The organism is Bacillus jepli, assembly GCF_047238305.1.
GTDB lineage: Bacteria > Bacillota > Bacilli > Bacillales > Bacillaceae_L > Ferdinandcohnia.
This window is the reverse complement of record NZ_JBDFMO010000001.1, coordinates 1211102-1268772: the sequence shown is the minus strand read 5'-3', so window position 1 is coordinate 1268772 and position 57671 is coordinate 1211102. Positions and strand designations below refer to the sequence as shown.

Below are 57671 nucleotides of genomic sequence, written 5' to 3'. Positions count from 1 at the left end.
GTGCCCGGCTCAAAGGAAAAGGATGGAGACAAAGCAAAGTTAGATATCTTCAGCTGGTGGACGGGTGCTGGTGAGGAGGACGGATTAAAGGCTTTAATCGCATTGTTTGAAGAAGAATATCCAGATGTGCCGATTGAAAATGCCGCTGTTGCAGGTGGGGCTGGAACAAACGCAAAGGCTGTTCTTGCTAGCCGGATGCAAGGGGATGATCCACCGGCTACATTCCAGGTTCATGGTGGTGCTGAGCTTAACGAAGGTTGGGTTGCCGCTGGAAAAATGGAACCATTAAACGACTTGTATGAAGCTGAAGGATGGAATGACAAATTCCCACAAGACTTAATCGATATGGTCAGTAAAGACGGCAATATCTATTCAGTCCCAGTGAATATTCATCGTGGAAACGTACTCTGGTACAACAAGCAGGTGTTTGAAGAAAATGGTCTTGAGGCACCAACTTCTTTTGACGAATTCTTCGAGGTTGCAGATGCGTTAAAAGCAAAAGGCATTACACCACTAGCATTAGGCGATAAGGAGCCTTGGACGGCTACCCACCTCTATGAAACAGTTCTGTTAGGGGTTCTTGGTACAGAAGGTTATGGGGAGCTCTGGACAGGGGAAATAGCATTCGATGATGCAAAGGTTGTTGAGGCTACCGAAATTTTCAAGAAGATCCTTGGATACATTAATGAGGACCATGCCTCTCGTAACTGGCAGGATGCTTCTCAGTTAGTAGCTAATGGTGAAGCTGCTATGAACGTCATGGGTGACTGGGCGAAGGGTTATTTCGTTAACGACCTAAAGCTAGTAGTTAATGAGGACTTTGGCTATATCCCAACTCCAGAAACGGAAGGTATGTTCATGGTTATTACAGATACATTTGGATTACCAAAGGGACTTTCAAATGCTGAAGACGTGAAGAAATTCTTATCTGTATTAGGTTCAACAGAAGGTCAGGATGCATTTAACCCGCTAAAAGGGTCGATCCCTGCACGTGTAGATGCTGACGTTTCTAAATACGACCAATACGGAAAAGATACAATGGAAGACTTCAAATCTGCGAAGTTAGCACCAAGCCTAGCACACGGCTCTGCTGCTGCAGAAGGTTTCCTAACAAAGGTAAACCAAGCCATTAATATCTTCGTTACACAGCATGATGTCAATCAATTTACGGATTCACTTACTTCAGCAGCTGCTGAACTGAAATAATTCTATGAAGGGGATGAGAACTCTCTCACCCCCTTCTTTTAGAGGAAGTTCAAAAAGTCGCCAAATGATAAGCTTCGAATCTCTGCGTCACTCGGTCTCTCCGGTCCTCTCGTATTAAAAACATACGCTCCGGTCCTCGAGTCGCGAGTTCCTTGATCTTCTTGCTTCTGATTCGTCAACTTTTTGAACAATTATCTTACTAAACAAGAGGAGGATTATCTATGGAACTAGCAAAACCGTCAAAGAAACCTGCTCAAAAACAAGCAGAAATCCTTCCAAAAAAGAAACGTGTATTCAATACAGATCAATTACTGGCGATTGCCTTCCTTTTGCCCTCTATTCTGTTAATTACCATTTTTGTGTACGGGTTTATCGGATGGACGGGATACGTTTCTCTTAGTAATTGGAATTCACTTGTTCCTGATATGTCGTTTGCCGGCCTGAAAAACTATCTTTATCTATTCGGCGACTTCCGTTTCCAAGCCGATTTACGAAACACACTGGTCTTCACTGTTTTATTTATCGGGGTCGTGATCGTAATCGGTCAGCTTCTAGCCATATTATTAGACCAAAGTCTTTTAAAAGGGGAGTCCATTTTCCGAAATATTTTCTTTTTCCCAATGGCCTTATCTTTTGTTGTGACAGGGGTCGTATGGCAATGGCTGTTAAATCCCTCCACTGGGGTTAACCTATTTTTAGAAAAAATCGGGCTTGATTCAAAATGGTACACCAATACCGAAATCTTATTTGGGTTTCATTGGGGAAAAATTGAGTTTGGAATTCCATTTGCTATCATCGCTGTCATCATTGCCGCGGTCTGGCAAATGACGGGATTTTCGCTTGCGATGTATCTTGCAGGGCTTCGCGGAATACCTGAAGAAATAAGAGAAGCTGCACGCATGGACGGGGCAAAGGAATCTCAAATTTACACAAAAATCATTCTACCCATCCTGCGTCCCATTACGGTGAGTGTCGTCATTATCATGGCACATATCTCTCTTAAAATATTTGATTTAATTTATGCGATGACTGGTCCAGGGGCAAACTTTGTAACTGACGTTCCAGGAGTATACATGTTTGAAACAACATTCCGCGGTAATTATTATGCAAACGGGGCCGCTATTGCAATCATCATGCTCATCTCTGTTGCTATTTTTATTGTTCCTTATTTGATTTCAAGTAGAAAGGGTGAAGCATCATGACCATTAAAACAATCACTCGGCCATTGCTTTACCTAGTGCTAATTGGCCTCAGCCTTTTTTATTTAATGCCCATTTACGTGATAATCGTGACGAGCCTTAAGCCACTTGATCAAATTTCATTAAGCGAAATGTGGAAATTACCTGCCACACTTGATTTTAGCAGCTATCAGCTCGCATTTGAAAAGCTTGTCCCAAATTTTCTTAATTCCATTTATTTAGTAATACCTGCAACTTTGCTTTCTGCCTTATTAGGCGCATTGAATGGTTATGTCTTATCGAAATGGCGTTTTAAAGGAGCTAATACGTTATTTACATTGATTTTATTCGGGATGTTTATCCCGTATCAAAGCATTTTAATTCCAATGATTCAATTTTTACGAGAAGTTGGCCTATATAACTCGATTACCGGACTTATTTTTGTCCATGTGGTGTATGGAATTCCGATTACGACACTCATGTTTAGGAACTTTTACGCCAATATTCCTGATGAAATGATTGAATCAGCAAAAATAGATGGAGCCGGCTTCCTGCGAATTTTTAGATATATTATGGTACCTCTTTCTATTTCTGGCTTTGTTGTTGTTGTCATCTGGCAATTTACAAATATTTGGAATGAGTTCTTATTTGCGGTTACGATTACAACATCAGACCAACAACCTATCATGGTCGCCTTACAAAATTTATCAGGCAGTCAGATTGTCCAATGGAACGTGCAAATGGCAGGGGCTCTACTTGCAGCTCTTCCAACGTTACTCGTCTACATCTTCCTCGGCAAATACTTTGTCCGTGGCCTTCTTGCGGGTTCTGTGAAGGGGTAGGTTAGCCTATAACATAACCCCTATGTCACTTCAAACATAGGGGTCCTAAAATTACGCCAATCGATACACTCGTGCCTCATACGGTCTTAATTCAACCAGATCAGTTTCCTCATGCGCCTCAACCGGATAATTAGCTATCATCAGCCCATCGTACGTAAACTCGCCCTCAGGCACACGACAAACCGCTCTTTCAGAAGATAAATTCGTTACCACAATCACTTTCTCGTCATCAAGTGTTCGTGTGTACACATACAGTTGTGGATCTTCCTCTAACAACAAATCATATACACCATAAGTGAAAACCTTGTTACTCTTTTTGAGTGCAATCATTTTTTTATAAAAATGCAATACTGAATCGTTATCAGCCAACTGCTTTTCAACATTGATTTCTGTAAAATTTGGGTTTACACCCATCCATGGCTTACCTTCAGTAAAACCAGCATTTACATCACTCGACCACTGCATTGGCGTACGTGAGTTATCACGACTTGTCGCCCAAATTCCCTTCATAATTTCTTCGTGTGAAACGCCTTCACTGCGCTTTTCCCGATACAGGTTTTTTGTTGCGACATCGTTATACTCGTCAATTGTCTGGAATTCCACATTTGTCATCCCAATTTCTTGACCTTGATAGATGAACGGAGTTCCTTGCATAAAGAAGTACATTGCACCAAGAGCTGTTGCGCTTTGCTTCCAAAATTCCTGGTCATTTCCCCATGTTGAAACGACACGTGGTTGGTCGTGGTTCTCGATAAACAATGCATTCCAGCCTTTGTTTTCAAGTCCTTTTTGCCATCTTGTAAGAACCTTTTTTAGACTAACGACATCCAGCTCCCTTTTTTCTACATCCCAAAGACCTAGGTGCTCAAACTGGAAGACCATATTGAATTTTCCTTGCTTCTCATCGACCCATTCGTCTGCGTTATCTGCACTAACACCATTTGCTTCCCCAACGGTCATAATGTCATATTTCGCAAACGTTTCTTCTTTTAATTCCTGTAAAAATTCTTGGATTCCCGGGCGATTCATATGACCATCATAGGACGGAACATATTTTAAACCGTTTGGATTTGGCATATCCGGGAAACCTGGAACCTTTTTAATATGGCTGATGGCATCTACTCGGAAGCCGTCAATCCCTTTATCGAGCCACCAGTTGATCATGCTGTATAACTCATGACGAACCTTTTTATTTTCCCAGTTTAAATCAGGTTGCTTTGTTGAGAAAATATGCATGTAATATTGACCCGTTTCCTCATCAAATTCCCAAGCTGGACCACTAAAAATACTTTCCCAGTTATTTGGTTCCTTCCCGTCTTTACCGTCACTCCAAATATACCAATCACGCTTTGGATTATCCTTTGAAGAACGAGATTCAATAAACCAAGGATGCTCATCACTTGTATGGTTGATCACCAAGTCAATAATCAACTTCATCCCACGTTTGTGCGTCTTCTCGAGAAGTTCATCAAAATCGGCCATCTTTCCAAAGTCAGCCATTATGTCCTGATAGTCACTAATATCATATCCATTATCGTCATTTGGCGATTTATAGACAGGACAAATCCAAATAACATCAATGCCAAGGTCTTTTACATAATCTAGTTTTGAAATAATCCCTTGTAAGTCACCGATTCCATCACCATTCGAATCCATAAAGCTTCTTGGATAGATCTGATAAGCGACAGCTTCCTTCCACCATACCTGCTTCATTTTTTATCCCTCTTCTTTTTGCATTTCTACTCAGATCGTTAACCGATAGACTCTTGCCTCATAAGGCTTTAATTCTATTTTTTCAATTGATTCATTTCGGTCTACTTCATAATTGCTAATCAATAATTCTTGTGTTTTGTATCTACAATCTTCTGGCAGCTCAAATAATGATGTCTCTTTTGAAAAATTCGATACTACAAGTAATTTTTCATTGTTTAGTATTCTAGTATACGCATATATCGTTGGATGCTCCGGTAACAGCAAATCATAGGTGCCATACACAATAATCTCATGCTGTTTTCGTAGCTTAATTAATTTTTGATAATAGGTAAAAATAGAATGCGGATCGTAAACTTGTTTTGCTGCATTAATTTCACGATAATTTGGATTTACAGATAGCCATGGTGTTCCGGTTGTAAACCCAGCATTTTCACTTTCATCCCACTGCATCGGTGTACGCGCATTGTCTCTTCCCTTTGCGTAGATTGACTGCATAATCTGTTCCGGTTCTACACCAGCCTCTACTTTTTCCTTATACATATTAAGGGTTTCGATATCCTTGTAATCGTCAATCGAATCAAACTGAACATTGGTCATCCCAATTTCTTCACCTTGATATATATATGGGGTTCCTTGCAACATATGCAAAAACGTTCCGAGCATTTTCGCGGACTCAAGCCAATATTCACCATCATCTGCGAACCTGGACACCATTCTTGGCTGATCATGGTTATTTAAATACAAGCTGTTCCAGCCAGAGCCTTCAAGCCCCTTTTGCCATTTCGTAATATTTTGCTTTAAATCTAGTAAATTAAATGGACGCAAATCCCATTTTCCAGTCGGACCTGAGTCTAAATCCATATGCTCGAATTGGAAGACCATGTTGAGTTCATTTCGCTCTGCACCCGTATACGCTTTCGCCTCATCGACCGTCACCCCAGGCATTTCACCAACAGTCATAATGTCATACTTCGATAAAACCTGTTGATTCATTTCTTGTAAAAATTCATGAATGCGTGGTCCGTTCATATAATACGGTGCACCAGACGCATATTTTTTTCCTTCCTGAAGCTCACCATCTGGCAATCCAGGTACCTTTGAAATAAAATTGATCACGTCCATCCGGAAGCCGTCAATTCCTTTTTCAAGCCAGAACGTCATCAGGTCATAGACTTCCTGACGAATCTGTGGATTCTCCCAATTCAAATCAGGCTGTTTTTGACTAAATAGATGTAAAAAGTATTCGTCGGTTTGCTCATCATATTTCCATGCTGAACCACTAAAGACAGACTCCCAATTATTCGGTTCCTTTCCGTCTTTACCAGGACGCCAAATATAGTAATCACGGTACGGATTATCCTTGGACTTTCGTGACTGCTTGAACCATTCATGCTCATCGGAGGAATGATTGACCACTAAGTCCATCATCAGCTTCATCCCGCGATCATGCATTTTGGAAAGCAACTCATCCCAATCTGCCATCGTACCAAATTCTTTCATGATTTCACGATAGTTACTGATGTCATACCCGTTGTCATCATTTGGAGATTCGTAGACAGGGGAGAGCCAAATAACATCAACGCCGAGATCCTTTAAGTAATCAAGCTTTTCGGTTATTCCCTTTAAATCCCCAATTCCGTCACCATTTGTATCGTTAAAGCTTCTTGGGTAGATCTGATAAACAACGCTTTCTTTCCAACACGTTCTATTTTCCATTTCCCATTCCCTACTTTCTACTTAATCCGTGCACACGACTTTCGTTCAATTAACTTCGCCGGTATTGTAATCCGTTTCGGTAGGACATTCGGATTTTTTATTTTTTCAAGTAAGCAGCTCGCGCCTTCCATTCCAAGCTGAAAAATATCAATATCTACTGAAGTGAGGGGAGGCTTTGAATATTGTGCAAGTAACACATTGTTGAAGCTTGCGATTGAAACATCCTCTGGCACTCGAATATTCATTTCCTCAAAATGACTCATCAACTCGATCGCGATAAAATCATCTGTGCAAACTAGTGCAGTAGGGGACTCAACAGACTTTAAAAAGGACTTAATTGCCTCTTTCCCTTTGCTTAGTGTACTTTTATGAACGATATAGTCCTCATTAAACGGAATCCCAGATTCACTTAGAGCTTGTTTATACCCCTCAAGGCGGTCTAGCATAAACACGAAGTCACCATCAAATCCAATAAACGCAATTTTCGTATGGCCCAATCCAATCAGATATTCCGTTACGACTTTTGTGATATAAATATTGTCATTGTCTACATGGATAATGCGTTCTGCACCAAGCACTGGACGACCAATGACTGTAAAAGGAAAGTCAATTTCCTGTAGATATTTAATAACGCGGTCATCCGTCCGAGAATAAAGGAGAATCAAACCATCCACACGGCGACCTTGAACCATTCCCACGACTTCCTCAAAGATCTCTTCTTCAGTTCCAGCTGTTGAAAGATACATTCCGTACTTATGCTCACGGGCTTGAACACTGATTCCTCTAATGACTTCCGGGAAAAAGGGGTCTTGGAGCACATGGGATGCCGAGAATGGCATCACAACCCCAATTGTTGCCGTACTTTTCACCGCTAAGCTACGCGCTGTAAAATTAGGGTGATACCCGAGCTTTTCCATCGCTTCTCGTACCCGTATTTTCGTTTCTTCACTTATTCGAGGGTTATCCGCAATAACCCTTGAAACCGTGGAAGGCGATACATTTGCCTCTTTTGCGACATCTTTAATCGTAATAGCCATACATACCCTCCATTTATATAAAAAAAGGGGGAGTCCCCTTGATTATCCAATTTTATTTTACAGAGCCTTCTGCAATTCCCTTGATAATGTGTTTTTGCATGAAGAAGTACACAAGAATCACCGGAATAATCGCTATTGTTAAACCTGCAAGGGCTAAATGCCATTGTTTCGTATATTGACCAAAGAAGAAGAACATCTTCAACGGAATGGTATGCATTCCTTCTTGGTTAATCACAAGGGATGGTAATAGATAGTCATTCCAAATCCAAATGATATTTAAAATGGCTACCGTTACTGAAATTGGCTTTAACATTGGGAAAATGATGTGCCAGAAAATTTGCCATCTGTTTGCGCCGTCAATCGTAGCGGCTTCATCCAAAGATTTTGAAATTCCCTGAAGGGAACCATGATATAAGAAAATGGATAAACTACTACCAAAGCCAAGATACATAAAAATAATGCCAAATCGATTTAATAAATCAAATTTACCAAACAGTGATACTAATGGAATCATGACTGATTGGAATGGAATTAGCATGGCCGCGATGAAGAGGAAGAAAATCAGACCGCTAATTTTTCCTTTCCGACGGTTTAACGCATATGCTGCCATTGATGAAAAAAGAACAATCACCGCAACACCTAAGACCGTAATCAGCACGGAGTTAAAGAAGGTGCGGATAAAATCAAGCTCTTCAAATGCTTGAACATAGTTATCAAATGTAAAAACATCTGGTAGTTTTAATGTATCTGTGAAAATTTCACGTTTTGTTTTAAATGAGTTTACAATCATTAAATAGAAAGGGGAGAGCCAAATGAGGCCAAGAACAATGCCTACTATTTCAAGTAAGTATAAATTTCTTTTTTTACTTTTCATTACATTTCGACCTCCCGTTTCTTATTAATGTAAACCTGTGTTAATGAAATAGCTGCTACGATTAGGAAGAAAATAATCGCTTTTGCCTGTCCGTATGCATATTGGTTGACTGAGAACGCTGTTTTAAAAATATCCATTGCCACCATTTGCGTTGAGTTATATGGACCACCGCCTGTTAAACTTAGGTTTTGGTCATAAAGCTTAAACGTATTTGATAACGTTAAGAACAAACTAACTGTAAACGCTGGTGCCACAAGAGGGAACGTGATATTTCTAAAACGTTGGAAGCTGCTTGCTCCATCAATTTCTGCTGCTTCTAGTAATTCCTGTGGAACGCTTTCTAGGTACGAAATATAGATGATCATGATATAACCTGACATTTGCCAACTCATGAGAATAACCAATGCCCAAAAACCAGTTGTATCAGTAGATAACCACCCTTTGAACGCTGCAATACCCGTTAAATCTCCAATACTCGTAAATACCTTCATGAAAATAAACTGCCAAATAAATCCGAGGATGAGTCCACCAATTAAGTTCGGCATGAAAAAGATCGTACGTAAAATATTATTGGTTTTAAGCTTTTGTGTAACAAGTAAGGCTAATGATAGACCGAAAAAGTTAATCAGGAAAATGGACACGACTGAAAATTTCACGGTAAACCATAGGGAATCCAAAAATTCTTTATCTTGTATGAGCTTTTGATAGTGTTCAAGTCCGACAAACTCGGTAATCTTGATTCCATTCCAGTTTGTAAAAGAGTAATAAGTTCCAAAAATTAATGGTACGATTACAACAACCGCAAGCGCCAATAAGGTTGGTGCTAAAAATAACCAATACCATAGATTTCGGTTTCGCATAGTATAATTCCTCCATTTGCTCGAAATCCCGAAACATTTAGTGTGTCAACGTTTTGTTAAAAAGAAAACAAAGCAACGTTGTGCTGCCTTGTTTTCGATTGTAAAGTCTTATTTTCTTGAGTCTTCCCAAGCTTTTTGAGATTCCTTCACAAGGTCATCCCAACTCATTTCACCACTGATGTATTTTTGAATATTTACACCAAGCTGTTGCTCTCCCCAACCAGTTGGGTAGCCCATGAATACCCAAGGAATTGTTTTTCCTTCTGTTGAATACTCATATACCGCTTTTCCTAGTGGATCAGAAACTTTTGAAGCGTCAAATCCTTCATATGCAGGGATGAATTTAAAGTCTTCTAATACAGCTGTTTTTCCTTCTTCAGACGTGTACAACCAATCTAAGAAATCTTTTGCTGCCTTCACTTCTGCATCATCTTTGTTGCTGTTTACAGCCCAGTACATTGGGATACCAACTGGGATTGAATCTTCTTTGTAGCCTTCAACTGGAATCGGTAAAATACTTACGCCATTGTTAGCAAGCTCTTCATCAATACCAGCAATTGAACCATATACCCAGTTACCTTGTTGAATCATTGCTACACGACCAGTAGAGAATAGCTCTTCTACTTGCATTGCATAGTCTAAGCTTACTGTTGGTTGAACAGAATACTCATTTTGTAAATCTAACACTTTCTTAAATGCATCACCGTATTTAAACTCTACAGATTTAGCATCGAAAGTTCCTAATACATTTCCTTCAAATTCAGGAGATAAGAATGCGTTTGATAAATGTAAACCTGTTACCCATTTTTCTTTACCTGGTAGAGCAAACACTGCATCTAAACCTAATTCATCTTTCTTGCTATCTAATGTTTTAACTGCTTCTTCTAAAGCAGCGAATGTTGTAATCTCATCTGGATTGATTCCCGCTTTTTCGAAAACTGCAGTATTGTAAATCAATCCATATCCTTCTTGGTTAAATGGAAGTCCTAAGACTTTACCGTCTTGAGAAACACCTTCAAGAGTTCCTTCTAATGCAGCGTCAGCAGCTGCTGTGTCAGAAAGGTCTGCTAGGCTATCCGCCCAGTCTGCAACGTCTTGAGGTCCACCAATATTATAGATCGTTGGCTCTTCTCCTGAAGCAAATTTTGAACGAAGTGCTGCACCGTAATCTTCTCCACCACCGACAGTTGTAATGTTGATTTTAACTCCATCATGTAATTCCTCGTATTGCTTTGCAACAGCTTCAAATTGATCTTTAAATTCTACTTTAAATTGGAAGATATCAACCTTAGTTGTTGAACCGCTTTCACTTTTATTTGAGTCTTCTTCATTTGAAGAACATCCTACAAGTGCAACACTTATTACGATTAATAGTGCCATTAATGTAGGGATAAATTTCTTTGCCTTCATGGTAAAACCCCCATATGTTCATTTTTGAAAGGAAGGAACCGTTGCACAAATTTAGGAAATCGTTTGCATTAATTTTGATGTTTTGTCGAATTTTCAAATCATTCACAAAATGACAAAACCATACCTCATACTGATAAAACCTTGATATTAATAGATTTGCTATGTTATATCACATTTGCGCAACTTTGCGCAAACGGTTGCATTCCCTTTACAAGATTTATATTATCACGTGAAAAATAGAAATTCAACCAAAAAGTTTAAACGTTTTCATCTATTCTATTAAAATTATTATTAACGTTAGCAATGAATGGATATTTGCAATGCTGTTTTTGATGTGATATATTGTTCGTTGTGAATCAAATGACCAAATTTCTCATTTGGTCAAACTACTAAAAATGGGGTGGTCGAAGGTGGCAATTGATAGAAGACAACTCATCATAGAGGCTGCTACAAAGTCATTCTCTTTATTCGGATACAAAGCGACAACAATGGACCAAGTTGCCAAGCTTGCCAACGTAGGAAAAGGTACCATTTATACTTTTTTTAAAAACAAAGAAGAATTATTCGATGAGATCATCAGTACTCTAATACGAGACATGAAGGTTGTAGCCGAAGAAGCGATGGACAAAAATAGTACCTTTTATGAAAATGCACACCGTGTGCTCTTTCGATTGCTAGAATTTCGTAAGTCTCACCAGTTAACAATTAAGCTGTTTCAGGAAGAAAGAGATATCGGGACGCAAGCAGTTGTTGAAGTCGTACAACGCGTCGAGCAGGCCATCATCAACTATGTGAAAGGCATCATTCAAGAGGCAATTGACCGTGATGAGATTAAGCCTTGCAACCCTGAAATCACCGCTTTCGTCATGTTAAAGCTGTATGTTTCGTTAATTTTTGATTGGGAACGAAATCACAAGCCACTTGAAAATGAAGAAATCTCACATTTATTTAAACTGTATTTCTTCAATGGATTAGAAAAATAGCCATATAAAGGGTCCTCAAATTGAGTACCCATCTTATTTGGTTTAAAATGACTATTTGAACAAAACAGTCACTTATTTATTTAGGAGGGATTTTATATGAAGGGATCATCCTTTTTTGCTGAATTTAAAGGCATTCTTTCCAATCGAAAAGTCTTTATTCCTATTTTAGCAGTCGCTTTTGTACCGGTCCTATATGCCGGAATGTTCCTTTGGGCATTTTGGGATCCATATGACCATATGGAGGATTTACCGGTCGCGATTGTAAATGAGGATGCCGGAGCTAATTTCGAAGGTAACGAATTACAGCTTGGAAAAGAGCTGACCGATAAACTTTCGGATAACAACAACTTTAATTTTCATATGGTGTCAAAGGAAGATGGCTATAAAGGACTTGAAAACAGGGACTATTACTTACTAGTTGAGATTCCTGAAGATTTTTCATCGAATGCAACTACATTGTTAGATAGCCATCCACAAAAATTAGAGCTAAAATATGTGCCAAATGAAAGCACAAACTTTTTATCTTCACAGATTGGGGAAACAGCGATCGAAAAAATAAAGGCTGAAATCTCAAAGAACGTAACAGCCACTTACGCTGAAACGATGTTTGATAAGATTCAAGACTTAGCAGACGGATTAACTCAAGCAAGTGACGGATCTGAACAACTTGCTGAAGGTATTGCGAAGGTTAATGACGGTTCAAAAACACTAGAAGAAAACTTATCCGTATTAGCCTCAAAATCAATTGAATTCACAGATGGGGTCAAAAAAGCTTCATCAGGTACAAGCGATCTTGCAGCAGGAACTAACCAAGTAAAAGCTGGTCTTGGCGAAGTGAATGAAAAACTTCCTTCTTTAGTTGAGGGAACAAACCAAGTCCAAGATGGGGTTGCGCTTATGAAGGAAGAACTTCCAAAGCAAATGGCTGAAGGCATAACCGCTCAACTTAACGAAAGTTTGGATCAAGTAGATGCTGGTCTTGATGAGTTAGAAACTAAGCTTAGCACTAGCCTATCCACACAGCTTACAAATGGGATTGCCACTAATCTATCTGAAAAATTAGCTGATCAAATGATAGCATCTCAAACGCAACAAATAGGGCAACTAAAAGCTGCACTAATCGAAAATCAAATTATGGATGAGGCACATGCATCTGCTTTTATCGCCCAAATGGCACAAGGACAGCCTACAAAAGAACAGTTGCAACAACAACTTGAACAACAATTAACTCAACAGCTGGAACCTAGCATAACAGTAGGAGTGGCTAATGGACTTAATCAGGGCTTCACACAATTTAAAACTGGTTTACACCAACAATTCGGCGCAGCAACTGCAGGCTTAGAAAACCAATTAGCCTCTCAAACTGGCCCTTCCTTTAACCGATTACTAGCAGGGCTACAACAGGTTAATGAAGGTCAAGTCAGCTTACAACAAGGAATTGACAAATTATATAACGGCTCGGTCGCACTTCAAAATGGTGCACAAGATTTAACAGCTGGGATGGGTCAATTAACAAACGGTGCTGGCCAATTACAAAGTGGTGCCGGCCAGCTTGCGGAAGGATCGAAGGAATTAGAAGAAGGTACCGTTCAACTAGCAGACGGTTCAACTAAGCTTGCAGGTAAACTAGCAGAAGGTGCTGAACAAGCAAATTCTGTTGAAGCAAATGACGAAACCTATGACATGATGGGTGAACCTGTTACTGTCAAAAAACAAGAAATTAACACAGTGCCTAACTATGGAACCGGCTTTGCACCATATTTTATCTCACTCGGTTTATTTGTTGGCGCATTGCTCATGTCCATTGTGTTTAAACTTAAAGAGCCTGTTATTCAACCGAAAAATGCATTCCGTTGGTTCTTTAGCAAATTTGGAGTGTTGGCAATTGTCGGCGTCATCCAGGCAATTCTAGTCGATGTCATTTTACTAGAAGGATTAAAAACTGAGGTCGCTAGCATTCCATTATTCTTTATTACATCATTGATTACAAGCTTCGTCTTTTTAACGTTAATTCAAATGCTTGTAACGATGCTGGGTGACCCTGGTCGCTTTATTGCGATTGTAATCTTAATTTTACAATTAACCACAAGTGCTGGTACATTCCCACTTGAATTAATTCCAAATGCACTACAACCAATTAACGCATTGTTACCAATGACTTATTCGGTACAGTCGTTTAAGGCTGTAATATCAAGTGGTGACTTCGCCTACATGTGGCATAATAACTTGTTTCTCTTAACCTATATGGTTGCCTTCATGGCAATTACAATTGGATATTTTGCTATTAAGATGAAGAAGAAAAACGTACAGGTTGAAATGAATTAAGATGCGTGAAGAAAGCTAGAGATGCTCGATCCCTAGCTTTTTTATTACGTATAAAAATTGCTATTCTTCAGTTTTTAATTTCTTCACCTTTTCAGGTGTCACGTCATTTCCAAGTGGATCAAGCACCTTTAATGATGAGAATGTATGAGTTACTTGACCGCGAATTTCACTCAGGTAATCTTCACGTAAAACTTGTTGTTCCACTTTTTCCGCTGGTGTTAGTCCTTCTTCACGCGCTTTTTTCGCTAACTCATTGATCCTTTTTAAACTCTCAATCATAGTATCGCTCCCTCTGTTGTGCTTGAAAATTAGTTTCACCTTATTTTTACATAACATCCATGATTGGACTAGCACTTTGCGTAATCAGTCTTGTTGATTCCTCTAGTTATAAAAATTGTCCCGTATCTACCCTTGTGTTATTTTTCCCCTTAACCAGTTTTAACGTCGCTACGATTAGAAAACTAACAATCACTAATAAAAGCCATGAACTTACCTTTCCGAGATGAACGAGACTCCATGCCTCAGTTTGGTTCGGATACTGCCACGCTCCAAAATATGTTGCGATATTTTCAGCGACCCATATAAAAAATCCGATGAGTACAAAAGAAAACGAAAGTGGCATACGATAGCGAGTTCCACCAACCTCGTATGTAACCCAAGATTTCCAAAAAACAATAATCACAAGAGCCGATAACCACCAACGGATGTCTATCCAAAAGTGATGGGTGAAAAAGTTTAAATAGATCGCTGCTGCGAGAGGTACCACTATCAAAAACGGTGGCCACTTAACCAGCTCCACCTTAAGCCTCCTCCATGCCTGGCAAAGATAGCTTGCTACACTTGCGTACATGAATCCGCTATACAAAGGCACTCCAAAAAATTTGAAAAACCCGACCTCAGGATATGACCAGGACCCCATATGTGTCTTGAAGACTTCAAGCGCTAACCCAATAAGATGGAACAGTGTAATAACCTTTAGCTCATCACGTGTTTCAAGCCCGGAGCGCACCATTACCCATTGCATTAGAAGACAGATGATGAGCAGCCAGTCATACCTTGGGAGAAATGGTAGTGGAATCACTTGAGTAATCGCCAATGAAGTAAAAATAACAACAGGAAACAAACAGGATAGGGCTTGCTCCCATCCAAAACGTACAAGCTGTCTTAAAGCACTCATCAATTGTGCCTCCTTTTTAAAGGTGGGACAGAGGGACAGGTACATTGTCCCAACAGGATGCCTCACCACTTTGTTACATATTGATTCTAATATAAAATTTATTGTTTTTCAATAAAATATTATTGAAATTTGTAAATTGAGCATTCCTCGTGCAAAGGAATGCTTTTAAACTTTGAACTATTTTCATGTATTATCGCTTTATGTAAATACTAAGCTTTGTAAGTCAAAATTAGGAGGATTCGAATGCCACAAAAACAACCAAAAAATAATAATATGAAGACAGATGTTGCCGGAACCAATCCACAGAAAGTAAAACAAGAAATCCAAAAGGATGTCAGTCAAGGACAAGGTGACATAACTTCCCGTGAAGCCGGGGCAATGCGTGATTAACACCATCTTCTACCATTGACAAAGCCTGTATCAGATTACTTAGTAATCAATAATACAGGCTAAAAGTCTTTGTTTAACCGACGTACCGCTAGTACTATCAGATGAAAAGCAATTTCGATATTTTCAATGCAGTCTTCGGGTAAAATAAAATTGTATTCTTATTTAAGAAAGAGAAAATGATGGAGGGATTCGTATTAAACATTTTACAGAAGAAGAAAAGATAAAGATTTTATCTGACATCATAGCGATCAAATCCATTAATGAAAACGAAATCGAAGTGGCAAATTACTTGAAAGATTTATTTGCAGAATACGGCATTGAATCTAAAATTGTTCCAGTTACAGACACTCGTGTTAACCTAGTAGCTGAAGTTGGAAACGGGAGTCCAGTCATCGGTGTTTCTGGTCATATGGATGTCGTTTCTCCTGGTGATGAAAGCGAGTGGACTTCAGATCCGTTCACATTGACAGAAAGAGACGGAAAATTATACGGACGAGGAACAAATGACATGAAAGCAGGTTTAATAAACCTTGCTTTAGTGATGATTGAACTCAAAGAGAGTAATGAACTAAAAAATGGTACTGTCCGTTTTATGGCAACCACTGGTGAAGAAGTCGGTGGCGCAGGTTCAAAAAAATTATATGACGAAGGCTATATGGATGATGTAGATTATCTATGGGTTGCTGAACCTTCTCATGACACGATTATTTACTCCCACAAAGGATCACTTAACTTGCGTGTAACGTCTATTGGTGAAGCGGCACACAGTTCTATGCCTAACCAAGGGTATAACGCAATTAATCCATTAATGGAATATCTTTTAGAAGTAGACCAAAAATTGAATGGCGATGATCGGAAAAATGAAGTTCTAGATAAGCTGGTTATGAGTACAACTATTTTTAATGCAGGGAACCAAGTAAATTCAGTTCCAGAAAAAGCAGTAGCTGAAATAAACGTACGGACTATTCCAGAATTTGATAACGATGAAGTGATTGACATCTTCAACACAACAGCTGAAAAATACAATAAAAAGGGCTCTAATATTGGTGTAGAAGTAACAATGTCATTACCAAGCGTCTTCACTTCAGGACACTCTGAAATGGTTGATCTTGCGAAAGAACTCGGTAAAAAACATTTAGGTTTAGAAATTTCTGTTAAAGGTTCGCCTGGGGTGACAGATGCATCAAACTTATTACGAGATAAAGATGAAAACTTCCCTTTCATGATGTTTGGTCCAGGCGAAACAAAAATGGCACACAAAACAGACGAATATGTCTATAAAGATTACTACTTTGCATTCTTCGAAATCTATAAAGAGTTAATTTTAGGATTATCGAATGAAAAATAATATTTTTAACAATTTAGAGGTAACTACCATTTTAGGTGATTATCTCTTTTGGCGTTGGTTATATTTAGATTTATCCTACGTATTCTTGTATTTTTTGAATCACTTCTTTATAAAAAGAAACTTGATGTGGAACGAATCTATCCCTATTTACTTTTTCATTAATTTTTTTCTTTTTTCCATCATCCATTATTTCAAATCCACTGATTTCGATTTCATCTTTTACACCAAGCCAAAGTTGGGAAAAATCAATAAATTTCGCTTTCACTATTCCAGAAACCTCTTCCACTTGAAGGGTGAAGTCATCAAGGGTATTTTTGCTCTTATATAAAAATACGTTCGCCAATTCTTTATCAATAAAATCTTCTCGAACAACAGAATAATCAAGTACACCTAACTTTATTAACTCCTCAAAAGCAACATCTATCCCGAGTTCTTCGTTAATTTCTCTTACTCCATCCTCTACTGTTTCATCTGCTAACAAATGTCCAGCAGCAGTAATATCTAATAGATAAGGATAATCCTTTTTATTTTTACTACGAAGCTGTAAATAGATATAATCAATTCCCTCTTCATTATGAATAAACCAACAGTGAAACACTTCATGCCAGTATCCAATCCTATGAACATCGCTCCGAGAAGCTACACCGATTAGGTTCTTTTGATCATCAAAAATCTTTATTCTTTCTTGCTCTCCCATAAATTTCTCCCTTATCACTTATCCGTATTGTCAAAGCTTCTTTTCCGGCATGAACAATGACGGACTCAGTTCTTCACTTTCAATGACAATTGCGGTTAATCCAATATCTGTTTTCGTTTCGTGCCATTCATCCTTTTCCCAAAATACGGCATCACCTGGAAAAACTTTCACGTACTCATCTTTTTCATTTCGAACATATCCTTCACCGTTGACCACTAAAAATAGTTGCGGTACTGTAGCTTGGTGGTACCCGACAATCCCATTTTCCCCAAGATGCATACAACTAATGTGGGCAGGTTTACTGGTTTGAATAATACGAGACATAATGAAATTAGAATCAAACTGTGATATTTGTTTACCACTACCTATATCGAATTTATAAAATTCCATGATATGACCTCCTCTACCCGTAATTATTCAGTACAACAGGCTGAATCCCCTTCTTTTCCCATCAAAAAAGGAGTATGAATTTCTCCATACTCCTCATTTATTCATCCTGCGTTTTTTACGAACTTCATACTTAATTGATCGAGCATATCTTTTGTCATTGTTTCAAGATTGTACGTAGCCTTAAAGCCCCATTCTTCTTTTGCCGCTGTAGCATCGATTGAATTTGGCCAGCTTTCTGCGATGGATTGGCGGACTGGGTCTACCTCAAAATTCATTGCGAAATTTGGAATATGCTTTTTAATTTCTGCTGCAATTTCCTCTGGCGCAAAGCTCATTGCCGTTACATTAAAGGCATTTCGATGTTTTAGCTTGCACTCTTCCGCTTCCATCAAATCAATAATAGCTTGAAGCGCATCTGGCATATACATCATATCCATATATGTTCCTTCTGCAATATATGAGGTATAGCTTTTATTTTTTAGAGCTTCATAATAAATTTCTACTGCATAGTCGGTTGTACCGCCACCTGGTGGGGTCACATACGAAATGAGTCCTGGAAAACGCAAACCTCTCGTATCTACACCAAATTTATGATTGTAATAATCACAAAGCAATTCACCTGAAACCTTGTTTACACCGTACATGGTCGTCGGACGCTGGATGGTGTCCTGCGGAGTTCCGTCCTTTGGTGTAGTTGGACCAAAAGCTCCAATTGAACTCGGTGTGAAGAACTGGCAGCGCAACTCACGAGCAACCTCCAATGCATTAACAAGTCCACCCATGTTTAAATTCCAAGCTAACAGAGGCTTTGCTTCTGCTGTTGCAGACAGCAATGCAGCTAAGTGAATTAATGTATCAGCATCGTATTTTCTCGTAATGTCATACATGGCCTTTCCATCGGTTACATCTAAAAGCTCAAACGGACCCGATTGGACAACCTCACAATCCGTTTTTCGAATATCTGTCGCAACAACATTATCAGCACCATAAACCTTGCGAAGCTTTGTGACAAGCTCTGACCCAATTTGGCCAAGGGCTCCGGTTACAATAATTTTCTCCATTATTCATTCCCCCAAGTTGGTAAACTTAGATAATGTTCATTTCCTTGCCTACTTTTTCGTAGATTGCTACTGCCTGGTCGAGCATTTCTTTTGTATGTGCAGCAGTCGGCATATTACGCACCCTTCCTGTTCCTTGTGGGACAGTTGGGAACACGATTGATTTTGCATAGACGCCTTCTTCAATTAATCTCTTACTGAATTCCTGTGTTTTCACTTCTTCACCAACAATTACTGGTGTAATTGGGGTTTCACTGTGGCCAATATCAAAGCCGCGTTCCTTTAACTCCTGCTTGAAGTAGTTGGCATTATCCCATAGCTTGTCGTGGAGTTCTGTACTGCTCATTAAAATTTCAATCGCTTTTGTTGCAGCAGTAACATCAGCAGGTGTCACAGCAGTAGAAAATAGGAATGGTCTGCTTCGAACCTTTAACCAGTCAATTAGTTCCTTTTTACCCGCTACATACCCACCAACAACACCAATGGCTTTTGAGAGAGTTCCAATTTGGAAATCGACTTTGTCGGAAAGACCAAAATGCTTAACCGTACCCGCACCTTTTCCTAATACGCCTGAACCGTGGGCATCGTCTACATATGTAATAAGGTCAAATTCCTCAGCGATTTGTACGATTTCAGGTAGTTTTGCAATATCACCATCCATGGAGAAAACACCATCCGTGATGACCATAACTTTGTTATATAAACCAGATTCAGTTGCCTCTTTTGCCTTTTTACGCAAATCATCCATATCAGAGTGGTTAACACGGATGATTTTTGCTTTTGATAGACGGCATCCATCGATGATTGACGCATGATTGAGTTCATCAGAAAGGATCGCATCATTTTTATCCATAACAGCAGAAATGGCTGCCATATTGCAATTAAATCCAGATTGATAGGAAATAGCTGCTTCCGTGTGCTTAAACTCCGCAAGCTTTTCTTCTAGTTTTAGATGAAGGTCAAGTGTTCCGTTAATGGTCCGAACCGCACCTGCACCAACCCCATACGTATCAATTGCTTTCTTCGCTACCTCTTTTAAGCGCTCATCTGTAGCTAAGCCTAAGTAGTTGTTAGAGGATAGGTTAATCAGTTCCTTCCCATTAATTTTAATAATAGGTCCGTTTGCACCTTGAAGAGGGTCAATCACATTATAGAGACCTTTCTTCTTTAAATCCTCCAGATTTTCATGCAAAAATGAGTCCAACACCTTCGACATGGAATATCCTCCTTTTGTATGTTTGTAAAACACAAGTGTATTTTCTAGAAACACATTATTGTTTTTACAAACCCTTTTATATCAACATTTATACTTTATACTTTACCACATTATTCATCAAATGTTTATACCCAGCGGACACTTTTTCTAATTATTATTATATTATTTGTCAGTTTTAAAATTGTGATACAAAAGGTCAGTTTTTGTGGTTCAGAGTCGGGTTTTATATGAGTATGCTTTTGGATAATTTAGGGAAAGACTGAGGAATATAAGCATGATATGGACGGGGTTTTGGATATTTAAGGAAAAAGTGATGACATAAAAGTGTGATATATTATGACATTTGGATATTTATGGAATTACCCGTGATAAAAAGGTCTGTTATGTATAGACTTTTGGGGATTTTAGGAAAAACCCTTCAAATAAAGGTATGATTTGTTATAGGTTTTGGAATAAAAAGTAAAAACCTATAACATAAAGCATATTGGAGTGCCATTAATTGGATTTTTCTAGGAGACTAAGTACTCTCCAAGCCCGTTCGAGTGCCATCAATTGGCTATTTCTAGGAGACCGGCTACCCTCCAAGGCCGCTGGAGTGACACCAAATTCCTTATTCTGGGAGATTGAGTACTCTCCAAGTAACCTGGAGTACCACCGTTTTCCTTTTTCTAGGAGACCAGTGACATCCCAAGCCCATTCGAGTGCCTCTAATTTCATAATTCTAGGAGATCCGCGCCCCTCCCCCAACACTATCAACCAACAAAAAAAGACCATCTCTGGTCTCGTGTAAACTAAAAATACGATCGAATAGTATTATGCAATCTTGGTCTAAGACGTAGGATATGCGGGTGTCTCCCGAAATGAACGCGGTTTGTTAATAGAATGACATTAAGGTTTACTTCTGGATCGAACCAAATACTTGTCCCTGTGAATCCTGTATGTCCATATGCCTCCGTTGAAAACAAATCACCACATGATGACAGAACTGGGCTTTTTAAAATCCAGCCTAACCCTCTGTACTCTTGGTCAAAAGAGGTAAAGTTCGTTCTCGACAAATGTAGGACAGATTCTGAGAGGATTTGTTTCCCTTTATATACCCCATTATTCTCAATCATCTCTGCGTATTTTTGAAGATCCTTAATGGTTGAAAACAATCCAGCATGACCGCTAATTCCACCCATTGATTCTGTATTATCATCGTGGACGATTCCATATTTATAGTCTTTTAGTTTCTCGCTATACTCTGTCGCTGCATATCTTTCTTTTTCGAAAGTTGGGTTAAAGCCTGTTTCAACCATTTCAAGAGGGGCAAAGACCTCTTTTTCAACAAACCTTTCAAATGGTTGCTCTGTGACTAACTCGATAATTTTGTAAAGTGTAATTAATCCCAAATCACTATAAATCACCTTACTTCCGGAAGGAACTTCAAGTGACTCTGCATAAATCCGCTCCATGATTTGTTCTGTTGATAAATTCTTAATATAAAATTGCTTATGGGCTGGCAACCCCGATGTATGCGTTAGCAAATGTCTCAAGGTAATACGTTCCTTACCGTTTTGTGCAAATTCAGGCAGGAAAAAGGCAACTGTATCATCTAGCCGTATTTCCCCATCATCGATTAGTTTTAAAATAACTGGTAAGGTTGCAACTACCTTTGTTAAAGAAGCAAGGTCAAATACGGTATTTGGTTTCATTGGCAATTCTTTCGGATACACCGCACGATTACCAATCGCTTCCTCCAAAAGGACTTTTCCATTATGAGAAACACTTATAACGGCACCCGGCATATGTTGCATATCAATTTCCTTCCGAAGAAACGCCAGAACCTTATCTTTCATCACAATCTCCCCCTTTATATCTTTTTAAAATAAGAATCATAGCTTTTACAAACTTCAAAACCAAGTTTGTTATAAAACGTTACTAATCCTGTCCAATCGATTAGCATAGAGCGAATATGGCGCTTATGTAAATACGAGACGGCAGCTTCAACAATAAATAGTCCATATCCATGTTTTCGTTCATTCGAATCGATACCTAAGGGACCTATACCTCCTAGTTCCTGTTGATATAATGGTGACCAATAGACATTTTGAGCAATCACAGGTGATTTCGAATCATTTATTCGGCAAAAACCAATGATCTGACCATTCTTTTTAAGGACGACAAACTCTCTTCCTTGGCCCCCTTTTTGAAAATATTGAATCGCTTCATACTCCCATCTTCCAGGAAAACAACGGTGCATAAAGGATAAAAAATCATCCTTTTCCTCCACTTTAAGAAGGGTATGTTCAACACCATCTAATGTAGGAATCTCTTTTTCTTGCTCTTCAAAATGACAATCTAAATCATATTCCTTTGTACCTTTTTCATAGCCTCGTTTTTCGAACCAGTTTGCGACATCCTCATATTGAAACGGAATCCCCGGAAAATAGTGCCACGTATCCTTTCCAAGCCAAATATGATTGACACCGCCTTCTTTTAATTTACTCTCTGCATGCTGAAGTAGATTTTTACCAATCCCTTGATTGCGGTAATGTCGATCCACTAGCAACACTTGGATCCATCCCGTTTCTTTACTTATTCCAACATCTATTTCATCCTGCCATCTTTTTGCTACAACAAATCCAACTACTTGATTTTCTTGATTAATCGCAATAAGAGAACCCTCTATAAACACGTTACAATCGTCAAAGCTATTTTGTTTGAATAACTCAGCACTCATCGGAAAATCATGACCTATCTCCCGATTCCAAAGACCTACCAACTCTTCTAACCTATCAATATTCCAACCCCTGTATTCCATACATTCATCTCCTTATTATAGGCTTTCAAATGGCTACCACTGACATTCATCAAAATTAGTTTCTATTGCTCATGTATAATATTTTCACCCCATGACATAAGAATTTCTGGAAAACTAGAAGACTAGAAAACTTTTTATATTCCTCTCCCAATAAACTGTTTAATAAACCCCTCATCCACCTCAATATTTTCCTCAAGCAGCCCCGCAATGACCGCCCCACCAACAGGCTCAATCCCGGGTCTAATTAGCTTAGCTTTGATTGAATACTTTTCAAAAATCTCTTCCATTGGTCCCTTAAATAAATCGAGCCGATTAAAAAGACCTCCTGCAAGTACAACCGGTATTTCATTCGCTCTTTCTTTTTCGCTAAATTGCTTGTTTATTAAACAGCTTACTGCTTCTCCAATATGATTGGCATTTTTTTGAATGATTGCTTGAGCAACTTTGTCGCCATGATCTGCTGCTGTAAAGACATGTCTACTTAAAGATGCAATCAGCTTTTTTGGATTTACCGCATTATAAATGGTATGAATGATATCTGGAAGGTTTTGCACTTCAAAATGGTCACATAGTAATATAGTTAATTCTGTCCTATCTCCCAACCCGTCATGAGCCCGAAAAGCTTCTTGTAATCCTTCACTACCAACAGCAAAACCACTTCCGCCCTCACCAAGTAAATAGCCCCAGCCACCAACTCGGTCAAGGAGCCCTTCACCGTTTAGACCAAAGGTAATCGAACCAGTACCTGCAATTTGAACAACTCCCGGTTTTCCTAAAGTACCTGAATACAGAGCTGTGATTGCATCATTATTTACGGTCACTGGAATGGTTTGAGGTAATAAAGATTCTAGCAGCTCTTTCATCTCTTTACGTGCTGACGGATGATCGACACCAGACATCCCTGCATATACTCTTTTCACCTCTTTAAAGGCATCCTTGCTCTCGGTCTTCAACATATCTATTAACTTATCAAGCTCTCTTTTCAAATCTTCCTTTTTTACATTATTAGGGTTCGATGCACCTACTGTTGCTTGGGCTATAATAGTTCCTGCTTCTGTGGCAATAACCCCTTTAGTTTTCGTTCCACCGCCATCAATGCCTATAATATACATGAAAGGATTCCCCCGTTATTTGTGATAAAAAAGACTAACCCCTTTTCGAGTTAGCCCTTGATTTTAGTTTTTCTACTTATTCTTACCCATTAGAAACTCTACGGCTTCACGAGTGGCATTTAAATGCATCAACGTATCATCGTATTGTAATGAGGCTACACACATGAAAAGAATGTCAATAACTTGCAGTTGCGCAATCCGAGAGGAAGTAGCACCACTCCTAAACGTCGTTTCCTTTGTTACAGAGGTGTACAATTTGATATCCGCGGCATCGGTAACAATTGAACTCCCGTATTTTGTTAAACTAATCGTCGTAGCCATCTTCTCTTTTGCTAACTGTAAAACCTTAGCAACCTCTTTTGTTTCTCCTGAAAAAGAAATTCCTACAACCACGTCACCTGCTTCTGCATTTGCGACCTGTGTAGCTGCCATATGCATATCTGCAAATGCATAGGCTGTTTTATTGATTCGAAGAAATTTTTGCTGCGCATCCTGAGCGATAATACTTGAGGCTCCTACACCAATAAAATGGATTCTCCTTGCATTTCTGACTACCTCAATCACTTTTTCCAGTTCATCAACACTTAATAATTCTGCCGTTTCGCGAATCGTTTGAATACTATTATTGGTCATTTTCTCAATAACTGACACAATCGATTCATTCGGCTCGATATCACTAAATCCTAAATCATTTGTTTTCTGAAGGTCTCCTGCTATACGAAGCTTTAAATCCTGAAAGCCTTTTAGATTTAGAGATTTACAAAGCCTGATGACGGCCGCCCCACTCGTTGAGCTTCTTTTTCCTAATTCATTCGCAGTTAATGAAATAGACTCCTGTGGATTTTCAATAATATAAGAAGCAATTTTCTTCTCAGAGGGTGGTAAGCTTGGTAGCATCTCGGTAAGAATGACAAGTCCTCCATTTGTAGACATACATGTATCAGCTCATTTCTTTTTATCTAAATACGATTGTTAACGGGATTTCAAAGAAATGAATCCCACATAACAATAGACTATTTTAATCTTTAATTTCAACTGATAGAGGATAAATTCCTCCTAAAAAATTATAAATCCTTCTTCATCACATGGAAGGTACGAGTGATTGTGAATCCTGTTTTCTTATAAAGGTACCCCGCTGAAGTCTTTTCACCTGTCCAAAGGAACCAAGCTCCATGTAAGCTTTCTGCTTTCATGTTTTGTAGACATAAATGTAATAAGATTTTGCCCAGCCCTTTTCCTTGTTGCTCTGGGTCAACCCCAAATGGACCGAACCGATCCGGAACCTGCTCATAGCCTCCATAAATACAGAATCCTACAACTTTATCCCCATGTCTAGCAACAAGAATTCGCTCCATTGGCAATCCCTGTAGAACACCTTCACGGATGGCTCTTCCCCAATCTGGGTTAAACTTCAAATTCGCAAATTGGATAACCTCGTAAAGGTCTTTATCCTCTGCTTTCGTAAAGGTATAGCCCTCTTCTTCTCTTTGTTTCACAAGCTCTTTTATCTCAGCGGAAAGCTCAAAGTCAACTAAATTACGATCCATCGCAATTGGAGAATATAGCTTAGTAAAACCTTGTGCCTGTAAAAACTGGTATGCTTCAGGATAAGCATCCTCATCAATCCCTGGCATAATATAATTTGGGGCATAAGAAGAGAAAAAAACATGCTTTCGATTATTCTCTCTTAAAAAATCAACAGCCTCTTTCATTAATTGTGCTCCAACACCTTTACGCTGGTGATCCTTATCAACGAAAAAGAAAGGTATCCATCCATTGTCTGGTTCTAAAGCTGTTCCAAACATCGGCAAAAGTCTTCTTACAGCATACACACAGCCTATTAATTTATGATTCTCAAACGCAAGCCTCATTCCCGCTGGATCAAAGTTCGCATCTAATAAAACTAGATTCCGAAACCGCTTCGAAGTGATCGGATCCTTCCATAAGGTTTGATTCCAAAGTTCTACAATTTGTTTTTCATCACCTGATTGATAATGTCTATATTCCACCATATTAATTCACACCCTTAATAGCCAAATCGATTGCCTTTCGCACAAATCCATTAGCTGAATGAATGTACTTTTTTGCGTCTTCAAAGGAAACGCCTGCTTTTATTATGACAATTGCTGGCTTAACCTCGTAGTTTGTTTTCTCCAGTATTTCTGTTGCCTTTTCATAAGAAACATTTGTAATTGTGGAGACAATATTTTTTGCACGTTCCTGAAGTTTAATATTGCTTACTTTTAAATCGACCATTAAATTTTCATATACTTTTCCAACCTTAATCATCGTTGCGGTTGTGATCATATTTAAAATTAATTTATGGGCAGTCGCAGCCTTCATCCGGGTTGAACCGGTCACTACTTCAGGTCCAGTTTCAACTTCGATAGCAATGTCCGCATGCTGGCTAATCTTTGAGTTTTTATTACTAGATAGGCTAACTGTCTTCGCACCAATTTGCTGAGCATATTGAAGCGCTCCAATCACATATGGTGTTCTTCCGCTTGCAGCAATTCCGATAACAACATCAATTTCTGTGAGACTTCTTTCCTCCAAGTCCCTAGCACCTAAATGGATATTGTCTTCCGCCCCCTCCACTGCTTGAATAAAAGCATTACTTCCACCAGCAATAATCGCTTGCACAAGATCAGGAGGAGTACTATATGTTGGTGGGCATTCAACTGCATCTAATATCCCAATTCTCCCACTCGTACCTGCGCCAATATAAAACAATCTGCCACCTTGGCTTAAAGATTGATAGACGATTTCTACAGTCTCTTCTATCTCGGGCAGAACATCTTCTACACGGTAAGCAACCGTTTTATCCTCATTATTAATCGTCTTTAAAATTTCCACAGTGGACATGTTATCAATATTTGCAGAACTTTTATTTCGCAGTTCGGTTGTTAAAGCTGATATGTTTGTCATATGTTTACCATCCTATTTATACAAAAGATATGGTTCTCTTTGTTTTTTGAAAGAAGCCACTTGCTCTTCACAAGCCTCCAAGAAATCTACTGAAGTTCCATGTAAAATGTAGTCCCTTAATTTTTTCGTTCCTGCTAATAAATCAAAAAAGTATTTTCCATTATTATTACTGATGAAGCTAAAATCATGTGGATACATGTCAGCTATCGTCTCTATAAGTAAAATTCCCGTTTCCAAAGAATTTAATTTTCGTCTATCAACTACATGTAGTTGTATTCCTCGACATATTTCGTCTTTATGTTTTTGATAAGTAGGAATAAACGATGTAGGGCGTGCTAACACGCCTGAAATCTTTTTTTGGTTAAATGTCTTTGCTAACCTTTGCCCATCTATAAATGGAGCACCAATGTATTCGAAGGGTCTTGTCGTTCCTCTTCCTTCTGATAAATTTGTTCCTTCCACAAGACATGTACCTGGATATAAGATGTTCATATCAATGTTTGTTGTATTCGGAGAAGGCGGCACCCAAAAAAGACCTGTTTCATCATAATACATATCTCTTTTCCATCCTTGCATTGGAACAATTGTCAACTCGCAATCATATCCAAATTCATGCTTAAATAATAAAGCTAGTTCCCCGACAGTCATACCATGTCTGTTCGGAATTGGTAATAAACCTACAAATGACCTAACATCCTTTTCAACTAAGTTCCCTTCTAGTTTTTCTCCTGAAACAGGATTAGGTCGATCCAAAACAACGAATTCTTTTCCGTATTCCGCGCAAGCTTCCATCACATAGGCCATCGTGTAAATGAATGTATAATATCTTGAGCCAATATCCTGAAGATCAAAAACTACCACATCAACAGGCTCTAACATTTCCTTAGAAGGTTTTCGGCTCTCGCCATATAAACTAAAAACAGGTAACCCCGTATCTGGATCTACTGTCGTTTCAACCTTTTCCCCTTCTTTCGCATCTCCACGAATGCCATGCTCAGGTGCGTATAATGCAGTTATTAGAATGTCTGGGTGTTCATAGAATAAATCGATGGTAGGAATGAGTTGATGATTGACGCCTGTCATATTTGTAACAAGTCCAATCCGTTTTCCCTTAAACTCTTGTACTCTAGTTTCTAAAAAAACATCAAGCCCTATCTTCATTTTATCCATTCACATCCTTTATTGGAGCAGAAATAACTGTACTTTCTGTCTTTCGATTTACCAACTGAATATTGGCCGCAGCATTCAGAGTAAAGATAGCCATGATACCGACATATAACAAAAGAAAGCCAATGATAGTAAGTGATAATAAAATAGTAATTGAAGCAATTTGAATAAATAATCCAAATGAATAAACCGGCTTTGCCATAAATATTCGGATGGACTTATTCATTGCAGCAAACACCTTACTATCTTCGTTAACAAGAAGGGGAATAGCATATACTTGAGAGACTAAGAACATAAAACAAAAATAGGTTTGGAAGATACTAAAAATAAATAACCCATACCCACCATTTATTTCAAAGTAGTACCACCATGTAGATACTGGGATTAAAATTGATACTAAATAGAAGGATCCAATACTTAGAGATCTTTTATAGTAGCGGCCGAAAGAAGAAAAAAATCCAGGTATTACTCTTATTCTTTTCTTCTCTAAAACTTGCTTCATAACTACAAGTACTGCGATTGTTGCCGGAAATAATGTTAAAAATAGATAAACTATCGCACTTGGAAGCGGTAATATAAAGATAGCTGGAACTAATAGTAGTGACCATAGAACACTAACACCTAAAACTGTTATGATGTTCGTAAAAATCTGATTACCCGTTTTGATTAATAGTTTACTTATACTTAACATTTTATTACTCCCTTTTTTAGACGATTCTTAATTGTGTTACTGGGTCAAACAAGCTCATTTTTTCCAGATTGAAATACAATTCTTTCTTCTGCAGTGATTCAACTTTATATTCAGATGGTACCTTCGCTGTAATCGTTTCTTCACCGATTGAGAAATAAAGTAATAACTCCGAACCTAAATGTTCAACTGCTTTAATAATTGGTGTGATAATATTTTTTTCAGGCTTTGTATGCATTGTAACTGTATTAATAATATCCTCAGGTCTAATTCCGAATACAACCTCTTTACCTTGGTATGCATCATATTTTTTAACGACTGACTCTGGGATAGTGAATGAATAATCAGCTGTAATAATTTGATTTCCTGACAGTCTTGCCTTTGCGAAATTCATTGGAGGTGATCCAATAAATCCAGCCACAAACATATTCTTTGGATTATTATAAAGTTCCTCTGGCGAAGAAATTTGTTGAATTTCGCCTTGGTTCATTACAACAATTCTCTCTCCTAAAGTCATAGCCTCAACTTGGTCATGTGTGACATAGACGATTGTTGCTTCTAGTCTCTTATGAAGCTCAGCTAATTCAATTCGCATTTGTACACGTAACTTCGCATCCAAATTACTTAGTGGTTCATCAAATAAGAAAACACTTGGATTTCGAACAATCGCACGACCTACTGCAACACGTTGTCTTTGACCACCACTCAGTTCCCTTGGCTTTCTGTCTAATAAAGATTCAATGTTTAATATTTCTGATGCTTTCTTGATTTTATTTTCAATCTCTTGTTTTGGAACCTTTAAATTTTTCAACCCAAACGATAAATTTTCTTTAATTGTCATATGAGGATATAAAGCATAATCCTGGAACACCATGGCAATATCTCTTTCTTTTGGGTGTACTTTGTTTACTAAGCGATCACCTATATAAATATCCCCTGATGATTGTCTTTCCAGTCCTGCAATCATACGTAATGATGTGGTTTTACCGCAACCAGACGGACCAACAAACACAAGAAACTCTTTATCTTTTACTGTAAACGTTGAATTATTTACGGCCTTTACTTTCCCTCTATTTTCATCTTCAAATTCCTTCACTACATCGACAAACCTAACTTCTGCCATAACTTAACCCCCTATCCTTTCACTGCACCAATTGTGATTCCACGTAAGAAGTATTTTTGCAATGCCAAAAATATAATAAACATTGGTAGTGCAGTTAAAACAGCACCTGCCATCATTGCTCCATAATCGGCTGTATACTGATATCTGAAGCTTGTTAAACCAACTTGTAACGTTCTCATCGAATTAGAGTTCGTTACTAGGAATGGCCAGAAGAAGCTATTCCAGTTCGCAACAAATGTGAAAATCCCAAGAACCGCTAGCCCTGGTTTGGCCATTGGTAGCATGACCTTCCAGAAAATCATTGGTTCAGAACAAGCATCGATTCGTGCAGCGTCAATTAATGTTGACGGTAAAGATTGCATAAACTGTCTAGCGAGAAACACATTTGCTGTTGTTACTAAGGTTGGAACAATTAATGCTGTATACGTATCAGCAATTTGGAATGTGTTAACAACTAGAATATATAACGGAATTAACGTTACTTGGCTCGGTATCATCATAGATGCGAGCAAAATCCAAAATATCGTATTTCTCCCTGGAAAACGCAGCTTGGCAAATGCATAACCAGCAAGGGAGGCAAAAAAAACATTTGATAATGTAAGAATTGTAGAAACTACAACACTATTAAAAAACCATCTACCAAATCCACCAACCTCAAATACTCGCTTATACGCATCCAGAGTCGGTTCTGTTGGGATAAGTTGTGGTGGTACTTGTGTAATGGCACTTGTATCCTTAAATGAAGATGTGATCATCCATAAAAGTGGGATAAATGTTAAGATTGCCCAAATGGTTAGGACAATATAGATTAATACTTTACCGATTTGCTTGACGGTCCTTCTATTTCTATCTTTTCTCTCATCCTCTAATAATTGTTTTTCAAAATTAGTGACGGGGTTTGTATTCATATCTATCAATTCCTCCTAGTATTCCACATCACTAGACATGAATTTAAATTGTAATATAGAAATGACAATAATAATAAAACCTAAAACAAAAGATTCTGCAGCTGCCAAACCAAAGTCAAATGCTTGGAATGCATGATCGAATATTAAATATGCTATCGTTGTAGTTGCAAAGTTTGGTCCACCTTGTGTCATAACATATGCCTGTTCAAACACTTGGAACGACCCAATGATACCCATTACTAACATGTATAATGTTGTAGGCTTTAATAATGGCCATGTAATATTTTTTAATTTTGACCACCAGCTAGCAGAGTCAATATCTGCAGCTTCATATAATGATTTTGGAATACCGCCCATCGCTGCCAAATATAACAATACTCCTGTTCCATGACCACCAATATATGTCATAAGAATGAGAGAGAACAATGCAGTTTCTGGGTTTGCCAACCACATTTGTGCGTCAAATCCAAAAACACCTAATAACGCATTAAATAATCCCGCACCTGTTGGATCAAAAATCCACAACCAAATTAATGACATTGTGATTCCAGATGTAACCCCTGGTAAGTAAAAAGAGGCTTTAAAGAACGTTTGCGATTTACTATTTAGTGGGAAAATTAACATTGCTAAAAATAATGTAATCGCGATATTAACCGGTACAGTACCAATTGTGTAAATAACTGTATTCTTCATGGCTTTCCAAAAAATATCGTTATTTAATAATGTTTTATAGTTATCTAACCCAATCCACTCAGATCCCATAACACCATACTTTTGGAAGCTGTATATAAAGGACATGAAGATTGGATAGACTGTGAAAAATATAAATAATAGTAGCGGAACTGCAATAAAGGCATAACACCAACCATAGTCTTTGATAAACTGAATAAAGTTTGACCATGAGTAATTTTTTGCCTTTCCATTCCCGAGATTTCCTGATGTTTCCACTGTTTCATCTCCTTTACATTTCTGAGCTTCCGCCAATACCGATGGAAGCTCAGAAACATTACCTACTTAAGACCAATTGATTCTGCACCTTTTTTCCAAGCTTCGATCGTTTCTTCAGCTGTGGCATCACCGATAATGAATGATTGGAAATTAGGAGTAACAACTTCTGTTTTCAATTTCCAGGCTTTATCTGGAAGATCACCAGTTAATTTTGCTGGAGGTGTTAGGCTACCAAGGTATCTTTGGATAAATTTACCGTTTGGTGTATCTAACTGTAGCATATCAGAGTATTTCTGTTGTCCTGATTTTAATGCAGGAGGTAAGAACATTGTTGCTGCAGTAATACCTGAATCAGTACCAGTTAAATGCTTTAATACTTTAGCTGCATTTGCAGTGTGCTCATCACCTTGGTAATTCTTTTGTTTGAATAGGATTAAACCACCTGCTCCACCGAATGCAGATTCTTTTTCGCCTTCTTTATGTGGCATTGGTAATAATACAAAGTCAATTTTTTCACCTTTTACTTTACCAGCATCAATATCTGCATTTCTTTGATTAGTTTCATTGATTTTGTATGGACCTGTACGGCCATAAATGGCTGCTTGAAGATTGTTGAACATTTCATCAGCTTTTGCTGCATCAATACCGCCAGTTTCTTTTGGCATGATACCTTCATCCCTTAGTTTGGCCAAGAATTTTAATGATTCTAGTGCCTTTTCTCCACCAAGATTAAATGTACCATCTTCTTCTACATGGTTACGAACACCATCATTCATTAGTAGATGTGTAAATGTTTCTTCGTTTTGTCCCTGGGTTACGAAACCATACGTATCCCCTTTAGTTGCGTTCTTAGCGATTTCATAGAACTCGTCCCAAGTCCAGCCTTCGTTTTGAATCTTTTCAATGTCTGCTCCAGCAGCCTCTAGCAATGCACGGTTTCCGCCCCAAGTGTGGACAGATAGGTAATGTGGGATTCCCCATAGTTTACCTTCATATGTGTAAACTTCTTTACCGTATGGTTCCATATCGGCTAATTCATCATCACTCATATATTCATCCATTGGAACCTCTAATCCTGTTTGAATATATTTTGCGTTAAGTAATGAGAACATTACATCTGGTGGATTACCAGCATTTAATGCAGTTGTGAATTTCTTTTCACCTTCAGCCCATGATAAAATTTCGTATTTAACTTTAATGTCTGGATTTTCTTTTTCGAAATCCTCGATTAAAGCCTGTAAGTCTTGTTCATAGCTATTTGCCCCTGTTTCTTCATTTCCTTGGTAGTGAGGGTATGTCCAAACTGTTACTACGTCCTGACCCTTTTTCCCATCTTTTTTCTCACCATCGCCAGCGCTTTCTTTTGACGAGCAACCAGCTGCTACTAGCATAAGTAGTGAGATACATAGAATTAATAACTTCTTCATACCTGTTTCCCCCTGTTTTTTGTTAGATTTATGTTTACTTTGACTTTTTTAATAAGGCCAAAGGTAAAACCTTTTTTAAGGCTTATTCAATTAAATTTCGTGCCCCGGTATAAACCCTCTTCTTACGTTTCCGCCAGTTGGGAACTTCAAAGTTTGTGCATATTTTGCTCGACTCACACACCCTCTTATTGTTCCAAGTGCTTTGTAATAATCATAGTAACGGAATGATGTTGAATTCATGATGAACCAATAATGTGACAACGCTTCCAAGTATGTGTCAAATTCTTCAGATACATCTACGAAAATATCAGGAACATAACCCTCCATGTCCTCCCAGTTTTCACTGTGATAGAATGGGTAGAAATGTGGAGGTAAACCTTCTAGATCGAATCCTGGAAGTCCTGCCTTTAATTGAGCCGCCTCTACAATTCTTGGGCAAAGTGCATGATCAGGATGCATACTGTTCACCCAGTGAGTAATTACAACAGTTGGGCGAAGCTTGCGCATTAATGTAGCGACACGGGTAACGATCTCATCATTAAATTCTAATTCAGCATCCTTATAATCTAGTGTTATACTTTTTCCACCTAAGATTTCGGCCACTTTTTCCGCTTCTTTGATCTTCTGCTGACGGTATTCCTCTACTGAAACATGTGGCGGGTTTCCTTTTTCACCAGCTGTTAAATGAACAAAAGTTACATCCCATCCTGCTTTTGCATATTTGTGAGCAATTGCTCCACCTTGAATTTCGACGTCCCCACAGTGTGCTCCTACTAGGACTAAATGCTTCTTTTTTTCCGTCATATTTACACATCTCCTATTTTTTGTTAATATGTAATTCTTCATAAAGAATATCCTTGTTTCTAGCCAAAAGGCCATTGTGAGTATTTACCATCAATTTAAAGATAACGCTTTCAACACTGATAAAAAAATATAGAATTCTTTTTCTACTAAACTTTTGAACTGCTATTAGTATATCACGGAATATAAAAAAATGAAATGTAATTTTAGTATAAAATATATTATTTTGTTTTTATATTTCAAAATTGTGTCTAACTAGGCTGACTCGGCATGAGTCAGCCTTTGTTAACTTTGCTATTCGAGTATATTTCTGCGTGTTGCTAATTCGATTGCATTTCGAACAAACCCATTTGCCATTTCAATACAACTTTTTGCTACTTCCAAATTAACGCCTGCCTTAATCATCACAATCGCTGGCTTCACTTCATAATTTGTCACTTCTAGTATTTCTTCCACCTTGGTATAAGCCTCATTCGTTATAGTAGAAACAATGTTCTTTGCACGTTCCTTTAATTTCACATTACTAGCATTTACGTCCACCATTAAATTTTCATAGACCTTACCTAGTTTTATCATGGATGAGGTAGTGATCATGTTCAATATAAGTTTGTGGGCGGTTGCTGCTTTCATGCGAGTTGAACCCGTAATGACTTCTGGCCCCGTCATTACTTCAATGGATATATCAGAGTATCTACTAATGATTGAATCTTGATTACTAGATAAACTTATCGTTTTCGCCCCAATCTGTCTTGCATACTGAAGCGCACCTACTACATAAGGTGTTCTTCCGCTTGCCGCAATTCCTACTACAACATCATTTTCGGTAAGATTCTTTGCACTTAAATCCTTTGCCCCTAATTGAGGGTCATCTTCCGCACCTTCAACTGCTTCCACTAAAGCACGATTTCCACCAGCCATGATTCCCTGAACCAATTCATGCGGGGTACTATAAGTTGGCGGACATTCCACAGCATCAAGGATTCCAAGTCTCCCACTAGTACCCGCTCCTACATAAAATAACCTTCCACCTTTTAGAAGAGATTCATAGACGATATCGACAGTTGCTGCAATTTCAGGTAATACTGCTTCTACACTATATGCAACCGTCTTATCCTCATCGTTAATTGTCTTTAAAATCTCTCGTGTAGCCATTTGATCGATATCAACACTATTTTCATTTCTCATTTCTGTCGTTAAAGCTTCAATTTTTATCATGTATCATCCATCCCTTTTTGAGGATTATTTACCTCCCACTACTCTCTTTATAACAGTTACCGGTAGGCTCCCTTTTACCTCTTCTTTACCGAAAATTGCACCAGCAGCCACCTTCAAAGCTGGGTAGGTAAACTCATAGGTATTTATATAAGCTGGAACATCTGGCAAATATCCATAATCATATGGACTTCTCATCGCAATCACAATGACAGAGTCCTTTTCCTTTATTAGCTTTTCAACTAAAGTAATTTGATTACTACTTGGTGTAATTGTGAGTGTACCTACAATTACCGTGTCATACCCGCTTGCCTTTTCAACAATACCTGCAATCTCTTGTTCATCTAGCGCACTTGAAAACTGATAGATATCCGCATACTGCTGATATTCTTTGATCGCCTCACCTAACGAGAGGTTCGCATACCGCTTATCCTCCACCTGCATTGTGGTGCCATTGTCAGGATGCACCACAAGAATTCGTGAACCATTATTAGTAGTGAGTGGAAAAGTCCCTTCATTCCTCACAATCGTCACACTATCTTTATAGGCTTCACAAGCAATCTTCTCATGTTGTTTACTCCCAACAGTTTCAGGTACTTCCGGTTCATCCTCTAAGGAAATATCTTCCCAACTCAAGTATTTTTCTTTAAGTGAATTGATTCTTTGAAGTGCTTGGTCAATTTCTTCTTCGGTTAACTCGCCATTTTCAACTGCTTTCAAAATTTCTTGAATTGCCCCTATCTGTCTTTCAAGGGTATGGGAGATCATCACATAATCTACCCCTGCTTTGAGAGCAGCAACAGCTCCTTTTTCCGTTCCAACGCCATGTAAAATGGCGTTCATTTCCATACAATCTGTTGTGACCACACCATTAAATTTTAGTTTTTCACGCAATAAGCCCGTGATGACCTTTCTGGAAATCGTTGCTGGTACACCTGGCTCTGTCTCAATCGATGGAAAGTAAACATGTGCAGTCATGATCGTATCTGCACCCTCTGCAATACATTCCCTAAATGGTTTTAATTCAATTTCTTCAAGGCGAGCCAACCCATGTGGAATAGTTGGTAAGTCCAAATGTGAATCAACACTGGTGTCCCCATGGCCTGGAAAGTGCTTTAAGGTTGTAGCAATTCCAGCTTCCTGCATCCCTTGCATGGAAGCCCTGCCAAATTTTGAAACACTTTCGGCGGATTCTCCAAATGAACGAACTCCGATCACAGGATTATCCGGATTATTATTTACATCGAGGACTGGAGCAAGGTTCCAGTTAATCCCTAACGCCTTTAATTCATTCCCCGTAGCAACCCCCACATTGTAGGCATGATTTGGATTACCTGTAGCTCCAAGTGTCATAGCACCTGGAAAGATAGTAGCTCCTTCACCTAAACGACGAACCACTCCATTTTCCTGGTCTACACATATCAAAAGTGGGTGTGTATACCCTGCCTTTTTTGCCTCTCGCTGGAGATCTGTAGTCAGTGCCAGTACTTCCTTAGGTGTACCTATGTTTCTACCAAATAAAATAATCGCTCCTATATGATAGGTATGAATTAAATCGCGTATTTCCTGTGGGACCTTGATTCCATTAAATCCAATAACCAGTAATTGTCCGGCCTTTTTTGCCATTTTTTCACGATCCATGCTTACACCTTCCTCTTTTTTTATTAGGTTAGATTACCTGCTGTCACAATCCTGCGGTAAATATTCCGACCAATCGCGCCTTCTGGCATTTTATATGGTCCTTCAAAATAAAGACGTTCTTCCTCCAGTTCTTCAATTCGGCTGATGTTACCCTTCAGCCATTCATCGATTCTGAACTTTGCTGTTTCTAGACGGGCAAGCAATCCACCATATCGAATTTCAATGACTTCCCACCCAAACGGTTTATTCATCGAAAACCAGAGATTTCTGTGTTTCAGGCGTAGCTCTTGTGTGCTTTCTATTAATCTACCTAATTGAGTTTTGATCGATTCTATATTCTTTTTATCCACCGCATCATATGCTTCTTTAAGGTGGATTCCAATCTCTGCCTTCACACTTAGGACTCGTGCCAGTTGCTCATAAAATCCAAACATATCTTTCCATTCAGGATTATTTTGACTTGCCTCTTCTAATCTTGGAATCAGCCGTTCGTAATGCTGATTCATTGGTAGGCCTTGAATATTCTGATCATATAGACCAATTAACACATCCTGCCAAAGTAAAAACTTTGATGGGTTTGATTCATGTAGATTGTTCTCCGACACACCAGGTGTTTCATCAAGGAGATTTAAAACCATAAAATCGCTGTAAGTTCCACCTGTGCAAAAGTGAAATCGTTCCGCAACTTCTTGTTCCGTTACGGTTTTATGATAGGAATGCTCTGCAAAAAGCTGCAGGATTGGTAAGGAAGTTGCTAGTGGAGTTTCAGCACCATTGTCTCCCCACATCGTTGCAAATACTTCTCTTACTCCTTCTTTTTTACATGCATTTAAAGCAGCTTCTGTTGTAGCAATCGCCTTTCCATAATTGGGCGATATCCCATTCCACGTCCAAACACCACCTGCAAAAATGGGATCAGAGCCAAGTTCCTTATGCTTTTGAATAAAGGTCCGATAAAATTCCTCGTCTGAATGATAGTAATCCCAATATACAAGCTGAGTATTTGGAATAGATGCAATGACATCCTGAGGGATTTTCGCATCTAAATCATAATAACCACCATATTTTGAACCTAATCGGAAGTACATATCACTCCAAATCATTGACTGTAATCCGAGCCCCTCAGTGATTTTCACTACCTTTTCAAGATGTTTGTTCATAATCGCAAAGCGTTCTTCATACCCATTTTTATCTAAATATCGGCCTAGTCCTAACTGATGTGCTTCATCCATTCCGATATGGATTCTTTTTGATTTAAACGGCTTTGTGGCAGCAGTAATGATATTTTCCAAGAATTGATAGGTTTCAGGTTCGCCTACTAATAAAATGTCTGCTGTATCTCTTATATTTGATGCGTAATTCCATTTAAGGGCTTCCGTTAAATGTGCAAGTGTTTGGATACACGGGATCATTTCAATACCTAGAGCTTGAGCATACTCATCACATGTTCTAAGCTCTTCTTCCGTATAACGCCCCCTCATGTAGCCGAAATACGGTAATTCCTTCACTTCATATGTATCTTCTGTATAGACCATTAGAGCATTCAATCCCATTACTGCCATTTTCCGCAACAGACTCTTTATCTCACTAACTGTCAAAACACCATTTCTAGAAGCGTCTAACATCGCCCCTGTCATTTCAAACTGTGGTTCTTCTGTTATTTCAAATTCTCCGCCTTTTTTGAAATGTTCAAGCCAAATCCCTAATCCTCTATAGAAATGAATCTTTTCCTCAAAATGAATTTCTGCTCTTTTGGATTCATTTTTAACAAAGATTGGTCCTTTTCTCTGAACGACGTGAACTTGGTAGCCTTCATTCCCCTCATGAAATGATAATTCAGGGGTAAGGATATGTATGCCGTCTTTGATATTTTCGATTTCACCCGTTAATCTAATTTTCATTTTGAAAATATCCTCCTTGTTCAGTTGTTGGTAACGTTTACAAACTAAGGTTTCCCAACCAACTGTTACTACTAATAAAGATATCATAAATGAAATTGTTTTGAAATATAATTTTATTTATTTTGATAAATCTTTGTATATATATTTCAAAAATAATAAAAATGCCCCAGTTCTTAAAGAGAATAGGGGCTTCGTTATTTTTTCTTTTTATTCCTTCACTCCACCGAGTGTTAATCCCTTTACAAAATGACGTTGGAACAACATAAATACAATAATCATTGGGACGGATGCGATTGCTGCTCCACTCATCAGAAGCTTGAAGCTTGCTAAGTTTGCGTCCTGTAATGTCTTTAATCCGACTGGCAATGTATATAAATTTGCATCATTTAATACGATAATCGGCCACAAGAAGGAGTTCCAGACATTCATAAACGTAAAGATCCCTAGAGCTGCAAGACCTGGTTTCGCAAGTGGAAGAATGATTTTCCAATACGTCTTCCATTCGCTTGCACCGTCAATTTTTGCCGCATCAATGAGCTCATCCGGAATTGAGTGCATAAATTGTCTCATTAAAAATACCCCGAAAACCATAGCAAGGTCTGGGAATATAAGCGCCCAATGTGTATCCATCATCCCAAAATTACGAACCATGATGAACAACGGTACTAAGGTAACCTGTCCTGGTATCATCATTGTCGCAATAATTGACCAGAAGATGAGATTCCGACCCGGGAACCGTTTTTTGGCGAGTACATACCCCGCCATCGAGTCAAAGAGGAGTATTCCAATCGTCACGACGACTGCAATATAAAAACTATTAAAAAACCAGATGCCTACATTATTTTTATTAAACAATGTCGTAAATCCTGAAAATGTATCTTCAATGATGTTATCCATAACTTCACGGTGATAGGTTGCTGTTTCAGAGTCACCTGCTTTTTCTGCATCTCTGGCTTTTCCCCAATGCTCCAAGTACTCTGTGATCCCCATCGGGTACATTTTCGGTGGGTTTGAGTCAACATAGGAAACTTGACGCCCAAGCTCTTCGTCCTGGTAGCTGCTTAGCTGCAGGGATGTACTGAAAACCCAATACAATGGTAAAAGGGAAACAATCGCGAAAATGGACAAGAGCACATAAATGATAAGCTTGTTTACTTTTTGAATACCTGTTGTCATAGTTTTCCCTCCTAGTCATCGTACCGAAGTAAACGGAATTGAATCACAGAAAATAGTAGAATGATAAAGAATAAAATAACAGATTGTGCGGCTGCAAAACCAAATTCAAAGTCTCTAAAACCAGTTTTATAGATTAAGTGAACAAGGGTTTCTGTAGCTGTTCCTGGTCCTCCACCCGTCATCATAATGATTTGTGTAAACACCTGAAACGAGCCTATGGTACTTAGTAAAGCCAAATATAGTGTAGAAGGTTTTAATAATGGCAATGTAATGTGAATCCATTTTTGAAAGCTATTTGCCCCATCTATGGTAGCAGCCTCATATAATGTATTTGAAATGGAACCCATTGAAGCAAGGTAAAGAATAATCCCGACTCCGAATGGAATTAAACATTGCATGATGATTAGAGCCCAAAGTGCGGATGAGGATTGACCCAACCAGTTAAGTGGCTCCATGCCAAACCACCCTAACACATAGTTGAATAATCCAAAATCATAGTTATACATCCAGCGCCAAACCATCGCTACAATAACCATCGATGTAACGGTTGGTAAATAAAAGGCTCCCCGGAAGAAGCTTTGAGATAATTTTCCAAGAGGATGGATGAGAGAAGCAATGATAAGTGCACTTATTACGTTAAAAGGTACCGTTACAACTGTAAAAAGGAATGTATTACCTAGCGCGTCGTAAAAGGCTTCACTTTTAAACACCTTAATATAGTTGTCGAGACCTGCCCATTCACTCCCAAAAATTTTGTATTCCTGGAAGGAGATGATAAACGCCCACACCACCGGGATCGCAATAAATGCAATAAACAGGATAAGTTTTGGAAGTAAAAATAAATATGCGGAATAGTTCTTTTTCATTTCTTTCCATATCTTCGACTTTTTTGTCAGTACTACCGCATTGGCAGTTTGATGAACGGGTTTCACCGCGATTCCCCCAATCTTTCATTTGGCAGTAGGCAGCCCAACATGGACTGCCCACCTTGCCAATTACTACTCACCTAATAATTCATTGACTTTCTTCTCAGCCGCTTTCATCGCTTCTTCAGCTGTCTTTTCACCATTGAATACTAACTGAAGCTCTGTTTGAATCGCTTCGTCAATTTTCTTCCACTCAGGATGACGTGGTAGCATCACGACTTGTGAAGACATTTCTTGTGCGCGCTTCATTTCTGGATTGTCCTTATATGGATCCATATCTGCAGCACTCTTACGTGCAGGGAAAATTCCATACTCAGTTGCCATTGTAAATTGCTCATCTGTTGTTGAGATGAACTTAATAAATTCGCCAACCATTTCCTTCTTGCCTGCATCCTCTTGGTGGAACATTGTCCAACCTCCTACACCACCGATTGTTACAGGCTCACCTGATTTACCTGTTGGGTAGTTTGCAACCGCAAAGTTTGTTGGATATTTTGTTTGTGCTGAGCTGATTGCCCATGTAGCCCATGGTTGCATCGCAACAGTACGCTGCTCTTCATTTGCCCACGCTTGGAACGTACCACCAACATCTTGACCACCTAATGTTTCAGGAGCTACATTATACTTTAATTTTAAATCGGCAAGCTGCTGAATCGCTTCTACTGCTTCCGGCTCTGTAAAAGTGAATTTTGTCATATCTTCATTCAACGGGCTTCCACCATTGATATAGAAGAATGGCCAAGCCTCATAATATCCAGGAAGAATATAAGTAGAGAATCCGTATACATCTGTTTTACCATCGTTATCTCGGTCAAATGTTAACTTCTCTGCTGCTGCAAAGAATTCATCGCATGTCCACTCACCGTTTGCAGGAGGTTCAACTCCACGCTCTTCAAATAAATCTAAGTTCAAAAGCATTGCATGTACGGTTAAAGAGTTAGGAACACCATATAATTTTCCGTCAAATGTATAAGCATCAAGTGCATTCTCATAGAAATCCTTTAGCTCATCTTCTGTAAATAGATCATCAACCGACTCAATTACACCTTGTTCAATATGATCAATACTTACCGCACTTCCGCTAATATCAACTGGTGCAACATCTGGCCAAGATTGCCCTGCAATCGAAACACCTAATTTATCAGGAAGTTCTGCCCATGGAACCTGAACTAAATCAACCTTTACACCCTCATGAGCTGCTTCGAATTCTTTAATTTTGCTTTCCATCCAGTGGAATTTATTATCTTTGTCATCTGGCCAACGCGGTCCATCCCATACTGTGATCGTTCCTGTCCAAGCCTTCTCACTGTCTCCGTCGTCGCCTTTTGTTGTGTTCTCTTTCTTGCTACATGCCGCTAACAATCCAATTACTAAAATACTTATAAGAAAAAGACTAAGCCATTTTTTCATTTTATTTTTCCCCCTTACGTATCTTTCTTCATTGTTTTCAATGCAGTGCCAACACAAACTTTATTTAATAGCTCTTGCCCTCGCCTCCCTTCAATATTTTGTTTTTATGCTAGAGCAATTTTCCCCATGATTACGGAAGTGCTTGCTCCTGTTGCCGATGGTAGATTATTCGGTCGTTTGTTGATGCTTTGGTAGCCCAGTAATGCAAATACAATGGCTTCCTTTGCATCAGCTGGTAGCCCCAATTCATCTGTACTACCTATTCTGATTGATGAAGGCAGATGTTCTTGCAATCTTCTTCGTAGTGTTTGATTGTACCAGCCACCACCGCTTATAAAAATCTCACGAATATTATAGGAATCTACATATCTCTTACACTCATCTGCGATTGTACGAGCCGTTAACTCCGTTATGGTCGCAATCTTATCCTTTGGTGCCAGGTCGGCTTTTGTATTCCAAAGTTCCTTAGCATATTGAAGTCCGAACAGTTCACGACCCGTACTTTTGGGTGCTGGCAAATTGTAATAATCATGAGCTAAAAGTTCTTCAAGCCACTGCTCATCCACTTTTCCCTTTGCTGCCAGCTCCCCATTTTTATCATAAGTTTGCTTACCATCCGTCGCCCAAGTCGTAAATGCATCAATGAGCATATTCCCTGGACCTGTGTCAAACGCGAGTACTTGTTCATCACTGTCTGAAGGTGGTAAAACGGTTATGTTGGCAATTCCACCAATATTGGCTAGGATTCTACCATTTGATTTTGTCCTAAAAAGAAGATTATCGGCATATGGAACTAATGGTGCGCCTTGACCACCAACTGCCATATCACGCGTGCGGAAGTCTCCTACCGTCATGACACCAGTACGCTCTGCAATTACTGCGATATCTCCAATTTGTAAGGTTGATGTAAGATTATAGCCTTCTACGGATTTACCTTCAGGCTGGTGAAAAATTGTCTGGCCGTGTGAGCTAATTAAATCCACGTCCTTCAACTCGAGACCCGCTTCAGTAACAACTTTTTTCGTTGCTTTTGCAAACAGTTCACCCAGGAGCATATTGGATAACGAAATATCCTCGAGCCTGGCTCTATTTGGGTTACACAGCTCTAATATTCGCTCTCTCATTGATTCCGAATAGGGTAGTGTTGAAAAATGAATGAGTTTTATTTGGATTTTTTGATTGTCACTTTCGGAAATGCTGACTAAAGCTGCATCTATGCCATCAAGTGATGTTCCTGACATTAATCCCACAACTATCTTTTGATTCACTTCAACCTCTCCCTTGTCTTCCTGCACAAATTTTTATAGAAAAACCTATATCTCAAAATCTATTTATCATTTAAAAAGCCTAACTATCTGCAAAGCGCTTTCAATAATGTGTTTCTTTTTTACTTTTTAGGGATAAAATGTAAATTTATTATAACGAATATTTCTTGGTGTTAAAATTAATATTCAAATCTACACCTAATTATTTGTATTAATATTTCATATAATCCATACTTACTAAAGCTACAGCTACAGCACCGTATCACTATATTATTATGTATGAGTAGGAGAAATATCATTTTAAATACTTCATACGGTTTATAAATTAGTATTTTATATATTCTTGTAGCACAAAAACCGCTGCCCTTTTTTCGAACAGCAGTTTTTCATGCCATCTTCTTATTTTCCTTCAGTACTCAAAACAGATATACTCTCTAACGTCATGTTCGGATAATAGGAAGTTAATATTCTATTAAACTCATAGCCTAATGTTGTCCCAAGATAATAGGCACCGTATTGACTCATACCGACACCATGACCATTTCCGCCTCCGTAGAACGTGACGCCATTCTCTTCATCAAGTTCAAAGCCGAAGAAGGCTGATGGGAGGATCGTATAGTTATTTAGTGTGCCTGTGTAGTCTGAACTTCCAGCAGTTGCACGATGCAGGACAACGTTTTCTCCTTTTGTAAATGCATTTGATGGTCTAATCGTGAAACGAATATTGTATTCTTTTATGATTTTGTACGTCCCTGTTGTACCTTCGATGACAAGCTCCATGATGTTTCCGCCGTCACCTCGTTTTGCTACGTACATATCAACGAACTCCCCAATTCCTTCTGCCGGGATTGGCTGACTGACAAATTCTCCTGCTTCATTTTGCGTTAAAACAAACTTAGGATCAGCTGCTTGTCTACTTGCTAGATTTGCATTGATTGTATTCTCTAGTTCTTCTTTAGAAAGGCTTACCTTCCATCTAAACCATGGAGAATTTCCGTCGTAACCTGTATAAGATAAGGTTTTATAGAATTCGAGAATTTCCGCCTCGTTTTGTGTGTCAATTTCTAGCATTTTACTAGGATCATTGGGATCAAATGTATGGCTTTGTGCAATTAAGTATGGTAATACCTTGCTTGGGAATGTCCCGTCAGCTTCAGCCCATACCTGATGTTTCGATGCACCATAGCCACCTGACGTGGAATAATATCGTGCATCTACTAAACTACCATCTTCACCTAACATAATAACTCCCGCTGTTTCATTCACAGCTTGGGTTGTAGCAGTGTTTTCAGGTGTATTGTTATAAACCTGACTCATCACACTATCTAAAACAAAGAATCCATCTTTCGCAAAACGATCACTTATATAATCACCTAACGCATAGGTTCTAGCCGCTACAGCCTGGGCTTTAAGTGCATTTAAACCAAAGTATGCAGGCATTTCACTCGGAACCACTTGATATAGATACTGCTCAAAGTCAACTTCATTGATTAGGTTTAGTTTGTCTCCTGTTTCTGATGTCGTAATTTCAAAGAACCCACGATAAGACGGGTCTCCACTTGCTCGTGTAATATTTTCAACCTTAATTTTGCTTCCCTCTTCGGTAAAAGCATAAAGTCTGTTTGTTGTAGAATATAAAACCTCGCCTGTAGCACTTGTTACAGTGAGATCATTTTCAGAAGGTGTGAACGTTATTTTCTCGTTTGCTGGGACTACGAATGTTTCTTCTGCAACTTTATCAACGATTTCGAGCCCTGCTTGCGAGCTTAATACAATCGTATCGTGGTCAACCGATGCAAAGCCTGTTGTCATTATCCCGACACGCATCGTCTCAATCGGAGTAGGTCCATCAATAAAAATTTTTGTAATTTGATCTTTATGATTCACTCGAACCGTTACATTTTCCGCACCAACTCTTACATCAGAAAGCGATTTTTGGTACACTCGATTTTTCCCTCTTAAAGTTACATCATAGTTCTTTGCTAGCTTTTTAGTACCTTGAAGTTCAAGTTCTAACGTTCCATTGTCTTGGTCCTTTGCCATCACTTTTTCTGTGTATTCTTTCCACGACCTGTTGTCCTCAGCAGCTGAAACTTGTCCAACTTGAGAAAAAAGACCCGTAATTAGAACAATCATTACCAAAGCGCTTACAAAACTACGTCCCCATCTCTTAAGCAAAATAAATTCCCCCACTTCCTCAGCATTTTTAAAACTAGCAAGTTTTTCCTTTAGCGTAATTCTACAAAAACCTACTAGTTTTACTTACATACTCATTTCTTTAAATATTTAAAATTCACCTTCATACTTTATTACCATTTTTCGAAATTAAATTTTAGTCCTTTTGTTTTACTTTCAAAGTCTAGAAACTTTCCATTGCCTTTTTAATTGATGTAAAATAATGACATAGAGCTGATTTATGAAAAGGAGGAAACAGCTTTGAACGAAACGATCAAAACCTACCTAAAAGAAAACCGAGACTTACATTTAGAGGAGCTTTTTGAGCTACTTTCAATCCCTAGCATTAGTGCTTTGCCTGACCACAAGGAGGACGTAAACCGAACTGCGGAGTGGGTTGCAGCAGCACTTCGTAAAATTGGGATGGAGAATATCAGCATTCATCCAACGAAAGGACATCCCGTTATTTATGGGGACTGGCTACATGCTGAAGGCAAACCAACTGTATTAATTTATGGGCATTATGATGTTCAGCCGGTTGACCCCCTTCATTTATGGGACAGCCCTCCATTCGATCCGGAAATTCGCGATGATAAAATTTTTGCACGTGGAGCAAGTGATGATAAGGGACAAACCTTCATGCATTTGAAGGCGTTAGAGACCATTTTTAAGACGGAAGGGACCTTGCCGCTTAACTTCAAATTCTGTATTGAAGGTGAAGAAGAAATCGGAAGCCCGAACCTCCCTGCTTTTGTTGAGGAGAATAAAGAGTTGCTCGCTGCAGATGTCATTGTGATTTCTGACACAAGCATGAACGAACGTGGAAAACCAACGATTTGCTACGGTGTACGGGGACTGGCAGGTCTTCAAATTGATGTAAAAGGTTCTAACAGCGACTTACACTCCGGTCTATACGGTGGTGGTGTACATAACCCAATTAATGCGCTTGTTCAATTATTGGACACCTTCCATAATGAGGACGGAAAAGTGACTCTTGAAGGGTTCTATGAGGATGTGCTTCCATTAACAGATGAAGAAAAGCAAGCATATGAAGCGTTAAACTTTGATGAGGAAAAACAACGTCAAGAACTTGGTGTTCCTGCTCTTTATGGTGAAAAGGGCTATAGCTATCTTGAACGAACATGGGTCCGTCCAACCCTTGATATTAATGGGATTTACGGTGGATTCCAAGGTGATGGTATTAAAACTGTTATTCCATCTGAAGCTCATGCAAAAATCACATGCCGTCTTGTTCCAAATCAGGATCCTGATGTTATCGTTGAGCAGCTAAAGCAACATATTGAGAAAAACAAACCAGTTGGTGTTGAAGTTAGCCTTCAGCTTTTTGATAAGGGTGCACCATATGTGACACCATTCGACCATCCAGCGATTCAAGCAGCAAGCCGTGCTTACGAAGAAGTTTACAAGGTACCAACTTCATTTACTCGCGGTGGTGGATCATTGCCAATTATCGCGACCTTGGATGAAGTTCTACATGCTCCAATTGTATTGATGGGCTTTGGACTTCCAACTGAAAACTTCCATGCACCAAACGAACACTTCCATCTTGAGAATTTTGACAAGGGATTGGAAACTTTGTGCACATACTGGTTCGAGTTAGAGAAGTCATTGTAAGAGAAAAGGTGGATTCCCGTGTTGGGGGTCCACCTTTTTAGTTGAAGCATGCTAAAGCGCAATTATCAAAATTAACGCGCATATACCTGGGATTATAGCGCAATTCGGATGAAATAATGCGCAATTCCAAAAAATAAAGCGCAATTATCGGTCATTAAAACGCAATCCACCAACAGTATCCCTTTTACTACACCTTACTTTCCTTCCAAAAACGCTTGAACCTGGTCAATCGTTGGCAATGCGCTCATCGCTCCTTTTTGTGAGACAGCAAGCGCACCAGATACACTAGCAAAAGTAGTGATTTCTTTAATTTCGTCTAAGGTATAATCTGTTACCTTTTTATCTCTTTCGCTGAATTGGTATAACAATCCAGACACAAATGCATCTCCCGCACCTGTCGTGTCAACGCTTTCCACTTTCTGAGCTTTCACGAAAATAGACTCACCCTTATAAAAAGCATGAACACCATCCTTGCCGAGTGTGATGAATAAAAGCGGAATATTGTACTCAGCTAGTTTTTCAACGCCGCGTTCAATATCCGTTTCACCCGTAATGAACTCTAACTCCACCTCTGATAATTTAACGACGTCCGCCTCACTTAACATCGAAACTATTTTCTGTTTGGCTATGTCTAGACTCTTCCAAAGCATTGGTTGTAAATTCGGATCATAGGAAACGACGAGCCCATTTTCCTTGGCCAGTTGGAGTGCTTTTTTCGTCGACGATTCTGCCGGGTCATCTATTAATGAAATTGAACCGAAGTGAAACACATTATGCTCTTCGAAAAGAGATGTGGGAATCTCATCCGGTGTTAAAAAGCGATCCGCGCTCTTTTCAATATAAAACGAAAACTCTCGCTCACCGTCTTCAGCAAGTGTTACAAACGTTAGAGCTGTGCGAGCTTCCTTTGAAAGATACATAGTCCCCGTTTGGACATTGTAATTTTCCAAGGTCTGTTTTAAAAAATTCCCAAGAACATCGTCCCCTACTTTACCAATGAAAGAGGACTTCGCACCAAGCCTCGCTGCTCCAACCGCTACATTTGCCGGTGCTCCTCCTGGGCTTTTTAAAAATTGTATATTGTCTTGGTCAAGTGGAATGAAATCAATTAAAGCTTCACCTAAACAAATGACTCCCTGTTTCATCGCTTCACTTCCTTTCGTTATTATAAGACTGCTTAAACCTTGATACATCCCTGAACACTTTTCACTTGAGCATGTACCTCGAAACCTCTCTTACGGTACCAGGCTTGTTTCTTTATTATTCGAAGATATACCTCAAGCCAAATCCCATTTCTTTATATTAAATTGAAGATTCCCTTCCGCTTTAAAAGAAATGGACTCATTTTTCGTACTTGGGTAAAATCGTGCTGTAAAAACTTCCTCTCCATCATTCACAAAAATCTCAATTGAGGAATTATCCAAAAACACGTGTAGCTTTTTAATCCCATAAATCTGACAATGCCGTGATTCCACACGCCCATCTTTAAAGTTCTTTCGATGAAGACTCATTTTATTTTCTTTTGCGGAATAAAAAAAGCTCGTAGCCCCTCTGAATGTGATTTCAAATGAATCTGAATGGTACGAAATTCCGTCAATGAGCAGTTCCATCGATGTGCCTTGTATGTTATCGAGTGATACAATCTCTTTATGGACTTGAACATTTTGATACGATACTTCGTTTTTTCGTAACTGCTTTAGTTCTTCTACAGGTTGTTGGATAACTTTTTCACCTTTAAGTGAAAGAACACGTGGCACTGTCATCGCATGAATCCAGCCGTTTTCAATCGTCGGCTGATATTTTTCAAAATCATCGGTCATTCCCATCCATGCAAAAAGAAGTCTTCGTCCTTTTTCATCAATGGTGGTTTGGGGAGCATAGAAGTCAAAACCACGATCTAATTCAGTAAAAGCACCATGCTGATAAGATGGCTTTTCATAATCCAACTCTCCCACAAAATAGCCCGCTTGGAATAAATTATGATACAAATCACCTTCTGGCTCAATCCCTTGTGGAGAAACAAGGAGAACATCTTTACCATCCAATTCAAAAAGATCAGGACATTCCCACATATATCCAAACGGTCCTAATCCGTTGATTTCCGAACCTGTAATGGCTCCGTGAAATTCCCAATCTTTTAAGTTCTGTGAGGAATAAAGAACGACCTTCCCTTGTTCGTCAATATCTTGTGCACCCAGCACCATGTACCACGTATCTTCTCTTTTCCAAACCTTTGGGTCACGAAAATGGGCTGTATAGCCTTCAGGAAGATGGATGACTGGTCCCATTTTCTCGAAAGTGTAGCCATCACTTGAGACCGCCATACATTGATAAGTCTCACGTTCGCTCTCTTCGTTTTTCACATTCCCTGTATAAAATAACACCATTTTTCCGTCATGCTCAATTGCACTTCCCGAATAACAGCCATTTTTCTCAAACCACTCACTTGGGGCAAGTGCAATCGGCTCGTGTTCCCAATTCACAAGGTCTTTTGAGGTGTAATGTCCCCAAAACTTCGAACCGTGTGCCGTTTCAAAGGGATTCCATTGGTAAAACAAATGGTATACACCTTTATACTGAATAAACCCGTTCGGATCATTTAACAAACCAACAGGTGGCATTAAATGAAATTTCATACGATATGGGTCACTTTCGACTTTCTCCCTATTTCGCTCAACTTCCTGATTTGCTTTTTCGATTAATTCGTGCTGATTCATGATGAACTCCTTACGTAAAGAAGGCAAGTGATTACTTGCCTTCTGTTTTTTCTTGCATTTTATCTGAGTACCCGAACATCCAAGTAAGAACGAAGGCAACAGCAATGGCTACTACGTTCACTAGGATATAAAGTAATATTTGTCCGTTTAAATATAGCAATGTACCCGGGATTACCGTGATTGCCATTCCGGTCGCCTTAAGACCAAGGATTGAAGCTAAGAAGCCTCCAACACCACCGCCGATGAGTCCCATGATAAATGGTTTCACATAACGAAGGTTAACCCCGAAAATCGCAGGCTCTGTTATTCCTAAGAATGCAGATAAGGTAGATGGTAAGGCTAAAGCTTTTAATTTTACTGATTTTGTTTTTAATCCTACGGCTAAAGCCGCTCCACCTTGAGCTGCCGTTGCACACGTGACAATGGCGTTATATGGGTTGAATCCGAATTTTTCAAGTAATTGAATTTCTAATAGGTTAAAGACGTGGTGGACACCTGTAACAACAATAATCTGATTAAGGAATCCAATGATTAATCCTGCTAAACCAAATGGCCATTCAAGTACAGCCACTGTTGCATCTAATATGACATTTTCAACTGTATGGAACACTGGTCCGATTGCAAATAGAGCTAATGCAATCATGATGAGTAATGTTAAAAATGGAGTCACAATTAAATCTAGTGCTTCTGGAACACGTTTACGGATCCATTTTTCAAGCTTTGCCCCAACAATACCAGTGATAAAAGCCGGAATAACGGAACCCTGGTAACCAACTACTGGTATGAATCCAAAGAATTTGATAGGTTCAACGTCACCGCCTGCAACTCCCCATGCATTTGGCAAGGAAGGGCTAACAAGCATTAAACCAAGTATAAGTCCGATCGTTGGATTACCCCCAAACACACGGAATGTGGACCATGCGACCAGAGCAGGTAAGAAAATAAAGGCTGTATCTGTTAAGATTTGTGTAAATAAAATAAAGTTTTGAGGGATATCCGCGGGTGTTAAACCAAACCATGCTAGAATTTGCTCTTGCATCACTAATCCACGAACACCCATGAACAGACCTGTTGCAACTAGTGCAGGTATGATTGGGACAAACACGTCACCGAATGAGCGAACTGCACGTTGAAAAGCATTTCCGCTTTTCGCCGCCTCTTTTGATTGATCTGATTTTGTAGTTGTTTCAATTCCAATCTTTTCAACCTCTTCATAAATCCGATTTACTGTTCCCGTACCAAGGATGACTTGGAACTGACCAGAGTTAAAGAATGCACCTTTAACCTTATCTACATTTTCAACCTTTTCCTGGTTGATTTTTTCTTTGTCTTGAACCATAATTCGTAATCTTGTTGCACAGTGTGCAGCAGAAAGAATGTTTTCTTTCCCCCCAACTGCTTCGATAATTTCTTCTGCAATTCGACGATTTTCTGACATTTAGAATCACCCCTAAAAAATATTGTCTGTATGGAATCGATTACATATGCATCTAAAGAATAGGTAATCGATTACACATTCCGTTAAAAAAATTTAAAGGTTCTTTTGTGTAATCGATTACACATTCGTTACGAGATTGATTATATACTATCTCGAATTATTAGTCTATAGTCGATTTGTTTTTTTTCTATGGAAGTCCCTTCCTGTAAAATTTCTAACAATGTCTTAGCTGCCTCAGCGCCTGTATACTCACTAAGAAAATCAACGGTCGTTAATTTTGGAGAAACATACCTTGATAAATCAGATGCACCCATACCGGTTAAGGCTACATCATTCGGAACCTCCAAGCCCTGTTCTTTTAAATATTCCATTGCTCCAATCGCCAAACGGTCAGTTACAGCCACAATGGCAGTTGGTTTTTCGGTAGAAGCTTCAAAAATTTTCTTAGCTGTCGAATATCCTGACTCGATTGTAAATTCTGCTTTTCCGAGCCATTTGTTGACGACAGGTAGCTGATTTTCTTCCAATGCTGCTAAGTATCCGGCTTTCCGCTTGTATCCAACCTCATAATCCGTCTCATCTACACCAATAAATGCAATACTCCGATGACCTTTTTCTATTAACAGATTCGTGATTTCCTTTGCTGCTTGAAAGTTATTATTAATGACAGAAGGTATCCCCTCCATCTCCTGACCAGTCGCAACAAATGGAATGCGTAGTTTTTGGATCTCCTCTAACAGTTCCTCGCCTCGATTAGTTGCAAGCAAAATAATCCCATCAACCTGTTTGCTTTTTAAAAGTTTCACATATTCGATTTCTTTTCTCGGATCCAAATTTGTATTTGTAAGTAAGATTTGATAGCCGTGTTTTGCAAGTTCTTCACTGATTCCATTAACGATCCTACTTGCTGTTTCTGTGCTCAGCTTTGGTAAAATGACACCAATGACATTGGATTGCTTGGTCCGCAATGCTTTTGCGTGCTCACTTGGTATATAGCCTGTTTCCTCTATAATTTTTAAAATACGCTTGCGAACATCATCACTTACATACCCTGAATTGTTCAGCACGCGCGAAACAGTCGCACTCGACACATTCGCCAGTCTCGCAATTTCCTTCATCGTCACCATGACATTTCCTCCAGTACAGTTCATTCCTCTTTATTTTACACAATTCTTTCAAGTACAAAAGGAATTTTAGTAACTTCGAAAAATATTTATTCTTTAGGATGTTGGAATCCATTATAATAAAATGAATATACAAGGGTATTTGAATTGGAAAAGGTCGTGGGGTAAATGATTGTTAAGCTAAAAAAAGTGAATTTCAAACTAGTAAAACCACTTCTTCCGGGCTTAGCGAACCATCCAGTTATTAATGGTGTTATTGATGGGAACAATCCAGGAGAGATTTTTGTAGACAATCAGAATCACCCCGAAACAGTCTTTATTTGGGCGAAAAATGAGATGTTCTATCTTTGTGGAAAAGTTGATAATCAGGAGTTTAATTCTGAACTTGAGGAATATATTGCATCCGTGATCAGGGTCGAGGCACTCCCTGAGGAAGATACATTAAATCTCGAAATCTATCCAAATCATCAATGGAATGGATCTATTGAATCCATTTTCACACGAGTTCCTCTACTGAAAGGTGAACGTGTTCCTTTTGTTTTTCATAAAGAATGGTTTACCCCAAACGATACGAGGGTAATTCCTGAGGGCTATGAGTTAAAAGTAATTAATAAGGACCTTATTGATTGGGATGAAAGCAACATCGTTAAAAATGAAATCACGAAGTTTTGGGGAGAATCCTTGGATACATTCTTTCAAAAAGGCTTGGGATGTGCCGTCGTCCATGGGTCAACTATTATCGGAACGTGTTTGTCTGTTTTTGTGTCGAAAAATGAATACGAGATTGGAATTAACACATATGACCCAAGTCATCGCAGAAAAGGACTTGCTACAGTAATGGCAAGAGCCTTTATTAAGGAATGTCTGAGTCGAGGCGGAAACCCGCACTGGACAACAGAGTCATTTCGCAAGGACTCCATTGCGATTGCAAAGAAGGTTGGCTTTGAACAGCTAGATCATTACCCCGTTTATTACTTGCCGTTTGATCATTTTGTCATTAAATAAGGAGTTCTCCTCGCGGTAAACTCCTTTTTTATCTAGACAACTTATATGGTAAACTCCTGAATCGAACAGTTTCTTTCATCAAATCGTTCCGTAAAGTTACCCTTTGTACTTTTTGAAATAATATTTCTCCAAAACGCCCGGGCTCGCTCATTCTTCTCTGACTGTCTCACATGCCACCTTCCAGGAAACATAGCAAAGATTTGCTCGGCAACATTTGACCCAATTCCTTTTCCCTCATAACCTCTCATAATAAAAAATTCTTCTATCGAATTAGGTTCCTCTTCTGTTTCGCTTTGCATTAATACAAAGCCTGCAAGCAAACCATCCACTCTTACAAAATAAGCGTGATGGTTTCGACCCGTCCAATAATCATCAAGATTAAACCTGTCAAAACAACCATCATCTTTTATCCTTATCGTACTCATATACTTTGTAAATTCGTATATATAAAATTGCATGAGGTTATGCATGACCTCTTCTTCCTCTTTTGAAACCTCTCGAATTTGAATGTCCATTTTTGAGTTATACTCCTCTATAGTCTCGTCCGTATATTCCACAATTCCGGGAAAAACCGATGGTTCATGACCTGCTTCAAATACTCGACACCTGCTGAGCCACCTGTCCCCCTCTTGTACCCGATAATTCGTTCGACGGTAATCATATGGTTGTAGCACCATTTCTGTTGATGGGATTCAATATCCACTAGCTTCTCCGCAAGCTCGTAGAAATCCCAATATTTATCCACATTTTGATAGACTTCAAGCCAAGCATGTTCGATGCTTTCGCTTGCCTTATAATCCTCCGTCCAATCCCTTTCAAGGCAGGTTTTGTCAATCGTAAAGCCTCTCTTTGAAAGGGCAAGAATTGCCGCATCATAAATACTCTTTTCTCTGAGCGCAGCCTCAACCTGCTTGTAAACTTCAGGTTGATGCTTATATACACCGAGTACATTTGGCTTTTTATGTCCTAACGCAAATTCAATTAGCCGATTTTGATAGGACTGGAAGCCTGAGGATTTTCCGAGTTCACCTCTAAATTCCATATACTCTGATGGAGTTAATGTTGATAGAACATCCCATGATTGAATCAATTGCTGCTGAATGCGTGAGACCCTTGATAACATTTTAAACGCAGGCTCAAGGTCATTTTTTAAAATAGACGCTTTTGCCGCATTGACCTCATGTAAAATAAGCTTCATCCACAGCTCACTTGTTTGGTGAATGATGATAAACAGCATCTCATCATGATGTTCAGACAGTCGATGCTGGCTTGAAAGTAAAGAATCTAACTGAAGATAATCTCCATACGTCATGTCCTTTGATAAATCATCGTAAATACCATCGTTTTTGCTCATACACATCTCCTTTCCATTTGAATCCTACTCATTACTTTCTATGAGTATGCCAAAAATCCTACATATTTGCGGAAATTCTTTGGCGAATCATGGCTCTATCGATTTTATTTCAGTTCTATCGACTTTATTCTAGTTCTATCGATTTTAATCCAGTTCTATCGACTTTAGCCAACAAGGATCCTCACGCCCCAAAAAAAGCCACCTGGAAATCGATTTCCTAGTGGCTTCAAACTACACTTTTTTTCTTCTTCTAATAATCAACTGATTCAATACCTCTGATATGACGAGCCCGAATGCAATGGCACCTGAAATCATAAAAGCTCTTGCCGCTAGTGGCAAAGCTGTAGAATAGTCATTTTCAACAAAGTTCCTCATCGCGTCATATGCAATTCCGCCTGGCACCAACGGGATAATTCCGACGATGCTGTAGATGATAACTGGATTTTTATATACTTTCGCAAAAATATGGCTGATGATTGCAACCAAAACGGAGGCAGCAAGCGAGGCATAAACCGCATCAACGCCCCTCAAAAATAAAGAGATATACAACATCCAACCAATCATCCCAACTAGTCCACATTTTAAAAGGGACTTTTTTGGAACATTGAAGATGATCCCGAATGTACTAGAAGCAATTAAGCTTGTAAACAAATGAGCAAGCATTGTAAACTCCTTTCATCTTAGAAAACTGCAAGGACCACAGCTACTCCCGTTCCAATTGCAAAGGCAGTTAAAAACGCTTCTGCCCCCTTTGAAATTCCAGAAACGAGGTGTCCTGCAATCAAGTCACGAACTGCATTTGTAATCAGTAAACCAGGAACAAGTGGCATCACAGATCCGATAATAATTTTATCAAGCTCTGCTCCTATCCCTGTCCTGATAAATAGATAGGCAACCATCCCTATTAAAAACGAAGCCAAAAATTCCGCAAAGAATTTGATTCGAATCAACCGGTGAAGATAGATAAAAAAGGCAAATCCTACTCCTCCCGCAACACATGCTGGTAAAAAGTCCGTCCAGGTTCCAAGAAACATGATTGTAAAACAGCCACTAGCAAGAGTTGCTGCAAGAATCTGAATCCAAACGGGATAAGAAAGATCCTTTTTTGAAAGGTCGTCTAGCTCACGCTTTGCCTCCTGAAGGGTTAAATCCCCGCTGCTGATTTTGCGTGAAATGCTATTCACTAGGGTTACCTTTTCTAAATCGGTTGAACGCTCATTAATGCGTATTAAGTTAGTAGGTTCTGTATCACTCGTCGAAAACATAATGGCAGTTGGTGTCACATAACTGTGGGATGATAAAATCCCAAATGCTGCGGCCATTCGGTTCATCGTATCCTCTACTCGATACGTCTCGGCTCCACTTTCAAGCATTATTTTTCCTGCTAACAAGCAGATTTCCACGACTTCACTCTTTTTTTCCATAAAACACCGCTCCATGATTAAAAAATAACATATTGTAAAGCTTATATGAAAGACAGCCTCATAATCAACTTAAAGTTTGGTAAACATGAGAATAATGGTAATTCTTCTGGATTTATGATATATTCATCCATTATAGAGGATGTTCAAAAAGAAACGAACCGATTGTGATTTTTGAACGTTTAGTACAGGATAACGAAAGAGGTTATAAGCGTGGACAATAATAACGTTTCAAACTTTATTAGAAATATTATAATCGATGATTTAGAAACAGGAAAACGCGATCATGTCGTTACCCGTTTTCCTCCAGAACCAAATGGGTACTTACATATCGGACATGCCAAATCAATCATTCTAAATTTTGACCTTGCGGATGAATTTAAGGGAAGAACAAACCTGAGATTTGATGACACAAACCCCTTGAAAGAGGATATTGAGTTTGTAAACTCAATCAAAGAGGATGTAAAATGGCTTGGATATGATTGGGACGGTCTCTTTTTTGCTTCGGATTACTTTGAAGAAATGTATAACCGGGCTGTTTTACTCATTAAAAAAGGCCTTGCCTATGTGGATGATTTAAGCGCAGATGAAATCCGTGAATACCGCGGAACTCTAACAGAGCCTGGAAAGGAAAGTCCATACCGTGACCGCACGATTGAGGAAAACCTTGAGTTATTTGAAAACATGCGTGCAGGCAAGTACGGAAATGGTGAAAAAGTATTACGTGCAAAAATTGACATGAAGTCTCCGAACATTAATTTACGCGACCCTGTTATTTACCGAATTTCACATACAACTCATCATAATACAGGTGATAAATGGTGTATCTATCCTTTGTATGCTTTTGCTCACCCAATTGAGGATGCAATTGAGGGTGTAACTCACTCTATATGTACGATTGAGTTTGAGGATCAACGTCCTTTTTATAATTGGGTTGTTGAGCAAT

51 protein-coding genes (2 of these 51 running past the window's edge) are annotated in these 57671 nt (G+C 38.9%); 10 read left to right on the top strand and 41 right to left on the bottom strand.

The genetic code is table 11. The features are described from left to right. The 3 genes from ABC371_RS06385 to ABC371_RS06375 all read left to right on the top strand — a co-directional run. Positions 1–1206: the 3' portion of an ABC transporter substrate-binding protein gene (locus ABC371_RS06385; protein WP_412896027.1), read on the top strand. Its footprint begins 66 nt before the window's first position; the window shows 1206 of its 1272 coding nt (coding positions 67–1272); its start codon lies beyond the left edge, outside the window; it ends in the stop codon at positions 1204–1206. 221 nt (positions 1207–1427) lie between these two features. After that, positions 1428–2408: a carbohydrate ABC transporter permease gene (locus ABC371_RS06380; protein ID WP_412896026.1), complete on the top strand. Its 981-nt coding sequence runs from the start codon at positions 1428–1430 to the stop codon at positions 2406–2408. Further along, the gene (locus ABC371_RS06375; protein ID WP_412896025.1) at positions 2405–3226 is read left to right on the top strand and encodes a carbohydrate ABC transporter permease; all 822 of its coding nucleotides are present in this window, start codon (positions 2405–2407) and stop codon (positions 3224–3226) included. The genes ABC371_RS06380 and ABC371_RS06375 overlap by 4 nt, the downstream gene beginning before the upstream one ends. A 51-nt stretch (positions 3227–3277) precedes the next feature. Here the strand turns inward: ABC371_RS06375 and ABC371_RS06370 are convergent, their stop codons facing one another. From ABC371_RS06370 to ABC371_RS06345, 6 genes are all read right to left on the bottom strand, one after another. After that, complete coding sequence (locus ABC371_RS06370) at positions 3278–4939, bottom strand: glycoside hydrolase family 13 protein (protein WP_412896024.1); 1662 nt, start codon at positions 4937–4939, stop codon at positions 3278–3280. 30 nt (positions 4940–4969) lie between these two features. Beyond that, positions 4970–6655, bottom strand: a complete 1686-nt coding sequence (locus tag ABC371_RS06365; RefSeq protein WP_412896023.1) for a glycoside hydrolase family 13 protein — start codon at positions 6653–6655, stop codon at positions 4970–4972. A 17-nt stretch (positions 6656–6672) separates the two neighbouring features. After that, the gene (locus ABC371_RS06360; protein ID WP_412896022.1) at positions 6673–7692 is read right to left on the bottom strand and encodes a LacI family DNA-binding transcriptional regulator; all 1020 of its coding nucleotides are present in this window, start codon (positions 7690–7692) and stop codon (positions 6673–6675) included. A gap of 52 nt (positions 7693–7744) precedes the next feature. Next, complete coding sequence (locus tag ABC371_RS06355; RefSeq protein WP_412896021.1) at positions 7745–8566, bottom strand: carbohydrate ABC transporter permease; 822 nt, start codon at positions 8564–8566, stop codon at positions 7745–7747. Then, on the bottom strand, positions 8566–9426 hold the full coding sequence (locus ABC371_RS06350; protein ID WP_412896020.1) for a carbohydrate ABC transporter permease: 861 nt from the start codon (positions 9424–9426) through the stop codon (positions 8566–8568). The genes ABC371_RS06355 and ABC371_RS06350 overlap by 1 nt, the downstream gene beginning before the upstream one ends. Before the next feature lie 108 nt (positions 9427–9534). Then, positions 9535–10836: an ABC transporter substrate-binding protein gene (locus ABC371_RS06345; RefSeq protein ID WP_412896019.1), complete on the bottom strand. Its 1302-nt coding sequence runs from the start codon at positions 10834–10836 to the stop codon at positions 9535–9537. A 410-nt stretch (positions 10837–11246) separates the two neighbouring features. Between ABC371_RS06345 and ABC371_RS06340 the strand changes: the two genes are divergently transcribed. Next, entirely contained in the window at positions 11247–11819 is a 573-nt protein-coding gene (locus ABC371_RS06340) for a TetR/AcrR family transcriptional regulator (RefSeq protein ID WP_412896018.1), read from the top strand. A gap of 96 nt (positions 11820–11915) precedes the next feature. Continuing rightward, positions 11916–14144: a YhgE/Pip family protein gene (locus tag ABC371_RS06335; protein ID WP_412896017.1), complete on the top strand. Its 2229-nt coding sequence runs from the start codon at positions 11916–11918 to the stop codon at positions 14142–14144. A gap of 60 nt (positions 14145–14204) precedes the next feature. Here ABC371_RS06335 and ABC371_RS06330 read toward each other — a convergent pair whose 3' ends face one another. After that, positions 14205–14423 (bottom strand): DUF896 domain-containing protein, encoded by a 219-nt coding sequence (locus ABC371_RS06330; protein ID WP_412896016.1) that lies wholly within the window; start codon positions 14421–14423, stop codon positions 14205–14207. Between the two features lie 106 nt (positions 14424–14529). Next, positions 14530–15321, bottom strand: coding sequence for a DUF817 domain-containing protein (locus ABC371_RS06325; RefSeq protein WP_412896015.1), 792 nt, complete (start codon positions 15319–15321; stop codon positions 14530–14532). Positions 15322–15564: 243 nt separating this feature from the next. Here ABC371_RS06325 and ABC371_RS06320 point away from each other — a divergent pair, with 243 nt between their 5' ends. Both ABC371_RS06320 and ABC371_RS06315 read left to right on the top strand, forming a co-directional pair. Further along, a complete protein-coding gene (locus tag ABC371_RS06320) occupies positions 15565–15711 on the top strand; it encodes a hypothetical protein (RefSeq protein WP_412896014.1) in 147 nt (48 codons plus the stop codon). Between the two features lie 187 nt (positions 15712–15898). Beyond that, positions 15899–17059 carry an ArgE/DapE family deacylase gene (locus ABC371_RS06315; RefSeq protein ID WP_412899290.1) on the top strand — a complete coding sequence of 387 codons (1161 nt, stop codon included), beginning with the start codon at positions 15899–15901 and terminating at the stop codon, positions 17057–17059. A gap of 70 nt (positions 17060–17129) precedes the next feature. On the opposite strand, the gene ABC371_RS06310 is transcribed toward ABC371_RS06315, so the two are convergent. The 25 genes from ABC371_RS06310 to ABC371_RS06190 all read right to left on the bottom strand — a co-directional run bounded on the left by ABC371_RS06310 (position 17130) and on the right by ABC371_RS06190 (position 46034). Continuing rightward, a complete protein-coding gene (locus tag ABC371_RS06310) occupies positions 17130–17756 on the bottom strand; it encodes an NUDIX hydrolase (RefSeq protein ID WP_412896013.1) in 627 nt (208 codons plus the stop codon). 30 nt (positions 17757–17786) lie between these two features. After that, positions 17787–18146: a cupin gene (locus ABC371_RS06305; protein WP_412896012.1), complete on the bottom strand. Its 360-nt coding sequence runs from the start codon at positions 18144–18146 to the stop codon at positions 17787–17789. A 101-nt stretch (positions 18147–18247) separates the two neighbouring features. Continuing rightward, positions 18248–19207, bottom strand: a complete 960-nt coding sequence (locus ABC371_RS06300) for an L-threonine 3-dehydrogenase (RefSeq protein WP_412896011.1) — start codon at positions 19205–19207, stop codon at positions 18248–18250. Between the two features lie 25 nt (positions 19208–19232). Further along, positions 19233–20420 carry a glycine C-acetyltransferase gene (locus ABC371_RS06295; protein ID WP_412896010.1) on the bottom strand — a complete coding sequence of 396 codons (1188 nt, stop codon included), beginning with the start codon at positions 20418–20420 and terminating at the stop codon, positions 19233–19235. A gap of 791 nt (positions 20421–21211) precedes the next feature. Further along, positions 21212–22258, bottom strand: coding sequence for a serine hydrolase domain-containing protein (locus ABC371_RS06290; RefSeq protein ID WP_412896009.1), 1047 nt, complete (start codon positions 22256–22258; stop codon positions 21212–21214). 14 nt (positions 22259–22272) lie between these two features. Continuing rightward, a complete protein-coding gene (locus tag ABC371_RS06285; protein ID WP_412896008.1) occupies positions 22273–23223 on the bottom strand; it encodes a GNAT family N-acetyltransferase in 951 nt (316 codons plus the stop codon). A 134-nt stretch (positions 23224–23357) separates the two neighbouring features. Continuing rightward, the gene (locus tag ABC371_RS06280) at positions 23358–24335 is read right to left on the bottom strand and encodes an N-acetylglucosamine kinase (RefSeq protein ID WP_412896007.1); all 978 of its coding nucleotides are present in this window, start codon (positions 24333–24335) and stop codon (positions 23358–23360) included. A 72-nt stretch (positions 24336–24407) separates the two neighbouring features. Further along, positions 24408–25268 carry a MurR/RpiR family transcriptional regulator gene (locus ABC371_RS06275; RefSeq protein ID WP_412896006.1) on the bottom strand — a complete coding sequence of 287 codons (861 nt, stop codon included), beginning with the start codon at positions 25266–25268 and terminating at the stop codon, positions 24408–24410. Between the two features lie 131 nt (positions 25269–25399). Then, on the bottom strand, positions 25400–26347 hold the full coding sequence (locus tag ABC371_RS06270; RefSeq protein WP_412896005.1) for a GNAT family N-acetyltransferase: 948 nt from the start codon (positions 26345–26347) through the stop codon (positions 25400–25402). A 1-nt stretch (position 26348) separates the two neighbouring features. After that, on the bottom strand, positions 26349–27263 hold the full coding sequence (gene murQ, locus ABC371_RS06265) for an N-acetylmuramic acid 6-phosphate etherase (protein WP_412896004.1): 915 nt from the start codon (positions 27261–27263) through the stop codon (positions 26349–26351). 12 nt (positions 27264–27275) lie between these two features. Next, entirely contained in the window at positions 27276–28433 is a 1158-nt protein-coding gene (locus ABC371_RS06260; RefSeq protein ID WP_412896003.1) for an exo-beta-N-acetylmuramidase NamZ family protein, read from the bottom strand. Then, positions 28426–29121: a DUF624 domain-containing protein gene (locus ABC371_RS06255; RefSeq protein ID WP_412896002.1), complete on the bottom strand. Its 696-nt coding sequence runs from the start codon at positions 29119–29121 to the stop codon at positions 28426–28428. Before ABC371_RS06255 ends, ABC371_RS06260 begins: the two co-directional genes overlap by 8 nt. A gap of 16 nt (positions 29122–29137) precedes the next feature. Further along, positions 29138–30241 carry an ABC transporter ATP-binding protein gene (locus tag ABC371_RS06250; RefSeq protein WP_412896001.1) on the bottom strand — a complete coding sequence of 368 codons (1104 nt, stop codon included), beginning with the start codon at positions 30239–30241 and terminating at the stop codon, positions 29138–29140. A gap of 11 nt (positions 30242–30252) precedes the next feature. Then, positions 30253–31149 (bottom strand): carbohydrate ABC transporter permease, encoded by an 897-nt coding sequence (locus ABC371_RS06245; protein ID WP_412896000.1) that lies wholly within the window; start codon positions 31147–31149, stop codon positions 30253–30255. A 15-nt stretch (positions 31150–31164) separates the two neighbouring features. Beyond that, positions 31165–32037 (bottom strand): carbohydrate ABC transporter permease, encoded by an 873-nt coding sequence (locus ABC371_RS06240; RefSeq protein WP_412899289.1) that lies wholly within the window; start codon positions 32035–32037, stop codon positions 31165–31167. A gap of 122 nt (positions 32038–32159) precedes the next feature. Beyond that, positions 32160–33524 carry an ABC transporter substrate-binding protein gene (locus ABC371_RS06235; RefSeq protein WP_412895999.1) on the bottom strand — a complete coding sequence of 455 codons (1365 nt, stop codon included), beginning with the start codon at positions 33522–33524 and terminating at the stop codon, positions 32160–32162. 90 nt (positions 33525–33614) lie between these two features. Further along, entirely contained in the window at positions 33615–34328 is a 714-nt protein-coding gene (locus tag ABC371_RS06230) for a PIG-L deacetylase family protein (protein WP_412895998.1), read from the bottom strand. 291 nt (positions 34329–34619) lie between these two features. Further along, on the bottom strand, positions 34620–35540 hold the full coding sequence (gene murQ, locus ABC371_RS06225) for an N-acetylmuramic acid 6-phosphate etherase (protein ID WP_412895997.1): 921 nt from the start codon (positions 35538–35540) through the stop codon (positions 34620–34622). A gap of 24 nt (positions 35541–35564) precedes the next feature. Continuing rightward, the gene (gene nagZ, locus ABC371_RS06220; RefSeq protein WP_412895996.1) at positions 35565–37178 is read right to left on the bottom strand and encodes a beta-N-acetylhexosaminidase; all 1614 of its coding nucleotides are present in this window, start codon (positions 37176–37178) and stop codon (positions 35565–35567) included. Between the two features lie 23 nt (positions 37179–37201). Continuing rightward, positions 37202–39079 (bottom strand): beta-N-acetylhexosaminidase, encoded by a 1878-nt coding sequence (locus ABC371_RS06215; protein WP_412895995.1) that lies wholly within the window; start codon positions 39077–39079, stop codon positions 37202–37204. Positions 39080–39286: 207 nt separating this feature from the next. After that, positions 39287–40255 (bottom strand): carbohydrate ABC transporter permease, encoded by a 969-nt coding sequence (locus ABC371_RS06210; protein ID WP_412895994.1) that lies wholly within the window; start codon positions 40253–40255, stop codon positions 39287–39289. Between the two features lie 11 nt (positions 40256–40266). Then, a complete protein-coding gene (locus ABC371_RS06205) occupies positions 40267–41187 on the bottom strand; it encodes a carbohydrate ABC transporter permease (RefSeq protein WP_412895993.1) in 921 nt (306 codons plus the stop codon). Positions 41188–41253: 66 nt separating this feature from the next. After that, complete coding sequence (locus ABC371_RS06200; protein ID WP_412895992.1) at positions 41254–42591, bottom strand: ABC transporter substrate-binding protein; 1338 nt, start codon at positions 42589–42591, stop codon at positions 41254–41256. Between the two features lie 104 nt (positions 42592–42695). Continuing rightward, positions 42696–43859, bottom strand: coding sequence for an anhydro-N-acetylmuramic acid kinase (locus ABC371_RS06195; RefSeq protein WP_412895991.1), 1164 nt, complete (start codon positions 43857–43859; stop codon positions 42696–42698). Between the two features lie 396 nt (positions 43860–44255). After that, on the bottom strand, positions 44256–46034 hold the full coding sequence (locus tag ABC371_RS06190) for a SpoIID/LytB domain-containing protein (protein ID WP_412895990.1): 1779 nt from the start codon (positions 46032–46034) through the stop codon (positions 44256–44258). A 258-nt stretch (positions 46035–46292) separates the two neighbouring features. Here ABC371_RS06190 and ABC371_RS06185 point away from each other — a divergent pair, with 258 nt between their 5' ends. Next, positions 46293–47666, top strand: coding sequence for a dipeptidase (locus tag ABC371_RS06185; RefSeq protein WP_412895989.1), 1374 nt, complete (start codon positions 46293–46295; stop codon positions 47664–47666). Positions 47667–47860: 194 nt separating this feature from the next. Here ABC371_RS06185 and ABC371_RS06180 read toward each other — a convergent pair whose 3' ends face one another. From ABC371_RS06180 to ABC371_RS06165, 4 genes are all read right to left on the bottom strand, one after another. After that, positions 47861–48811 carry a carbohydrate kinase family protein gene (locus ABC371_RS06180; RefSeq protein WP_412895988.1) on the bottom strand — a complete coding sequence of 317 codons (951 nt, stop codon included), beginning with the start codon at positions 48809–48811 and terminating at the stop codon, positions 47861–47863. A gap of 132 nt (positions 48812–48943) precedes the next feature. Next, positions 48944–50383, bottom strand: a complete 1440-nt coding sequence (locus tag ABC371_RS06175) for a glycoside hydrolase family 32 protein (RefSeq protein ID WP_412895987.1) — start codon at positions 50381–50383, stop codon at positions 48944–48946. Positions 50384–50414: 31 nt separating this feature from the next. Beyond that, positions 50415–51821 (bottom strand): sucrose-specific PTS transporter subunit IIBC, encoded by a 1407-nt coding sequence (locus ABC371_RS06170; RefSeq protein ID WP_412895986.1) that lies wholly within the window; start codon positions 51819–51821, stop codon positions 50415–50417. Positions 51822–51961: 140 nt separating this feature from the next. Beyond that, on the bottom strand, positions 51962–52948 hold the full coding sequence (locus ABC371_RS06165; RefSeq protein WP_412895985.1) for a LacI family DNA-binding transcriptional regulator: 987 nt from the start codon (positions 52946–52948) through the stop codon (positions 51962–51964). Positions 52949–53113: 165 nt separating this feature from the next. Between ABC371_RS06165 and ABC371_RS06160 the strand changes: the two genes are divergently transcribed. Further along, complete coding sequence (locus ABC371_RS06160) at positions 53114–53950, top strand: GNAT family N-acetyltransferase (RefSeq protein WP_412895984.1); 837 nt, start codon at positions 53114–53116, stop codon at positions 53948–53950. Positions 53951–53991: 41 nt separating this feature from the next. On the opposite strand, the gene ABC371_RS06155 is transcribed toward ABC371_RS06160, so the two are convergent. The 4 genes from ABC371_RS06155 to ABC371_RS06140 form a co-directional block, all read right to left on the bottom strand. Beyond that, on the bottom strand, positions 53992–54465 hold the full coding sequence (locus ABC371_RS06155) for a GNAT family N-acetyltransferase (protein WP_412895983.1): 474 nt from the start codon (positions 54463–54465) through the stop codon (positions 53992–53994). Between the two features lie 17 nt (positions 54466–54482). Beyond that, positions 54483–55304, bottom strand: coding sequence for a tryptophan 2,3-dioxygenase (gene kynA / locus ABC371_RS06150; RefSeq protein WP_412895982.1), 822 nt, complete (start codon positions 55302–55304; stop codon positions 54483–54485). Between the two features lie 231 nt (positions 55305–55535). Continuing rightward, complete coding sequence (locus ABC371_RS06145; protein ID WP_412895981.1) at positions 55536–55967, bottom strand: threonine/serine exporter family protein; 432 nt, start codon at positions 55965–55967, stop codon at positions 55536–55538. A gap of 17 nt (positions 55968–55984) precedes the next feature. Further along, on the bottom strand, positions 55985–56728 hold the full coding sequence (locus ABC371_RS06140) for a threonine/serine exporter family protein (protein WP_412895980.1): 744 nt from the start codon (positions 56726–56728) through the stop codon (positions 55985–55987). A 210-nt stretch (positions 56729–56938) separates the two neighbouring features. Here ABC371_RS06140 and ABC371_RS06135 point away from each other — a divergent pair, with 210 nt between their 5' ends. Beyond that, on the top strand, positions 56939–57671 hold the 5' end (the start) of the coding sequence (locus ABC371_RS06135) for a glutamine--tRNA ligase/YqeY domain fusion protein (protein WP_412895979.1). It continues 929 nt past the right edge of the window; only the first 733 of its 1662 coding nucleotides appear in the window; its start codon is at positions 56939–56941; the stop codon falls past the right edge of the window.

Excerpts from the sequence above, each read along its gene's own strand:
- ABC371_RS06215 (WP_412895995.1), bottom strand. The coding sequence starts at position 39,079 with ATGAAAATTAGATTAACGGGTGAAATCGAAAATATCAAAGACGGCATA.
- ABC371_RS06375 (WP_412896025.1), top strand. The coding sequence starts at position 2,405 with ATGACCATTAAAACAATCACTCGGCCATTGCTTTACCTAGTGCTAATT.
- ABC371_RS06290 (WP_412896009.1), bottom strand. The coding sequence starts at position 22,258 with ATGAAAGATAAGGTTCTGGCGTTTCTTCGGAAGGAAATTGATATGCAA.
- nagZ (WP_412895996.1), bottom strand. The coding sequence starts at position 37,178 with ATGGATCGTGAAAAAATGGCAAAAAAGGCCGGACAATTACTGGTTATT.
- ABC371_RS06170 (WP_412895986.1), bottom strand. The coding sequence starts at position 51,821 with ATGTCAGAAAATCGTCGAATTGCAGAAGAAATTATCGAAGCAGTTGGG.
- ABC371_RS06380 (WP_412896026.1), top strand. The coding sequence starts at position 1,428 with ATGGAACTAGCAAAACCGTCAAAGAAACCTGCTCAAAAACAAGCAGAA.
- ABC371_RS06245 (WP_412896000.1), bottom strand. The coding sequence starts at position 31,149 with ATGAATACAAACCCCGTCACTAATTTTGAAAAACAATTATTAGAGGAT.
- ABC371_RS06285 (WP_412896008.1), bottom strand. The coding sequence starts at position 23,223 with ATGGAATACAGGGGTTGGAATATTGATAGGTTAGAAGAGTTGGTAGGT.
- ABC371_RS06260 (WP_412896003.1), bottom strand. The coding sequence starts at position 28,433 with ATGGATAAAATGAAGATAGGGCTTGATGTTTTTTTAGAAACTAGAGTA.
- ABC371_RS06345 (WP_412896019.1), bottom strand. The coding sequence starts at position 10,836 with ATGAAGGCAAAGAAATTTATCCCTACATTAATGGCACTATTAATCGTA.
- ABC371_RS06320 (WP_412896014.1), top strand. The coding sequence starts at position 15,565 with ATGCCACAAAAACAACCAAAAAATAATAATATGAAGACAGATGTTGCC.
- ABC371_RS06180 (WP_412895988.1), bottom strand. The coding sequence starts at position 48,811 with ATGAAACAGGGAGTCATTTGTTTAGGTGAAGCTTTAATTGATTTCATT.
- ABC371_RS06310 (WP_412896013.1), bottom strand. The coding sequence starts at position 17,756 with ATGGGAGAGCAAGAAAGAATAAAGATTTTTGATGATCAAAAGAACCTA.
- murQ (WP_412896004.1), bottom strand. The coding sequence starts at position 27,263 with ATGACAAACATATCAGCTTTAACAACCGAACTGCGAAATAAAAGTTCT.
- ABC371_RS06270 (WP_412896005.1), bottom strand. The coding sequence starts at position 26,347 with ATGGTGGAATATAGACATTATCAATCAGGTGATGAAAAACAAATTGTA.
- ABC371_RS06230 (WP_412895998.1), bottom strand. The coding sequence starts at position 34,328 with ATGACGGAAAAAAAGAAGCATTTAGTCCTAGTAGGAGCACACTGTGGG.
- murQ (WP_412895997.1), bottom strand. The coding sequence starts at position 35,540 with ATGATAAAAATTGAAGCTTTAACGACAGAAATGAGAAATGAAAATAGT.
- ABC371_RS06210 (WP_412895994.1), bottom strand. The coding sequence starts at position 40,255 with ATGACAACAGGTATTCAAAAAGTAAACAAGCTTATCATTTATGTGCTC.
- ABC371_RS06175 (WP_412895987.1), bottom strand. The coding sequence starts at position 50,383 with ATGAATCAGCACGAATTAATCGAAAAAGCAAATCAGGAAGTTGAGCGA.
- ABC371_RS06365 (WP_412896023.1), bottom strand. The coding sequence starts at position 6,655 with ATGGAAAATAGAACGTGTTGGAAAGAAAGCGTTGTTTATCAGATCTAC.
- ABC371_RS06360 (WP_412896022.1), bottom strand. The coding sequence starts at position 7,692 with ATGGCTATTACGATTAAAGATGTCGCAAAAGAGGCAAATGTATCGCCT.
- ABC371_RS06300 (WP_412896011.1), bottom strand. The coding sequence starts at position 19,207 with ATGGAGAAAATTATTGTAACCGGAGCCCTTGGCCAAATTGGGTCAGAG.
- ABC371_RS06330 (WP_412896016.1), bottom strand. The coding sequence starts at position 14,423 with ATGATTGAGAGTTTAAAAAGGATCAATGAGTTAGCGAAAAAAGCGCGT.
- ABC371_RS06250 (WP_412896001.1), bottom strand. The coding sequence starts at position 30,241 with ATGGCAGAAGTTAGGTTTGTCGATGTAGTGAAGGAATTTGAAGATGAA.
- ABC371_RS06280 (WP_412896007.1), bottom strand. The coding sequence starts at position 24,335 with ATGTATATTATAGGCATTGATGGCGGTGGAACGAAAACTAAAGGGGTT.
- ABC371_RS06335 (WP_412896017.1), top strand. The coding sequence starts at position 11,916 with ATGAAGGGATCATCCTTTTTTGCTGAATTTAAAGGCATTCTTTCCAAT.
- ABC371_RS06275 (WP_412896006.1), bottom strand. The coding sequence starts at position 25,268 with ATGTCTACAAATGGAGGACTTGTCATTCTTACCGAGATGCTACCAAGC.
- ABC371_RS06140 (WP_412895980.1), bottom strand. The coding sequence starts at position 56,728 with ATGGAAAAAAAGAGTGAAGTCGTGGAAATCTGCTTGTTAGCAGGAAAA.
- ABC371_RS06370 (WP_412896024.1), bottom strand. The coding sequence starts at position 4,939 with ATGAAGCAGGTATGGTGGAAGGAAGCTGTCGCTTATCAGATCTATCCA.
- ABC371_RS06165 (WP_412895985.1), bottom strand. The coding sequence starts at position 52,948 with ATGGTGACGATGAAGGAAATTGCGAGACTGGCGAATGTGTCGAGTGCG.
- ABC371_RS06155 (WP_412895983.1), bottom strand. The coding sequence starts at position 54,465 with ATGGACATTCAAATTCGAGAGGTTTCAAAAGAGGAAGAAGAGGTCATG.
- ABC371_RS06295 (WP_412896010.1), bottom strand. The coding sequence starts at position 20,420 with ATGTCGAAGGTGTTGGACTCATTTTTGCATGAAAATCTGGAGGATTTA.
- ABC371_RS06350 (WP_412896020.1), bottom strand. The coding sequence starts at position 9,426 with ATGCGAAACCGAAATCTATGGTATTGGTTATTTTTAGCACCAACCTTA.
- kynA (WP_412895982.1), bottom strand. The coding sequence starts at position 55,304 with ATGAGCAAAAACGATGGTATTTACGATGATTTATCAAAGGACATGACG.
- ABC371_RS06255 (WP_412896002.1), bottom strand. The coding sequence starts at position 29,121 with ATGTTAAGTATAAGTAAACTATTAATCAAAACGGGTAATCAGATTTTT.
- ABC371_RS06160 (WP_412895984.1), top strand. The coding sequence starts at position 53,114 with ATGATTGTTAAGCTAAAAAAAGTGAATTTCAAACTAGTAAAACCACTT.
- ABC371_RS06355 (WP_412896021.1), bottom strand. The coding sequence starts at position 8,566 with ATGAAAAGTAAAAAAAGAAATTTATACTTACTTGAAATAGTAGGCATT.
- ABC371_RS06145 (WP_412895981.1), bottom strand. The coding sequence starts at position 55,967 with ATGCTTGCTCATTTGTTTACAAGCTTAATTGCTTCTAGTACATTCGGG.
- ABC371_RS06200 (WP_412895992.1), bottom strand. The coding sequence starts at position 42,591 with ATGAAAAAATGGCTTAGTCTTTTTCTTATAAGTATTTTAGTAATTGGA.
- ABC371_RS06235 (WP_412895999.1), bottom strand. The coding sequence starts at position 33,524 with ATGAAGAAGTTATTAATTCTATGTATCTCACTACTTATGCTAGTAGCA.
- ABC371_RS06305 (WP_412896012.1), bottom strand. The coding sequence starts at position 18,146 with ATGGAATTTTATAAATTCGATATAGGTAGTGGTAAACAAATATCACAG.
- ABC371_RS06325 (WP_412896015.1), bottom strand. The coding sequence starts at position 15,321 with ATGAGTGCTTTAAGACAGCTTGTACGTTTTGGATGGGAGCAAGCCCTA.